This is a genomic window from Klebsiella sp. G-Nf4 (genome assembly GCF_002810615.1).
GTDB classification, from domain to species: Bacteria; Pseudomonadota; Gammaproteobacteria; order Enterobacterales; family Enterobacteriaceae; genus Klebsiella; species Klebsiella variicola.
Window position 1 is genome coordinate 171230 of the sequence record NZ_PION01000006.1, and the last position, 57671, is coordinate 228900.

Below are 57671 nucleotides of genomic sequence, written 5' to 3' on the forward strand. Positions count from 1 at the left end.
CGCGGGGTGAACGACAACGCGCAAGCGCTGGCCGACCTCAGCAATGCGCTGTTCGACGCCGGGGTAATGCCCTACTACCTGCACGTGCTGGATCGGGTGCAAGGGGCGGCACACTTCATGGTTAGCGATGATGAAGCACGTGAAATCATGCGTGAACTATTGACCCTTATCTCCGGCTATATGGTGCCGAAGCTGGCGCGAGAGATCGGCGGCGAACCCAGCAAGACACCGCTGGATTTAGGGCTGAAGCAGCGATAAACGTCAGATTCATTTGTCTGCCAGGACGGTCTGGCAGACAAGCCATATGGAGCCATTTCTCGCCAGGGGGTTAGGTAACCGGCTATCCGCTATCACATTACATGATAAATCCCTTTGCGACGAGCTACCGGTGTAGCACCAGCAGCACCACAATATTAATCACAATCATCACTACAATCAGCGTGGTTAACCAGGTGGGCATTTTAAAAGTCACCTGTAATCGTTCCGATTCTTTTCCTGCTATTTCCACTTTATTTTCTATCAAATTATCATGCTGACTCGCGACGTTTCTCGTTAATGGGATAACTAAACGATCATCATAATTAACATTCCCATCAGGAAGAACCTCGACAGCCTTATTATTTTGATAATGCGTTAATGTTACCCGGTTCATGTTTTCACACTCTTCATCAGAGAGAGGGATGATCAGGGTATCAGGTGAGACGCTGAACCCTTTTTGCCTTACGGTGATAATGATATCCGCCGACAGCCCCGCTTTGAGTAATGATTTTCGCAGCAAAGAGATATTTTGATAGAACGTATTTTGCGAAACTACTACGCCCCGGTTTTCCCAAACGGCAGCCAAAAACTCATCCCGCGAAATCACTTTGCCGCTATTCTGCAGGAGCAATAGCAAGCATCTGGCGGTGGGGGCGTTAAGGCTAACACTCTCACCATCGCCGGAAAGCGGCCGTAATTCATTCATACTGGCATTAAAGATAACTTCATGATTAATCATACATCCATTAAATAACACAGTTTCATCCATATCCCTGCCCCACGAAAAACCATTATCTATAATAAAATTCAATTAATTCAGTCAACTCATTCAATGAACATTATCACTTCAAACAGAAGCGAGCTCGGTTCACATTGACCGTCTCTGGACAGAATACTGCAGATAAAAAGACAAGCGACAATTATCTTGTTTAGTCACCACATTTTCAGATTAAATTCATCACAGTTGGAAGCGCCCTCGCATCAAAAACAGTGAATGTTAAATTCACGAGCGCTTCATAAAGAATTCACAAGCATTTTTTGCACCAGACTTTTAAATTACTCCCGCTTTCCCATGGCTCGCTATGGCAAGCGATATCATAGAGCCGACAATTATATTGGTAAATATCGAGCCCATCTCATTTTATCAAAATTATCAATGAATGATATGTCATTCACATGATAATGACTAATTATCGGTATCTATGCAGGACTAAGTAACTTTATATTTATATGGACTTGTAAAATGAAAAAAAATGCTAAGCTTCTCGCTGCATTCGTAGCTGCGTCAATCATCTCCTGCAACGCACTGGCGGCTGACGGTACCGTTCAGTTCACTGGTACTATCACTGATGCATCCTGCGAAACGCATATCGGCAGCCTGACTGGCGGCAGCAACGAAACCGTTGATCTGGGCATTGTACCTGTGAGCAGCTTCACTGGTGTTGGCTCAACTGCAGCACAAGGCGCTGGCTCCACTAATGTGAAGATCTTCCTGACCGAATGCCCGGCGGGCACTCCTACCCAAGCCAGCCTGAAGTTTGATGGTGCATATTACAATGGCGACAACAGCTACCTGGCACTGGACAGCGGTTCTACCGCATCCGGCGTTGCGATCCTGCTGTCTAACCCAAGCGGCAATGCGCTGAAACTGGGTGAAGCTTCTGAGCCGTTCACCTTGAACGTAGGCACCGGTAGCTCTACCGAGCTGAACTTCAAAGCAGCTTATATCCAGCGCGAAGCCACAATCTCTGCTGGTACTGCGAACTCTAGCGCTACCTTTACCATTAACTACTAATAATAGTTAAGATGTAATTTGTGCTCCCATACATGGGGGCACATCATCTTTAAATAAGCAGAGAAAATTATGCGTACTATTTTATCATTTTTCCTGTCAATAATGATGGTTCTTTTTCATATTACGAATGCCCAAGCGGGAGTTGTGATTGGCGGTACTCGCCTTGTGTACCCGGAAGGAAAAAAAGAGATAAATATTACTGTCGAGAATAAAGAAAACTTCCCTTATTTGATAAAAACATTCCTCGAGAAAGGAAGCATTGAAGCATCTTCTGGCTATTTTATGATCACGCCTCCACTCTTTCGTCTTGATGCTCAGCAAAAGAGCGTTTTACGCGTCTTCAACGCAAGCAATGCAATGCCAGCAGATCGAGAGTCACTTTTTTACTTTAACGTAACATCCATCCCAGCGGCGACAGATGAAGATGCGAAACAAAATACACTGCAAATCGCAGTGCGCAATCGGATGAAATTATTTTATCGGCCAAAGGCGCTTGCTGATGACACACCAGAAAATGTCACTAACAAATTAACTTGGGCAGTATCCGGAGGAAAACTCAAAGTCACAAACCCTACGGGTTATTACATGAACTTCTCTACTGTGAAAGTTAATAATGGATTAATAAAGGATGCGCTATTACTTGCGCCATTCTCCAGCACTGAATATGTACTTCCCAATGGAGTATCAAGTGGGACCGTAATCTGGAAGATCATAAACGACCAAGGTGGTATTGGTCCGGAACATAAAACCACATTATAAAAGTGCATAGACGGAAAAAAACAATAAGGCGATATTTGCTAATATAAAGGATTATGCAATGGTTTTTAAATTTAGATACACCACCTATTCTCTTGCGTTGATGAGTGCCTGTCTTACTTGCTTGAGTTCAAATGCCATTGCTCGAGACTTTTTCAACCCGGCATTTTTGAACGGTATGAATGGTTCGGACCAAGTACCGGATCTTTCAGCATTTGAGCATGAAAACTCACAGTCTCCGGGTAAGTATCGTGTTGATATAATTGTTAACGATGTATTTATAGATACCAGAGATGTTGAGTTTATTGCTAAAAACTCAGCTAGTGGTAAGAACAGCAATGCCCTTCAGCCATGTTTAGGTGTGAAAGATTTTCGTGGATTCGGTATTAGAACTGATTCATTTGCAAACTTAATTGATAATACACAAGGGTGCGCAGATATTTCAGTTATTCCTGAAGCGTCTTATGAATTTACTTTTAGCACGCAAACGTTAAGGTTTAGTTTACCGCAGGCGGCTCTCAGCCCGGCCATTCGTGGTTATGTGTCCCCGGATCAATTTGATGATGGCATCACAGCTTTGCTGATGAATTATCAGTTCAACGCTTCTAACAGCTATGCACGCCAGTCCAATATCAGCGACACCGAGAACTATAATCTCAATATGCAACCAGGTCTCAACCTGGGCCCATGGCGCTTGAGGAACTACACCACATGGAACAAGTCTGACAGCGGTTCAAGCTCAGGGGACTGGGATACAGTCTATACCTATGTAGAACGAAATATTCCAACAATTAAAAGCGTTTTAACGATGGGCGAAAGTTCATCAACTGCAGATATTTTTGATAGCGTTCCTTATACAGGTGCTCAGTTAGCCACCGACGACCAAATGGATGCCGATAGCATTCAGGGATATGCTCCTGTTGTTCGCGGGATCGCAAGAACGAATGCTAAAGTCTTAATTAAGCAAAACGGATATTTGATCTATCAATCTTATGTTCGTCCCGGTGCATTTGAAATTTCAGATATGTATTCCACTGGCGGTAGCGGTGACCTCTATGTCACGGTAGAAGAGTCAGATGGTAGTAGACAAGAATTCGTTGTACCCTATGCCTCTCTGCCGGTTCTGCGTCGCGAAGGTAGCCTGAAGTACAGTATCACCTCTGGGCAATATCGCCCCTACGATGGTGCCGTTGACGAAACACCATTTACACAAGCCACAGCCAGCTATGGTTTACCATATGGTGCTACCACGTTTGGAGGTTTTCAGTCATCCTCAAAATACCAGTCTGTTGCACTCGGCATTGGACAAAATATGGGTGACTTTGGTGCAGTATCCGTCGATGTCACACAAGCATGGTCAACATTAAAGAATCAGGATAAAACATCAGGTCAATCCTGGCGTATACGATATAGTAAAAATTTAACCGATATCGGAACAAACTTATCTATTGCTGGTTATCGTTACTCAACGTCTGGTTATAATACTTTAGGTGATGTGTTAAATAGTTATCGCAATAGCGGAAGTTATTCATACGACCGTGTTCGTAATAGAACAGAAGCGACAATTAGTCAGAATATGGGTCGTTCATTGGGCTCCTTAACACTCAATGGTGTGGTTGAAGATTACTGGAATGAAGATCGCCGTAACACTTCTCTCAGTGTTGGCTATAATAACACCTGGAAATGGATTAATTATTCACTGAATTACTCATATAACAGGTCTTCACAAATCAATGGCGACTCGAATCGACACTATGATAGCGATAAGCTATTCTCACTCACATTAAGTCTACCATTTAGCAGTTTGTCACCAAACACGTGGGCAACGTATTCAATGAACACGGCGAACCCGGGCTCAACGTCTAACAGCGTTGGGTTGAATGGAACGGCCTTGGCTGATAATAATTTAAGCTGGAACGTTCAACAGTCTTATGATAACGACCAATATGCTAGCGGCAGTGCTGGCATGGATTATAGTGGCACTTATGGTGAAGTTTTTGGTAGCTATGACTACGATCACAATGCGCAACGTATCAACTATGGCGCGTCAGGCAGTCTTGTGCTTCATGAAAATGGTTTAACTCTTGGGCAACAATTGGGCGACACTGCAGCTCTGGTAAAAGCACCAGGAGTAGCTGATACCCGGATATTAAATGAAACCGGCGTAAAAACAGACTTCCGCGGATATGCCATTGTCCCGTATCTGACGCCTTATCGTTATAATGAAATTATGTTGGATAGCGAAACTTTTGCTGATGACGTCGATATGGACATTACAGCTCAAAAAGTTGTTCCAACCCGTGGTGCTATATCCAGAGCAAACTTTAGTGGTAATGTTGGATTTAGAGCAATCATTAGATTGGTTGATACTTTAAATAATCCTTTGCCTTTCGGTGCCACTGTATCTGACCCTGCCCAGGAAAATTATAGCAGCATTGTTAACGATAATGGCATGGTATACCTTACTGGCCTTCAAGAGACTGGCTCGTTGAAAGTGCAATGGGGTAAAAAATCGACTCAAATGTGTACTGCTGCATTCTCATTACAAACTGCTTCGCAGAACGCAGGGATAACACAGTCTCAAGCGGTTTGCCGCTAATCGGATGCGATAAAAGGATATTGAGCATGAGAGTTACTAGAACCAATATATTGCATATAAGCCTGTTGCTCGCGGCTACGTCTCTGACTATCGGCAAGGCGCAGGCGGCAGATTGCTCTGTCAGTGCTGGTCGAGCAAATGTCACCATTAATTCACTCAAAATCGACCCCAATGCACCGGTTGGTAGCGTATTAAAAGTACAGATTGTAAATACTCGAAATAATCCCGCCTCCTTTAACTGTGGAACGCAGGCGCTGTGGTATGGGTCAACGATGGGTTCTACTTTTAGTACAGAATCTGCTGTTTCGGGAGTCTATGAAACAGGACTAACTGGTATCGGTATCCGCGTTACGGATATTGTTTATCGCTCACAGTATGCCCCCTATACACAGAGTCCGGCTTTGGGAAAATGGGACGGCAACGATGCCACTGGTACGGTAAAGATAGAGATTATTAAAACAGGTGAAATCCCTGCTACCAATAAAGGAAAATTTAAAACAGGTACGCTGGTTACTGCCAAAGTTAACTCACGTGCAACTCCGGTTGGTGCCAAGCAATTTTATGAAATCTATATCTCCAATGGGCCCTCCGGCGGCTGGACGGCGAAAAGTTGTACTTTAAGTAACTCAAACCGTAACCAGACAGTACAGATGGGGACTATCAGCAAAAGTGATTTTAACAGTGGTGGCTACGGTCCTGTAAAAAATTTCAAGCTGGTGATTAACTGCCCCGATGGCATCCCTACCGATGCGCCGGTGAAAATTTCCTTCGAGCGAATGACATCTGGTGCAACTGATGGTTTTATGGATGTTGATTCAACAGTCGCCAATGCAGCCCAGAACGTAGGCGTTGAGGTGCGTGATAACAATAACACCTTGCTGAAATTTTCTTCGGATTACACCTACACGAGTTCCAGTGTTAGTAACAAAGAACTCACGCTTCCAATGACTGCCAGGTATAAGGCTGCAACCACCGTCGGTAACATTGGCCCAGGCACGGCAAATACCGGAATGACGGTTACCATCGATCAGGATTGATATACAACCCTAATAATAAAACCCTCATCTATTGCTGAGGGTTTTATTTTCGATGAATTTTGAGTGTGAAGTATTAATTCACATTGCATGATAATACAACATCCTTTAGTTTTATGCGGGTTTTTCCGAACCATGATACAAGTTGTCGCTATGATCTTACCAGTCGCGAATATTCGTATTATTGTTCAAATAATATTTATATTAGCTATAGCTGTAAGGAGCATTTCTCCAGCTCTCTAAAATGGAGATATCAATTTTAAATTTTAAAGGAAATAAAAATGAAAGAATTATCAATTATCGAAATGGATTACGTCTCCGGGGCTGCGGACACCCCGGGATGGGGCACCGGCTATCACTGGGATTTCAGCTCTGTTGAAAGCACCCTTGCCACTATCGCCAACAATGGATGGCAGGCTATTGCCGGTCTGATCGCTGGCGGCGTGGGTGGAACGCTCGGCGGCATAGCGGCCGGGGCTGCTATCGGTGGTAATACCGGCGGCAATCTCGGCTTCGGCCTGCTTGGTGCCCTGGGTGGTGCCATCGTCGGCGGCATTGCAGGCCTGATTGGCGGCCTGACCGCGGGCTTCTTTGGCGGTTTTGATACCGTTGCTCAGATTGCCGAAGACGTACTGTATGCGGCCTTCAACGGCACACTTGTATTCTGGTAAGTAAAGCATTACTTAAAGCTTCGCAACACTCTTAGTGCAAAGGAAATCGCAATGAAAGAATTATCAATTATCGAAATGGATTACGTCTCCGGGGCTGCGGACACCCCGGGATGGGGCACCGGCTATCACTGGGATTTCAGCTCTGTTGAAAGCACCCTTGCCACTATCGCCAACAATGGATGGCAGGCTATTGCCGGTCTGATCGTTGGCGGCGTGGGTGGAACGCTCGGCGGCATAGCGGCCGGGGCTGCTATCGGTGGTAATACCGGCGGCAATCTCGGCTTCGGCCTGCTTGGTGCCCTGGGTGGTGCCATCGTCGGCGGCATTGCAGGCCTGATTGGCGGCCTGACCGCGGGCTTCTTTGGCGGTTTTGATACCGTTGCTCAGATTGCTGAAGACGTGCTGTATGCGGGCTTCAACGGCACACTTGTGTTCTGGTAAGTCTGAACTAATAAACACTATTAAGGCCCGTTTGCGGGCCTTTTCTCTCCTCACTGAAAAAGTAGACGCACATGGCCCAAAATATTTATCGCAAGGAAGCGATCGAATATAAAAAATATCATTGGAAAGGCAAAGCACTCCTGTTGGCAGGGATGCCTGCCTGGCTTATTACCCTGCTAGGTTGCACATTTTTAATCGTTCTGGTTTTCATGCTGGTTTTTTTTAATTATACCCAGAGAATTAATGTTTATGGTGAAGTTGTCACATTACCACACTCCATCAACGTATTTGCTCCCCAGCAGGGTTTTGTTGTTAAACAATTTGTGAACATTGGTGATGTTGTCAAGAAAGGGACGCCATTGTATGAACTTGACGTCTCCAGGCATACCACGAGTGGAAATGTTAGCCTGGCTATGGTGGAAGTGATAGACGAAAAAATTAGTAATGCTAAAGAGATCATCCAAAAAATTACTGAGAATAAAAAAGAAACAGTAGATGCGCTCACTGAACAACTTGCTAGCGTCGAGTCCTCACTACATGAAACTGTACGCATGCTGGCAAATACTCAGTCTGGTCTGAAAAAAATGCGCACCAACCTTTCCAGTTATGATGATTATCTAAGTAAGGGATTAATTACCAAAGATCAATATAACTATCAGCATAACCTTTATTTCCAGCAGCAGAGTTCGTATCAATCTCTTACCAGCCAAAAGATGCAACTTGAGACGCAGTTAACACAGCTTAAAAGTGATATGGTAACTAAATCCGCTGATTTTGATAATCAGATTTCCAGTCAAAAAAACCAAATCAATGATTATAAAAACCAACGTGTCGAGTCTAGCGCAAACGACAATGCTATCATTAAAGCAACTGCCGACGGAAAAATAGAATCATTAGCAGTGACTCGCGGTCAAATGGTTGATCGTGGCAGCAGCCTGGCACAAATTAAGCCCATTGGGAATGTTGAGTATTATCTAATGCTTTGGTTACCTAACAATAGCATTCCCTACATCAAGGTTGGGGATACCATAAATATACGTTATGAAGCATTCCCTTCAGACAAATTTGGACAGTTTCCGGGTAAAGTGGCGACTATTTCAACGGTTCCTGCCTCGCGTCAAGAGTTGCAAGAATATACGAATGTTGTTAATTCAGCTAATCAGCAAGATATTACTTTATATAAAGCGCTGGTTTCTATAGAAGACAGCTCATTTGTTTACAATGATAAAGTATTAACTCTTTCTAATGGGCTTAAAGCTGAGGCAACAGTTTTTCTTGAGGAACGACCGCTTTATATGTGGATGTTTACTCCTTTCTATAAAATCTCTCACAGTGTAAATGGGCCGCTCAATGATTAACGAAATATTTAATAAAATAACTTCTCGCGTAAATTTTTCGTTACGTCGTAAGGTCCCGATTATATTGCAATCTGAAGGTTCAGAATGTGGCATAGCCTGTCTGGCGATGATATGTGGCTATCATGGCCTGGAAATTGATTTATTTAACTTCCGTCATCGCTTCGGTAGCGCCTCACAAGGTGCTACACTGCTATCCCTTAGCAAAACAGCTGAGCAAGCGCAACTCAAAAGTCGAGCATTGTCACTCGATCTTGATGAGATTCAACAACTAAAACTACCCTGTATTTTGCATTGGGATTTAAATCATTACGTAGTACTAATAAAACGCAAAAAAAACAGTTTTATTATTCACGATCCGGCGATGGGTAAACGTGTTATTGGCATGAAAGAAATGTCAAATCATTTTACCGGTGTTGCACTTGAATTATGGCCCGATAATAACTTTCAGCAGGAAAAAGCCAAAAGTCGTTTACGGCTTATTGACTTGATGAAAAATATCAGCGGGCTAAAAAATGCTTTACTGAAAATTTTTGCTTATTCAATAGTCGTTGAGGCTATCAACCTGCTATTACCTATTGGTACCCAGCTGGTGACTGACCATGTGATTATTGCTCACGATGAGAGCCTTTTGGCTGTCATCTGTATCGGTTTAGTCATGTTCACGCTATTTCGTACATTCATCAGTATGCTGCGTGCATGGACATCTTTAACACTAAATACCTTAACCAGTATCCAATGGAAAACGACGCTGTTTGATCATTTAATGAGTCTGCCACTCTCTTTCTTTGAAAAGCGGCACCTGGGTGATATTCAATCACGTTTTTCATCACTGGATACGATTCGCTCAACGTTTACTAATAGCATCATCTCTGGCTTGATAGACCTGATTATGACAATCGGCTTAATCATCATGCTGACGCTGTATGGCGGATGGTTGGTCTGGGTAGTGATCGGGTTTACTCTGTGTTACGCCATCATGCGTCTGGCGACTTATCAGTTCTATCGCCGAGTGGCGGAAGAGCAGGTTGTAAAAGGCGCGCGTTCCAGCTCGCATTTTATGGAATCATTATATGGCATATCAACGATCAAGGCTCTCGATCTAAAAGGTCGACGTTCGGAACATTGGCTCAATATAAATATTGAAGCCTGTAATGCGGGTATTAAACAAACACGCTTCGATATGCTATTCGGCGGGATAAACACCCTAATCACATCAATAGACCAGGTTGTTATCCTGTGGTTAGGAGCAGTTATGGTTATCGATAACGAAATGACGCTTGGGATGTTCATGGCATTTAATGCCTTCCGTGGCCAGTTTTCACAACGGGCTTCAAGCCTGGTGGACTTAAGTATGCAGTTACGCATGCTCTCTTTACATAATGAACGTCTTTCTGAAATCGTTTTTACCGAGCCTGAAAAAGAACTCCCGGCCCGCCGTATATTTGAGGAGAATCGAGGTGTCGCCCTCAACGTTCAAAACTTGAGCTATCAATATGATCCGTTTACGAAACCAATCTTCAGCGATCTTAATATAAATGTTCTCCCGGGCGAATCAATTGCGCTGGTCGGTCCCTCAGGTATTGGTAAAACGACGCTTTTGAAAGTGATGTGTGGTCTTCTGACCCCAACTCATGGGGAAGTCGTTGTTGAAGGTTTAGATATATCAAAAATTGGTTTAAATAACTATCGTATGAGTACAGCTTGTGTATTGCAGGAAGATCGCCTGTTTTCTGGCTCTATTGCGGATAACATTTGTAGTTTTGAAGATAACCCTGATATGGATTTTGTTATGCACTGTGCCAAACTCAGCAACATTCATGATGAGATTATGAAGATGCCAATGGGGTACGAAACACTTGTTGGGGAATTAGGTTTGGGGATATCTGGTGGACAGAAACAACGTCTGCTTATCGCCCGCGCACTTTATCGTAAGCCTAATATTTTATTTATGGATGAGGCCACAAGTCATTTAGATTTAGCTAACGAATCATATATTAACCAGTCAATATCATCATTAAGCATTACGCGTATTATTGTAGCACACAGGCCATCAACTATTGCTTCTGCAGATAGAATCATCGATCTCTCTAGCAAGAACATTAATAAATAATTGTTAATCTCAAGGAAGGAGAAAAATGAGTAATATAATTAGAGGTATTAATACCGGAACTATCATGCATGAAGAAAACTTGCTTGCAATTGTCATCAAGGTTCGCAATAGAGATGGTATTGATGAAGCTTATACTATGCAGCATACTGTCATTCGTGATTTTTTATTAATCATACAGAATAGATTAATGGCGGTGATGGAGAAGTTACAAATAGACGGTGATAAATATAAAGCTGTGCTGATCGCTGAAAACCAAGAGCTTATTAGCAATATTCCAACTATGCAACAAGAAGATGTCGAATGCCCTGACCCTGCAAAACGCATCATGTCAATCGCTTTAAAAAAAGATAGCGAAACATTCACTATCATCTGTGCATTACAAAGTGAGCAAATTATTACTCTACGCTTTAGCAATGGTCAGTCTGAGTTTATCATGCGGGCAATACTCCAGGCGCTACAGAACTCCGGTGATAAAGAAGCGATACTTCATTTCAGTGGAACTCTGGATTTTATTATGCTATACGACTGCGAACTTGATGAAAGCGCAACCATGAATTATCAACACTATACTCATGATGAATGGCGTAAGGCTTTATTTCCCAATCATGTCGCCATTCTGTTCAGTTACCATACCGACGATGGCGAGAAGCTGCTGTGTGGATGTATCGTAAAAACGTATCTCACTGCCAAAGATCAGCAAATTCAAAATGTTGCATTACGTATAATGCATCTTATCCCTAAATTTCGAGGATATAACGACAAACACAAGATAAAGCGGACTTTTATGCATGACATCTCCGCCGAAGACTACCAGACGTTATCGGCTGAACAGGGCTTAAAGTTCCTGCAAAATTACTATCTGGAAACTAAAGCATCTTTAGGGATTGAATAATACTACGCCTCTCTCTGCGCTCGCAGAGAGAGGCGTAACGCATCAGTTCGGGCACTTATAAACCTGGCCGTTCATTTCGCTGTCGGTAGGCACAAAGCTCGACAGCAGGTTTTGCGTCGGGCTGCTGACGCCGTAAATCACGTTGCCACCCATTGCTGCTGCCTGGTTACGCAGAGCGTTCGCCGCACCGCGCATGGAACCACCCTCATCGCCATTCTGGCCGGAGAGCCAGTTGCTCTGTTTACCCGTCGCGGTCCCTAACAGCTGACACTCTGCGCCCGGTTTCTCCTGCACGAAACGCACATTCTGGCCGGCAGAGGTTAATTCATTGCTGGAACTGCAACCTGCCAACAGTAAGGCTGCGCCGACAATCCCTGCTAAATATTTTACCTGCATGTTATTCCCCATGATCGATGAGCTGGACGCACTGGCCCGGATGTAAACCTGTCATCCTTCAAACTGCGTCGGCATGAGCCGCGTTCATTCCCTCCCCGGTCGCGCTTGTCAGTTCACGCCCGAAACGGAGGTGCTTGCCGCTCTGATGCAGCTTAAATGATTTTTATGTATAAGCCTTATACTAAAAAGCGCGCCAAAAGAAAAACCCCCAGCCATTGCTGGCCAGGGGTTTCTGCTTTTTTAAGCCGTAGAGCGCACGATTACATCATGCCGCCCATACCGCCCATGCCGCCCATGCCGCCAGCAGCACCTAAGTCAGGCGCGTCGCCTTTCGGCAGGTCGGTCACCATGCACTCGGTGGTGATCATCAGACCAGCCACGGAAGCTGCGTACTGCAGAGCAGAACGGGTCACTTTGGTTGGGTCCAGGATACCGAAGTCGATCATGTTGCCGTATTCTTCAGTTGCCGCGTTGTAACCATAGTTACCGTCGCCTGCTTTCACTTTGTTAGCTACAACAGACGGCTCTTCACCGGCGTTGGACACGATCTGACGCAGCGGTGCTTCCATTGCGCGCAGCGCAACTTTGATACCGACGTTCTGATCTTCGTTCTGAGCAGTCAGGCCAGCCAGTTTAGCCGCAACGCGAACCAGCGCTACGCCACCACCAGCCACCACGCCTTCTTCAACCGCAGCACGGGTCGCGTGCAGGGCGTCGTCAACGCGTGCTTTTTTCTCTTTCATTTCAACTTCGGTAGCCGCACCGACTTTGATTACTGCCACGCCGCCAGCCAGTTTAGCTACGCGCTCCTGCAGTTTTTCACGGTCGTAATCGGAGGTTGCTTCTTCGATCTGCTTACGGATCTGAGCTACGCGGCCCTGAATTGCGGATTCTTCGCCAACGCCATCGATGATGGTGGTGGTGTCTTTGTTGATAACCACGCGTTTTGCCTGACCCAGGTCTTCCAGAGTCGCTTTTTCCAGCTCCATACCGATCTCTTCAGAGATAACGGTACCGCCAGTCAGCGTCGCGATGTCTTGCAGCATAGCTTTACGACGGTCGCCGAAGCCCGGTGCTTTCACCGCAGCCACTTTAACGATACCGCGCATGGTGTTAACCACCAGAGTCGCCAGCGCTTCACCTTCAACGTCTTCAGCGATGATAACCAGCGGTTTGCCAGCTTTCGCTACGGCTTCCAGAACCGGCAGCATTTCGCGGATGTTGGAGATTTTTTTGTCAGCCAGCAGGATGAACGGGCTTTCCAGCTCAACAGCACCGGTGTCCGGTTTGTTGATGAAGTACGGAGACAGGTAGCCGCGGTCGAACTGCATACCTTCAACCACGTCCAGTTCGTCTTCCAGACCGGTACCGTCTTCAACGGTGATAACGCCTTCTTTACCAACTTTATCCATCGCTTCAGCGATCAGTTTACCTACGGTTTCGTCGGAGTTAGCGGAGATGGTACCAACCTGAGCAATGGCTTTAGAGTCAGAGCACGGTACGGACAGCGCTTTCAGTTCTTCAACGGCGGCAACGACAGCTTTGTCGATACCACGTTTCAGATCCATCGGGTTCATGCCCGCCGCAACGGCTTTCAGGCCTTCTGCGATGATAGCCTGAGCCAGTACGGTCGCGGTGGTGGTACCGTCGCCTGCCGCGTCGTTCGCTTTAGAGGCAACTTCTTTCACCATCTGTGCGCCCATGTTTTCGAACTTGTCTTCCAGTTCGATTTCACGAGCAACGGAAACGCCATCTTTAGTGATGGTCGGCGCGCCGAAGGATTTGTCCAGAACCACGTTACGGCCTTTCGGGCCCAGGGTCACTTTAACTGCATCTGCCAGTACGTTTACGCCGCGCAGCATTTTTACACGAGCGTCGTTACCGAATTTTACGTCTTTTGCTGCCATTTCTTTTATTCCTCAAATTCGTTCAGGGTCGTGCGAATTACGCTTCAACAATTGCCAGGATGTCGCTTTCGGACATGATCAGCACTTCTTCGTTGTCGATCTTCTCAGACTTCACGCCGTAGCCATCGTTGAAAATCACGATGTCACCAACTTTAACGTCCAGCGGCTGCACAGTTCCGTTTTCCAGGATGCGGCCTTTACCGACAGCGATGATTTCGCCACGAGTTGATTTAGCTGCCGCAGAACCGGTCAGAACGATGCCGCCTGCAGATTTGGTTTCAACTTCTTTACGTTTGACGATCACACGATCATGTAACGGACGAATACTCATTGATAGCTCTCCTTCGAGAAAGTCATTATCAGTTATGGGTGACGCCGGGCCGAACGCGGTTTACCGGCTAGTGCTGAGAGAGATGGGGGTGGCCATTTCCCGCTTCAAGGGCAAAATCAAAAAAAATTTTTTCCTTTGCGCTAGCGCGCAAAAAGCGGCGCTATCGGCCAACGCGTCATAAGGAAAAGCGATTGTGATACTCTCTTTTTTTTCACTGGCGCAGGATGGAATCATGAGTGGTTTAAAACAGGAGTTGGGGCTGGGACAGGGAGTCGGGTTGCTTTCTACCTCATTGCTGGGCACCGGCGTCTTCGCCGTTCCGGCGCTGGCGGCGCTGGTCGCTGGCGATAACAGTCTGTGGGCATGGCCGCTCCTCATTCTCCTTGTTTTCCCGATTGCCATCGTCTTTGCCCTGCTGGGCCGTCATTTTCCCAGCGCGGGCGGCGTGGCCCATTTTGTCGATATGGCGTTTGGCCCACGTCTGGCCAGCGTGACCGGTTGGTTGTTTTTATCGGTTATCCCGGTCGGGCTCCCCGCCGCGCTACACATCGCCACCGGCTTTGGCCAGGCGCTGTTCGGCTGGCATGACGCCCAACTACTGCTGGCGGAGCTGGGCACCCTGGCCATTGTCTGGTGGGTTGGTTCGCGTGGCGCCAGCTCCAGCGCCAACCTGCAGACGCTGGTTGCCATACTGATAGTGGCGCTGATCGCCGCCGTCTGGTGGCGCGGTGGAATAAGTCCGGCGCAGATCCCCTTCCCCGCCCTGACGGAGATCGACCGCGGCCAGCTCTTCTCCGCGCTGTCGGTCATGTTCTGGTGCTTCGTCGGTCTGGAAGCTTTTGCCCACCTGGCCTCGGAATTCAAGCATCCCGAGCGCGATTTTCCCCGCGCGCTGATGATAGGCCTGCTGCTTGCCGGCTCGGTCTACTGGGCCTGTACCGTGCTGGTGTTGCACTTCCACGCCTTTGGCGAGGAGATGGCGGCGGCCGCGTCACTACCGAACATCGTTGTCCGTCTGTTCGGCGTCGAAGCACTGTGGGTGGCCTGCGTCATCGGCTATCTCGCCTGTTTCGCCAGCCTCAACATCTATATTCAAAGCTTCGCCCGCCTGGTCTGGTCGCAGGCGCAGCATAAGCCACAGAGCTACCTCGCACGGCTGTCGCCGCGGCAGATCCCGCGCAACGCCCTCAACACCGTGCTGGGCTCCTGCGTAGTCAGCACCTTGTGTATCTATTTGCTCGATATCAATCTGGACGCGCTGATCGTCTATGCCAACGGCATTTTCATCATGATCTATCTGCTGTGCATGCTGGCGGGATGTCGTTTGCTGCGCGGGCGCTATCGGCTATTGGCGGTGGTGGGCAGCATTCTTTGTCTGCTGCTGCTGGCGATGGTCGGCTGGAAGAGTCTGTACGCGCTGGTGATGCTGGCGGGGCTGTGGCTGTTTTTACCCAGGCGCAAGCTGGCGACAGGCAGCGTGTAAGCCTGGAAAGAAAGCGGCCCGGTCGCATCTGCTGACCGGGCCATCAGAAGTTAATCGCGGCGATCGTCCTTATGGTCCAGACGGTCGCGCTGTTCATCCTTGCGCTGGAATTCCCCTTCGAAGGTCTCTCCAGCGCCAGTTCCGGCGCTAAAGCCGCCGCCCGGCATCCGGCTGAAGCGCAGATGCGGCATCAGCTTCATCGTCAGGTGCTTCTGCACTGGAGGCAGCAACAGCAGCAGGCCGAGGAAGTCGGTAAAGAACCCCGGGAGCAACAGCAGCAGACCGGCGATAATCAGTGAAACGCTCTTGATCATCTCCGCCGCCGGGCTCTCGCCCGCGGCCATCTTCTGCTGCATCAGCAGGAAGTTTTTGAAGCCCTGGTTACGCACCAGCGACATCCCCACCACCGAGCTAAAGATCACCAGGATCAGCGTCATAAAGACGCCCAGCACGTGCGCTACCTGGATAAAGATCGATATCTCAATGTAAACGTAAAGAAAAAAGGCAATAAACGGAATCCAACGCACCGGCGTCTCCTTCATCAACGGGCGCTGAGTTCAGCGCCCGTAGTCATCAATTTGCTGATCGCATCCCACTAAGATGGGGATGCTGCGCGGCTTTTCAATCAGCGGAAATGCTTATTTTTCTCAGGAATGGGAAAGCGGTGACCCATTTCACAGATTAATAAATCTTATCCCGCCCACGACGTAATAAGTGATCAAGCTTACTGATATTCGCTATCATCAGCATATGATCTTGGGCACCAGGCCGGTTAAGGAAATAATCGTCGGCCAGAAAATATACTGAATCCTGGATATTCTGTGTATTTGGTGAATTCATTGGCAGCTTGAAAAGAAGGTTCACATGTTAAACAACATTCGTATCGAAGAAGATCTGTTGGGCACCAGGGAAGTTCCCGCGGACGCTTACTACGGCGTTCATACTCTGCGAGCGATTGAAAACTTCTACATTAGCAACAGCAAAATCAGCGACATACCAGAATTCGTGCGCGGCATGGTGATGGTGAAGAAAGCCGCCGCGCTGGCGAACAAGGAGCTGCAGACCATTCCCAAAAGCGCGGCAAATGCGATTATCGCCGCCTGTGACGAAGTCCTGAATAACGGCAAATGCATGGACCAGTTCCCGGTCGATGTCTTCCAGGGCGGGGCCGGCACCTCCGTAAACATGAACACCAACGAAGTCCTGGCGAACATCGGCCTTGAGCTGATGGGCCATCAGAAAGGCGAATACCAGTACCTGAACCCAAACGATCACGTCAACAAATGCCAGTCCACCAACGATGCCTACCCGACCGGGTTCCGCATCGCGGTGTATGCCTCCATCCTGAAGTTAATCGATGCGATTAAACAGCTGGGTGAAGGCTTCCAGGCGAAAGCCGTGGAGTTCCAGGACATCCTCAAAATGGGGCGCACCCAGCTGCAGGACGCGGTGCCGATGACCCTCGGCCAGGAGTTCCATGCCTTCAATGTGCTGCTTAATGAAGAGACCAAAAGCATTCTGCGCACCGCGGAGCTGCTGCTGGAGGTGAACCTCGGCGCCACCGCCATCGGTACACGCCTCAACACCCCGGACGGCTATCAACAGCTGGCGGTGCAGAAGCTGGCGGAAGTGAGCAACTTACCGGTCGTCCCGGCGGAAGATCTGATTGAAGCCACCTCGGACTGCGGGGCGTACGTTATGGTCCACAGCTCGCTCAAGCGTCTGGCGGTGAAACTGTCCAAGATCTGTAACGATCTGCGCCTGCTCTCTTCCGGTCCACGCGCGGGCCTCAACGAAATCAACCTGCCGGAGCTGCAGGCGGGTTCCTCTATTATGCCGGCGAAGGTTAACCCGGTAGTGCCGGAGGTGGTCAACCAGGTCTGCTTTAAAGTGATCGGCAACGACACCACGGTGACCATGGCCTCCGAAGCCGGGCAGCTGCAGCTGAACGTGATGGAGCCGGTGATCGGCCAGGCGATGTTCGAATCCATACATATCCTGACCAACGCCTGCTACAACCTGCTGGAGAAATGCGTTAACGGCATCACCGCCAATAAAGCGGTATGTGAAGGCTACGTCTACAACTCCATCGGCATCGTCACCTACCTCAACCCGTTTATCGGCCACCACAATGGCGATATCGTCGGCAAGATCTGCGCCGAAACCGGCAAGAGCGTGCGGGAAGTGGTGCTGGAGCGCGGGCTGCTAACGGCGGCAGAGCTGGATGACATTTTCTCCGCACAAAACCTGATGCATCCTGCTTATAAAGCGAAGCGTTATACCGATGAAAGCGAACAGTAATCTTTCCGGTTAGTCATTGAAAGGCATGTCAGCGATGACATGCCTTTTTGCTTTTTAGTTTTACTAAAATACAACAATCCAATATCAACTTGTTAAAAAAACAAGGAAGGCATATATGTTTGGTGCAGAACTGGTTATTGTCCTGCTGGCGATTTATCTCGGCGCCAGGCTCGGCGGCATTGGTATCGGCTTTGCCGGTGGCCTTGGCGTCCTTGTCCTGACGCTTATTTTTCAAATCAAACCGGGTGCGATACCCTTCGACGTTATTGAAATCATCATGGCGGTCATCGCCGCTATCGCCGCCATGCAGGTCGCAGGCGGGATGGATTACCTGGTCAGCCTCGCCGAACGGATGCTGCGCCGCCACCCGAAGTACATTACCTTCCTTGCCCCGCTGGTGACCTGGTTTATGACCGTACTCGCCGGCACCGGCCATACCGCTTTCTCCACGCTGCCGGTGATCACCGAAGTGGCCAAAGAGCAAGGCATTCGCCCATCTCGTCCGCTGTCGATTGCGGTCGTGGCCTCTCAGATAGCGATCACCGCCTCACCTATCTCCGCCGCGGTGGTGTTCTTTGCCGGGATCCTTGAGCCGCTGGGCGTTAGCTACCTGACGCTGCTGGCCATCTGTATTCCGGTTACCCTGCTGGCGGTGATGCTTACTGCTATCGTTTGCAACTTCCTCGGCTGTGAACTAAAAGACGACCCCATTTATCAGGAGCGGCTGGCCAAGGGTGAAGTCAGACTGCGCGGCAGCCAGGTGTTTGAGCTGAAGCCGCACGCCAAACGTTCCGTTCTGCTGTTTCTGATCGGCATCGTGGCGGTGATGTTCTACGCCACGGCCATCAGCGATACCGTCGGCCTGATCAAGAACCCGGTGCTACCGCGTAACGAAGCGATCGTGGTGTTTATGCTGACCATCGCCACCCTGATTAGCATCACCTGTAAAATCGACACCGGCGAAGTGCTCAACGCCAGCACCTTTAAGTCCGGGATGAGCGCCTGCGTCTGCGTGCTCGGTGTCGCCTGGCTGGGCGATACCTTCGTTAAAGCGCACATCAGCGACATTCAGGCCGTGGCCGGCGACCTGCTGCACAATTACCCGTGGCTGCTGGCGGTGGTGCTGTTCTTCGCCGCCACGCTGCTCTACTCGCAGGCCGCCACCACCAAGGCGCTGATGCCCGCTGCGCTGCTGCTCGGCGTCAGCCCGCTGACGGCGATCGCCTCGTTTGCCGCCGTCTCGGCGCTGTTCGTCCTGCCAACCTATCCGACCCTGCTGGCGGCGGTGGAGATGGACGACACCGGCTCGACGCGCATCGGCAAATACGTCTTTAACCACGCCTTCCTGATCCCTGGCGTTATCGCTATCACGCTGTGCGTAATCCTGGGCTTTATCTTTGGCGGGATTATGCTGTAAATACCGCTGGCGGCGGGCCCAGCGCGGGCCCGCTGCCCGTTTCCCTCCCCTACCCCGATCGTGACGCTAATATCCCCGCATCTTGCGTGCTATAGTGCCTCTTTTCGCTGATACGAGGTTCATGATGACTACGCCTGATGCTGTTGTTGTGCTCTGTACCGCGCCGGATGAAGCGACCGCCCAGGATCTGGCGGCAAAAGCCCTTGCGGACAAGCTGGCCGCCTGTGCCACGCTGCTGCCGGGCGCCACCTCGCTCTATTACTGGGAAGGGAAACTCGAGCAGGAGTATGAAGTTCAGATGCTGCTCAAAACCGACCTTGCCCATCAGCAGGCGCTGCTGGATTGCCTGAAGACTCACCACCCGTATCAAACCCCTGAACTGCTGGTTCTACCCGTCATTCATGGAGACAACGATTACCTCTCATGGCTTACCGCATCATTACGCTGATCCTGCTGCTGTGCAGCACGTCAGCCACCGCCGGGTTATTCGACGCGCCGGGGCGCTCGAACTTCGTGCCTGCTGACCAGGCCTTCGCCTTTGACTTTCAGCAGCAACAGCACGATGTCAACCTGAGCTGGCAAATCAAGGATGGTTACTATCTTTATCGTCAACAGTTTACCTTCCGCGCCGCCGGGGCGACGATCGACGAACCGGCGCTCCCGGCGGGAGAGTGGCATCAAGATGAGTTTTACGGCAAAAGCGAGATTTTCCGCCAGCGCCTGACCGTGCCGATCTCAGTGAAGCAGGCGGAGAAAGGCGCCACCCTCACCGTCACCTGGCAGGGCTGCGCCGATGCTGGATTCTGTTATCCACCGGAAACGAAGGTGGTCCCGCTGAGCGCCGTGCTGGCGGCTTCATCCGACGGTCAAGCAACCGCCATCGAGCCCACACCATCGGCGAGCAGCCGTCCAGCGTTCAACCCGCCGCTGCCGGTTGAGCCACGACCGGCCCCGGAGATCGCCACATCGTCTGCGCCAGCCACCGCGCCACCAGCGGACGCCCCTGCCCGCCTGCCCTTTACGGCGCTGTGGGCGCTGCTGATTGGTATTGGTATCGCCTTCACCCCCTGCGTGCTGCCGATGTACCCGCTGATTTCCGGCATTGTGCTGGGCGGAAAGCAGCGGCTTTCCACCGCGCGCGCCCTGTTGCTGGCCTTTATTTACGTCCAGGGGATGGCCTTAACCTACACCGCGCTGGGGCTGGTGGTGGCCGCCGCCGGTCTGCAGTTCCAGGCGGCCCTGCAGCACCCGTATGTCCTGGCAGGACTGTCAGCGGTGTTTATTCTGCTGGCGCTTTCCATGTTCGGCCTGTTCACGCTCCAGCTGCCCTCGTCGCTGCAGACGCGGCTGGCGCTGCTGAGCAATAAGCGTCAGGGCGGCTCGCCCGGCGGGGTCTTTGCGATGGGCGCCATTGCCGGGCTGATCTGCTCCCCTTGCACCACCGCGCCGCTGAGCGCCATCCTGTTGTATATCGCCCAGAGCGGTAATCTGTGGCTGGGCGGCGGCACGCTGTACCTTTACGCGCTGGGCATGGGTCTGCCATTGATCCTCGTCACCGTGTTTGGCAACCGTCTGCTGCCGAAGAGCGGCCCGTGGATGAGCCATGTGAAGACTGCCTTCGGGTTTGTGATCCTTGCCCTGCCCGTTTTCCTGCTGGAGCGCATTGTCGGCGACCCGTGGGGATTGCGTCTGTGGTCAATGCTCGGTGTCGCCTTCTTCTGCTGGGCGTTTATCACCTCGCTGGGCGCTACCCGGCCGTGGATGCGGTTGGTGCAAATAATCCTGCTTGCTGCCGCGCTGGTCAGCGCGCGGCCCCTGCAGGACTGGGCATTTGGCGCCCCGGCAGTCGAGCAGCAGGCGCATCTGGCCTTCACCCGCGTCAGCTCGGTGGCCGAGCTTGACCAGGCGCTGGTCCAGGCAAAAGGCCAGCCGGTGATGCTCGATCTCTACGCCGACTGGTGCGTGGCGTGCAAAGAGTTTGAAAAATACACCTTTAGTTCACCTGACGTGCAGCAGGCACTGAAAGGCATCGTGTTATTACAGGTTGATGTGACGAAGAACAGCCCGCAAGACGTCGCGCTGCTGAAACACCTGCAGGTGCTCGGTCTGCCGACGATCCTGTTCTTCAACGCTGAGGGTCAGGAACAGCCTGACCGGCGAGTCACCGGCTTTATGGATGCCGCGGCATTCAGCGCCCATTTGCGCGATTGGCAAGCGTGAGCGACACTTTAGGAGGAAAGATGGAGGAGAACACCGTGCTACGTGAAGACGTCCTGGCAGAAGCCATTAAAATTCTTGAAATTGAAGGTATCGCCAACACGTCGCTGGAGATGGTCGCTGAGCGCGTGTCCTGTCCCACGAGCGACCTGAAACGCTTCTGGCCCGATCGCGAAGCGCTGCTGTACGATGCGCTTCGCTATCTGAGCCAGCAGGTGGATGCCTGGCGTCGTCAGCTCCTGCTCGACGACACCTTAGGCGCAGAGCAAAAGCTGCTGGCACGCTATGCGGCGCTCACCACCTGCGTCAGCAACCACCGCTACCCCGGCTGTCTGTTTATCGCCGCCTGCACCTTCTACCCCGATCCCCAGCACCCGATTCACCAGCTGGCGGAACAGCAGAAGCAGGCTTCGCTGGCCTACACTCACGAGCTGCTGACGCAGTTAGAGGTGGATGATCCGGAAATGGTCGCCAAACAGATGGAGCTGATTGTCGAGGGCTGCCTGAGCCGCCTGCTGATCAAGCGTAGCCAGACGGATGTGGATACCGCCCGGCGACTGGCTGAAGATATTCTGCGCTTCGCTCAGTGCCGTATGGGCGGCGCCTTAACCTGATTCTGATATCCTAACCGCCACGGCGCGCCTATAATTTCCCCCTCACTGATTGCTGACAGGGATTGATATGCGCGCGTTCTTCTGGGTTGCCTGGCTGGGCCTCTGCTCTACGTCATTGCTGGCGGCTCCCCTGCAAGGTTTTTCCTTTGCGCAAAAGGACTGGGAGCTCGCCTGCGATAACACCGGCACCTGCCGGGCGGCGGGCTATGGCGTCCGCATGGGCGAGGTCAGCGTGCTGTTAACCCGCAATGCGGGCAGTGAACAGCGCCTCGCCGCCACGGCCACCTTTGCGCAAATCGAGCACGATATCCCCGCCGACTCCACCGCCAGCTTGCTGATCGACGATCGGGATCTCGGCGCGCTGGACGCCCAGGACGACAGCCATTTCCGTCTGGACAGCGATCAGACTACCGCCCTGCTACAGGCATTGACGAATCAGCGCAAAATCGAATTCACCCTTAACGGCCAGCACCTGCCGCTTTCCAGCGCCGGCAGCCGCGAGGTGCTGGGTAAAATGGATGCGTTTCAGCGACGCACCGGCACCGCCGACGCGCTGCTGGATAAAGGCGATGCCGGCGACGATGCCATTTTGCCAGCCACTCCCGCCCCGGAGATTATCGCCGCCCCGGTGATCCATAACGCGCAGCCGGTGGCGCTGAGCATACTCCAGCGCCAGAAGCTGCTGCCCTCCCTGACGCCGCTGCTGAACCAGCGCTGTGACGACTGGCAGAACCCAGCCATCCCGGCGGCAGAGCGCCAGATCACGCTCACCGCGCTGGATAAAACCCATTCTCTGGTGCAGGCGCTCTGCTGGCGAGCGCCCTATAACGATGGCTATGCGCTGTGGCTGGTCGATAACGCCCAGCTGAACAAGCCACGGTTGCTGACCACCGAGGCCTCCAGCTACGCCAACGGTACTATCATCTTTTTGCGCAAAGAACGGGGCATTGCCGACTGCCTAACCGGCGAAACGCGCGTCTGGGAGGGTAAAACCTTTACCCCCAGCCTAAAGTACAGCACCGGTATGTGTCGGGAAATCACCCCCGGCGGCACCTGGATGCTGCCGACCTTTGTCAGCCAGGTGATCCCCAGGCAGCAGAAAGAGGCGGATAACCTCGCCCTGCGAACGCTGTATAACGCAGTGCTGAAAGCGCAAAAAAGCGATCCAGAACTGGCGTTGAATAAGGTCGCCGAGCAGTTTCCGTTAACCGGCCATATTACCGACTTCACGCTCACTTACGCCGATGACACCCTGGTTTCGACCAGCAAACCTTCCCCGGATATCAGCGATGACGAATGGCAGGCGTTTCTGCGCTCCTCGATCAGCGCAGATTCAGAAAACGGTAAAGTCAGCTTTACCCTGATCGATCTCGATGGCGACGGCAAACGCGATCTGATCATCGACAGCTACGTGGGCGGCACCGGGCTCTTCAGCTACACCGGGGTGCTCCGGCGCGGCGATAATGACTTTGCCGCCGTCGATGGCAGCGACAGTGATAACGGCGATGATTTCGATGCCGGGGTGCCCGGCGCCCTCTTTTCCATCAATGGCCGCGGGGCTAACCAGTGGAACCACTGGGTCAAAATCAACGGCCAGGTGTATGCCCTGTGGTACAACGGCCAGTTTGGCGAAGATAATCTCTACCTGCTGCGCCCGTTCAGCACCGCGAGCCAGACGCCCGTGGTGACGGTTCGCTATCGCTATACGCTGAACAGCATACGCTCCCCGGAGAAAGACCAGCCGTTAACCCCACCCCTCAGCGACGGCGATAAAGCGGACCTGCTGCGTTCGCTGGAGGTCATGCAGGGCAGCCTGCTGAAAGACAAACCCGCCAGCGACAACGACGCGCCGATCTGCCCCATCCCACCGGGCACCTCCGCCGACGAGGCGGATAACTACTACAGCGGCGTCGCCGTCAACTATATCTATGAGACAGTGGCCTATATTCCGGTCTGGCTGAACGGGAAGTGTTATATCGGCACTATTTTCAGCCACCATGGCGCCTATCGTCACGGCGTGGATGCGGAAATTACGCTGAGCTCGCCGCGTGAGGATGAAGAGGTCATTGGCGATTATATTATCTCCGGGTTGCGCCACGTTATCGCTATTACCAGCGGCTGGAAAACCCGCGAGGGCGATAACGGCATGCAGTGAAGTTAAGCCAAAACGCGCCTTTGAACGCAGAATTGCCGCAAAGATAAGCAATCGATACGTAATTTAAGAAATTTGGTTGACGGGCTGGGCGGATTACGGTTTAATGCGCCCCGTTGCCCGGATAGCTCAGTCGGTAGAGCAGGGGATTGAAAATCCCCGTGTCCTTGGTTCGATTCCGAGTCCGGGCACCACTTATTCAGAGAACCCAGCCTATGGCTGGGTTTTTGCTTTTCTGCATCCGGACTCTTCATCGAACTCTGTTCGATTATTCGCCGCACAGCGGCTCACCCCTTCGGGGCCAGCGCGACAAGCGCGCTGTTCAACGCCTGCGGCGTTAGTCCGAGTCCGGGCACCACTATTTAAAGAACCCGCCCAAAAGGCGGGTTTTTGCTTTTCTGTATCCGGACTCTCCATCGAACTCCACTCTATGATCCCCTGCCCGGCGGCGCTGCGCTTGCGTGGGCCTACGCTGTTTGAGCCTGCAGGGGGACCCGTAGGCCGGATAAGGCATTTATGCCGCCATCCGGCACAACCGCGGGTACGGTGTCTGATGTGTATCGCCCGGCGGCGCTGCGCTTGCGCGGATCTGCGCTGTTTGAGCCTGCAGGGGGACCCGTAGGCCAGATAAGGCATTTATGCCGCCATCCGGCACAACCACGGGTACGGTGTTTGATGTGTATCGCCCGGCGGCGCTGCGCTTGCGCGGGCCTACGCTGTTTGAACCTGCGAGAGACCCGTAGGCCGTCAGGCAAACGCCATGAAGAAAGGGATTACTCGGCGGCCGTTTTCCCTTTGCCGGGTAGCCTGAACGCTTCGCCATAGGGCTTCGCGATACCCATGCGATACTGCGTCTCTTTGGCCGCCTGGTGGAGGTCGGCAAACTCCTCTTTCGGCGCTGGCGGACGTTGCGCCTTTTTCAGACACTGATTACGATGGTGACGGATCCACTCTCTGTCATCATCGTTCAGGCAGCGCTGCATCACCTCAATCCACCTGGATGCCGCCCGACGGTAGAGCCCACACGCCTCTAACCGTTCAGCAATACTGTCCCTTATTCTCATCCACCTCGCTCCTCTGATGCTTTCACGATATCCCATGGTATTCCGACACCTGAGCCGGAATACCATGGTAGAGTTAATTTATGACAAAACTATTCCAGTGCAGCGCAAGGAATATATTCATTATAATAATCGCTGTGCATAGCAAACCGCATTCGCGGTAATTACTTCCAAAGAGCTCCGGAATTATATGTCGAATGCCGCCATAGATACCGGATGGTATCGACGGTTGTACCTATCAATAGCTATTTAATTTATTATATTTCCGTTATCCAATACCTTGCGATGTTATCCACTCTCTGTACAGCGAAGCCTCATGGCGAGCTACCGGCGTGCTCCAGCAGTTTATTTCTAAAGATAAATAAGCAAGCCTCATTGAAATTATCTAACCCCAGTCGCTCATAAAGCGCAGTGCGCTTCCGGTAAAGGCCTTTTACCGAGGTATTCAGATTCACCGCCACCTCCTCCATGGTCATACCCGCCCCAAGCAAACGAAGCATTAACTGTTCAGTCAAACTTAAGCGCAGATCGTCAAACCACTCTTTGGTCAGCCGCTTGCTCTTCATCTCCAGAAAAAGCCCAAATAATGTCGCCATATCGGCGGGTGATAATGACATGTTTAAAAACGATTTCAGACTCAGTAAATGCTCTTCCCGATGGCGCATGTCGAGGACAATACAACATATTCGCTTTCTGGATTGTGCCGCCTCCATCACCAGGTAATCGTAATGACAAAGCGGCGAACGGCTATCAACCAGCAGAGAGACCTCATCAACCTCATTATCTAAAATCGCTTTTCCGCTAGAATCTAACTGAATGATATCAGGAAAGAAATTCTTAACACCTTGAAAGAGATAGTAATCCTGGGTAACCAATATCATTGAAGTTGCCACAAATCGTCCCTTTAACATTTAATCAACAAATTCTCGTCAACCAGACGTTTTCCCTCCCCTGTGAAACGCTTCGCATGGCGGTAAAAATAACGAGACCTGTGATTTATCATTAGCGCGGCATCTAAATCTGGCTGTGAAAAACCTCCTTGCGTTCTGACGGGAAATAAACAGATTAATTATAAATAAAAAAATCCCACAGAAAAGATGCTTTTTCTGCTATTGAGAATTTTTGTCAGAAATCATCTTAAATATCCACAAAAAATCATCACATACTCGCCAATATATCTTATTGTTCATTTTTGAAACAAAATTTCATCTGCCGCTCTTTTTTATTTATTTCAGTTAGTTAAAGAACAGCCTCTCAACGCCAGTGTTCAATCAAAGCCGATTTTACAGATTTATCTTAAAACGCAGTTCATCATTTACCCATATTTATCCGCTGCCATATCGGGTATAAATTATCCATCCAATTATCGACAGGAGATATGTTTATTACTTTGCAATAAGTCATTCACCCGCAGTGCCAGTCAGCTAAATGGGACCATCCTCATCCTTTAACTCACCGTCAAAGGACGGTCGTGTTGTGCAATGGATTCTTGATGAACATATGGCAAATAGAAATGGAAAGATCACCTTATTCAAATACGTTATTGTTTAATCGCAACACGAAACTCTCGCTGTCAATCGGCTTACTTTTGCTCTTCCCGGCGCTGGTTCAGGGAGCAGATTCGCTCTATGACCAGCAGATCCTGCAAGCGCGTCAAGGCCAGTATGCCCCCTTTCTCTCTTATCTTCAGCAGTACCAGCTGCGGCATGCCTTAACCCCTTCTCAGGTGGCGGACTGGCTGCAGGTAGCCCTCTGGGCTGGTCAGGACGATGAAGTGGTGAAAGTCTGGCGACGCTACCAGGTCTATATGCCGCTTCCCGCACGCGGCACCGCGGCGGCGGCGCAGGCCCTGCGCAACCAGAAACAGTGGCAAGCCTCGCTCACCCTCTGGCAGCAAGCCCTAAGCCAGGCACCCGACGACGATTATCGTATCGGCTATATCAAAACGCTGGCCGATGCCCGCAAGGACGGCGAGGCACTCAGTGAAGCGCGTCGCCTGGTGGCGGAGCAGGCGAGCACCGCGCACCTGCAAACGCTCTCATATGTCTACCTGCGGCTTGGCAAAAGCTGGGACCAGCTGCTGGTGGACACGCAGATCCTCGATCGTGAGCCGCAAAACAAAGCTGCGCTGACCAGCCTGATGGCGACCCTGACCCGCAACCGGATCGATTCCCCTGCTCTCGGCCTGGCGGATAGTGTTGAACTGACGCCTGCGGAAAAGCGCAATCTGCAGTTGAACGCCGCTGCCGAACTGGTGCGCCTTGCTGATACGCCTTCCCGCGAAGAAAACGCGCGTTACGCGCTGGCCCGCACGGCGCTCACGCAGTATGACGCGATGATCGCCGCCTGGCACCCCGATCCCCAGGCTGCGCCCGACATCATCCGGGCGCGCATTGATCGTCTTGGCGCCCTGTACGCCAATGCAGATTACGCGCAGGTCATCCGCGAATACCAAAATCTCATCGCGCAGCAGCAGACCGTTCCCGACTGGGCCATCGGCTGGGTCATCTCCTCTTATATCGCCCTTAAGCAAATTGAGCCTGCGCTGACGCTTATTCACCAGCATCCCTCGTGGCTGACAAGCCAACAGAATGAGGAACACGAGCTTTTCTACGCCCTGCTGGACACCGGTCAGTACCCGGCGGCGCAACAGTATGTCGCCCGCCTCACCCGGAATGCACCCTACATCCGTCGTCTCTACGGTTCGCCGACGCCGCAGCCGAATGACGACTGGCTCACCGCACAGTCGCTTAACGTGCACTATTTAGCGGCCACCAACGCCCTGCCGCAGGCCGAAGCCCGGATGCAGCGCCTGGCGGCAACGGCCCCCGGCAATCAGGGCCTGCAGATAGATTATGCCGCCCTTCTGCAGGACAGAGGGCTACCGCGAGCCGCCGAACGCCAGCTAAAAGCAGCGGAATCTATGGATCCCACCAGCCTGCAGCTGGAGCGCCAGCAGGCCTGGGTCGCCCTCGATCTGCAGGAGTGGCGGCAAATGGAACTGCTGACTGACGATGTCATCGCCCGCTCGCCACGAGATCTGAATACCCAACGCTTAGCCAGAGCCCGCGAGGTCCATCATCTTTCCGAACTTCGCCTGAGTGTTGGCAAAGGATTGCACTCCGACAACCCGGTCAGCGGTACCCACGACCTCAGTTTTGAGACGGCGATCTACAGTCCGCCGCTAGCCGACAGCTGGCGATTGTTCGGCGGGCACCGCTTCGCTGAAGGCAATTTTGAAGAGGGAAAAGGCAGCCGTCGCCAGCTGTTCGCCGGCGTTGAATGGCGCCCGCGCGACTACTGGGGCGAGCTTGAACTCTCCAGCGTCAATTTTCACGGCGAGAACAAACCCGGCGTCCGCCTTTCCGCCGCGCATGACGTCAGCGATCGCTGGCAGCTGGGCGGCGAACTGGAGCGGATTTCGCAGCAGACCCCGCTGCGCGCGTTACGCAACGGCGTCAGCGCCAACCGCGGCGAAGGCTGGCTGCGCTGGTATCAAAACGAACGCCGGGAGTACCGCGTCAGCGTGGCCGCCAGCCGGTTTACCGACCACAACCGCCGCCAGGAGTACACCCTCTCCGGTAAAGAACGCCTCTGGCAGACGCCGTGGTTAACGCTGGATCTGCAGCCCGGTCTGTCGGCCAGCACCAATAGCCGCACCGACACCGCCTACTACAGTCCGGCACGGGACCTCGCCGCCACCGCGGCGCTGGCCGTCGATCACACGCTTTACCAGCGCTATGACACCGTCTGGAGCCAGCAGCTACTCGCCGGCGGCGGCAGCTACTGGCAAAAAAATCACGCCGCCGGCGCGATCACGGTGCTGGGCTACGGGCAGCGCCTGCGCTGGAACAACGTCGTCGACACCGGGGTGATGCTGAACTGGGACAAACGCCCCTACGACGGTAAACGCGAAAACAACCTCGCCATCACTCTTGATGCAAATATACGGTTTTAAGGATGACCATGCTGAACACGACCCTGCGCAACGGCCTGATGCTTCTCGTCTGGCTGTGCCTTATCTTCAGCGTGCGTGCTGAGGAAGTCCCCTTCCTCGCCCCGCAGCAGCGCCCCCAACTGGAGGCCAATCAACCCTGGCCGGCGGATCGCTTTCTGGTGCTGGCCTACCATGATGTCGAAGACGACGCCGCCGACCAGCGTTATCTTTCAGTGCGCACCAGCGCGCTCAACGAGCAGATCGCCTGGCTGCTGCATCACGGCTACCATGCGGTGAGCGTCCAGGACATTCTTGACGCGCACCATGGCGTTAAGCCGCTGCCGGCCAGGGCTTTTCTTCTCAGCTTCGACGATGGCTATAGCAGCTTTTACACCCGCGTCTGGCCGCTGCTTAAAGCCTGGAATGTTCCGGCGCTCTGGGCGCCGGTGGGCAGCTGGGTGGACACTCCCGCCGGGCAGCCCGTTAATTTTGGCGGCCTGATGACACCGCGCGATCGCTTCGCCACCTGGGAGATGGTGCGCGAGCTTAGCCGCTCGCCGCTGGTGGAAATCGGCTCGCACACCTGGGCCTCTCACTACGGCCTACCGGCCAATCCGCAGGGCAGCCGCGAGCCCGCCGCCGCCAACCGCGGCTGGGATAAAACCACCGGTCGTTATGAAAGCGACGCGCAGTTTACCCGGCGCATGGCCGATGACGTGCAGAAAGTGACGGCGAAAATCCACGAGGTCGCCGGGAAAGCACCGCGCGCCTGGGTGTGGCCCTATGGCGCCGCCAGCGGCAGTACCCTGGCTATCGCCAAACAGCAGGGCTATCAGCTGGCGTTTACGCTGAACGACGGCCTGGGCAACGTGAAGGACCTGGACAATATTCCGCGCCTGCTGATCGCCGGGAATCCGTCGATCAAGGCGTTTGCCAACGCCGTAACCCAGATCCAGGAAGCCGATCCTGTTCGGGTGATGCATGTGGATCTGGACTATGTCTATGATCCCAATCCCGTCCAGCAGGCGAAGAATATCGATAAGCTGGTGCAGCGCGTCTATGACATGAAAATCAGCCATGTCTTTCTGCAGGCCTTTTCCGACCCGCAGGGCGACGGCACGGTCAAGTCGCTCTATTTCCCTAACCGCTGGCTGCCGATGCGCGCCGACCTGTTTAACTTCGTCTCCTGGCAGTTGCAGACCCGCGGCGGTGTGAAGGTGTATGCCTGGATGCCGGTGCTGGCCTTCGATCTCTCGTCCGATCTGCCGCGCGTTCAGCGCTGGGATCCGCAAACCGGCAAGGCATTACTTGCCCGCCAGCCGTACGTTCGCCTGTCGCCCTGGGATCCCCGGGTTCGCCAGCAGATCACCGACATCTATGAAGATCTGGCCCGGCACGCCAGCTTCAGCGGGATTCTGTTTCACGATGACGCCGTGCTGACCGATTTTGAAGACGTGAGCCCGGAGGCGGTCGCCGCCTGGCGGCAGACGGGTCTGGGACACGATGCCGGCCCGGTGCCCCAAAGTCCGCAAGAGCGCCAGGCATGGATGCGTTTCAAAAGCCAAACCCTGACCCGCTTCACTCTGGATCTACGCCAGGCGGTGCAGGCCATCCGCGGCCCGCAGGTGAAAACGGCGCGTAATCTCTTCGCCCTGCCGATCCTGGAGCCGCAGAGCGAAGCCTGGTTCGCGCAGAATCTGGATGACTTTCTTGCCGCCTATGACTGGACGGTACCCATGGCGATGCCGCTGATGGAGTCCGTACCGATTGACGCCAGCCAGGCCTGGCTGACGCGGCTGGTCCAGGCCGTCGCCAGCCACCCGGGCGCGCTGAAGAAAACCATCTTTGAACTGCAGGCCAGAGACTGGAACCGACGCCAGCAAAACGCCATTCCCGACCAGCAGCTAGCGGACTGGATGCGTTTGCTGCGGCTGAACGGCGTCAAAAATTACGGCTACTACCCTGACGATTTTATTAACAACCAGCCTGATATCTCCCGTATCAGGCCGCAATTTTCTTCCTGGTGGTACCCTGACCATGACTGATCGCATCATCGCATTGTGCATTTTATGCCTCGTATTCGGGCTGCCGTTAGGTGTCGCAGCGGTATTTACCGGCGAGCTCATCCTCGACTTTGTCTTTTTCTGGCCGCTGTTTATGTCAGTGCTGTGGATCACCGGGGGCCTTTACTTCTGGTTTCAGCTGGAACGCCACTGGCCATGGGGGGAGGATACCCCGCCGCCGACGCTGCCGGGCAATCCGCTGATTTCGATCCTGATCCCTTGTTTTAACGAGGAGAAAAACGCCCGGGAAACCATCAGCGCGGCGCTGGCCCAGCGTTACGCCAATCTCGAAGTGATCGCCATTAACGACGGCTCTTCGGACAACACCGCCCAGGTGCTCCAGCAGCTGGCGCAGGAGGAGCCGAAGCTGCGGGTGATCCACCTGGCCGCCAATCAGGGAAAAGCGGTGGCGCTCAAAGCAGGCGCCGCCGCCGCCCGCGGCGATCTGCTGGTCTGCATCGATGGCGACGCCCTGCTGGACCGGGATACCGCGGCCTGGCTGGTCGCGCCGTTGATCCACTATCCGCACGTCGGGGCGGTCACCGGCAACCCGCGGATCCGCACCCGATCCACGCTGATCGGTCGCATTCAGGTGGGAGAATTCTCGTCGATCATTGGGCTTATCAAGCGGACGCAGCGGATCTATGGCCGGGTCTTTACCGTCTCCGGTGTGATTGCCGCCTTCCGGCGCCAGGCGCTGGCGGACGTCGGCTACTGGAGCCCGGATATGATCACCGAAGATATTGATATCAGCTGGAAGCTTCAGCTCCGCCACTGGGACATCTTTTTCGAGCCGCGGGCGCTGTGCTGGATCCTGATGCCGGAGACCCTTAAAGGGTTATGGAAGCAGCGTCTGCGCTGGGCGCAGGGAGGCGCGGAGGTTTTCCTGGTTAACCTCCGTCGTCTGTTTCACTGGGAGCATCATCGGATGTGGCCGCTGTTTCTGGAGTATGCCTGCTCCACGCTGTGGGCCTTTGCCTACGCGGTTACCATTCTGCTGTTTATCCTCAGCCGCCTGATGCCGCTGCCTGACAATCTGGCGGTGCACAGCCTGTTTCCGCCGGAGTTCACCGGCATGCTGCTTGGCGTGATGTGCCTGCTGCAGTTCGTCGCCAGTCTGTATATCGAGCGACGCTACGAGAAAAAGGTCGCCAAATCGCTGTTCTGGGTGATCTGGTTCCCGATGGTTTACTGGATGATCGGCCTGCTGACCACGCTGGTCGCTTTTCCAAAAGTGATGGTGAAACGTCAACGTTCCCGCGCGCGCTGGGTGAGTCCGGACCGGGGAAAAGGAAGCCTGTGATGAATGAAAATACGCTCATCTTAACCGAACACCGTGTGCTGCCCCGGCTGGTCGACGCCGGTTTAACGCTGCTGGCCTGGCTTGGTTTTCTGTTCTTTCTGTACGCCAATTTGCTGATGCAGTTCATCGCGCCGCCCTCTCCGCGCTGGGAGTCGCTGATGGCTTCACTGAATACGGCGCTGGTGTATCTGCTGATTGCCGCGCTGAACGGCTGGCTGTTGATCCTCTGGTACCACTACAACCGGCGCCGCGCCCGCACCCGGCATCATACCGCGGTGCTCACCCTGCGACATGATGAGCTGGCGAGCAGCTTTAACGTTGCGCCGCAAATTATCTCGGAGATGAGCCGCTATAATTTGCTCACCGTTTACCACGATCAAATCGGGCAGATTATTGATTTAAAAAGCCACGCGTTACCGCCGCCGCAGGAAGAGAGCGAGCGCGCATGAGAGCAAGGCCGCCGTCGGCGGCCTGGATAGGTAACGACGTCGGGGATCAGCCGCCGGCTTTTTTGATGGCGGCTTCCAGCGAGGCCTGATCCGCCAGCCCCGGGAAGACGGTGATGCTGGCTTCCGTGGCGCCGGTGGTCGGCATCACGATCACGCCCGGCGTGCCACTCAGACCAATCTCCTGCGCCAGGTCGTTAATGCTCTGCAGCACCGGTTCGACGTCGGTGGCCTTCTTCGCATCAAAGCCGGCTTTCTTCGCCTGCTGCTGGATATCCGCCGTCGTCAGCTTACCTTCGTTATGGCCGGTAGCGTAAATCCCGTTATGGTAGGCCAGATAGGCATCCGCCCCTTTCTGCTGATAGATCTGCAGGCCGGTTTTTGCCGCCTCCAGCGAGCTTTCCCAGCGGCCGCCGAAAATCGGCCACTCTTTAAAGGCGAAGCGGGTCTGCGGGTGCGCTTTAATCACCTGCTCCATCACCGGCGCCAGACGGCTGCAGTAGACGCACTGGTAGTCGAAGAATTCGATCACCGTGACTTTGCCATTGGCCGGGCCGTAGGTCGGGGTATTTTTATCCTGGGTCAATACAGCCGCGTTTTTCAGCACCGCCTGGGTGGCCGCGCTGGCCTGCTGTTCAGCCTGTATTTGCTGCAATTTCTGGCTCGCCTGCAGGAGGACTTCCGGGTGGGCGACCAGGTAGTCGGCGGCGATTTTGCCGATTTTCGCCTCCTGTTCCGGGGTGAAGGTCGCCGGCGCGTCAGCGGCAGAGGCCATCGCCGGCAGTAAGACAGCGCTCAGCAGGGCGACAGAGAGGTATTTCTTGTGGCCAGACATAGTGGGGATCCTTGCGATAAGTGAACGGCAGGTGAGTCTGGGTGACAAAATATCACCCTTTTTCGCCGAAGCCTTGCCCAACGGCGCGTTGATTCGTAACTTTATTTTTCAGGCTCGCTTTTCCCGCGCGACGGCGCGGGTCTGCGTCAGTGGTCAATGCGCCCCAGGCGGAGTACCCTGCGCAGCGGTTTTTCTTGCTCTTTTTCAGGTGGTTTCTCTCGAAATGAATGCATTACTCCAACAATGGGACATGGCGGTGATTATGCTGCAGATTGTCGCCATCGATTTACTGCTGGGCGGCGATAACGCCGTGGTGATAGCCATGGCCTGCCGCAAACTGCCGCCACAAAAACGTACCAAAGCGATCATCATCGGTACCGTGGGGGCGATCCTGGCGCGCGTGCTATTGCTGGCGATCGCCCTGTATCTTCTGTCGCTACCGTGGCTGAAAATAGTCGGCGCGTTGCTCCTGCTGTGGATTGGCATGAAGCTGGTGAGTAATGAGGAGGAAGAGAGCGAGGTCGGCAGCTCCGCGAGCCTGTGGCGCACCGCGATCACCATCACCGTCGCCGATGTGATCATGTCGCTGGATAACGTGCTGGCGGTCGCTGCGGCGGGGAAAGGGCACATTGCGCTGGTCGCCCTCGGCGTGGCGATCAGCATTCCGATTATCGTCGCTGGCAGCAAACTGGTCCTGGTCCTGCTCACCCGCTTTCCCGCCGTGGTGCTGTTGGGCGGAATGCTCATCGGCTGGATTGCCGGGTCGATGCTGGTCAGCGATCCCACCATTCAGCAGCTGTTTCCCGACGTCGGAGACGGCACCGCACGCGTGGCCGGCGCCGTCGGCGCGCTGCTGGTGCTGTTTGAAGGATGGCGCCGTCGCCCACGCCCGCAGGCGAAAGACTAGCCTCGCCCATGACGCCGTTGACCCCGACGGCGTCAAGTTTCCGCCACTTTTCTTCCCCTTCAGGGCGCATTTGCCCTACGCTTTATACTGACGCCTGTTCCAGGGAATATGTAACCACCGCACTGAGCATAGATGAGATAAAATCATGGAATTGAAGGATTATTATGCCATTCTCGGGGTGCAACCAACCGACGATCTGAAAACCATCAAGACCGCCTACCGCCGCCTGGCACGCAAATACCACCCCGACGTCAGTAAAGAAAGCGATGCCGAAGCCAAATTCAAGGATCTCGCCGAAGCCTGGGAAGTCTTGAAAGATGAGCAGCGACGCGCCGAATACGATCAGCTCTGGCAGCATCGCAACGATCCCGGCTTCGGTCGCCAGCAGCAGACACACGAGCAGAGCTACAGCCAGCAAGATTTCGACGACATCTTCTCCTCCATGTTTGGCCAGCAGGCGCATCAGCGTCGCCGTCAGCATGCCGCACGCGGCCACGATCTGGAGATCGAAGTGGCGGTGTTCCTTGAAGAGACGCTGGCCGAGCAGACCCGCACCATCAGCTATAACCTGCCGGTGTACAACGTGTTTGGCATGATCGAAAGTGAAACGCCGAAAACGCTGAATGTGAAGATCCCCGCCGGGGTAGTCGATGGTCAGCGTATCCGCCTGAAAGGCCAGGGGACGCCGGGCGAAAACGGCGGCCCGAACGGCGATCTGTGGCTGGTTATCCACATCGCCCCGCATCCGCTGTTCGACATCGTGGGCCATAACCTGGAGATCGTCCTGCCGCTGTCGCCATGGGAGGCCGCGCTGGGCGCGAAAGTGACGGTGCCCACCCTGAAAGAGAGCATCCTGCTAACGGTGCCGCCGGGCAGTCAGGCAGGACAGCGCCTGCGCATCAAGGGTAAAGGGCTGGTGAGCAAAACCCACACTGGCGATTTGTTCGCCGTCATCAAAATTGTCATGCCGCCAAAACCAGATGAAAAAGCGCGTGAGCTCTGGCAACAATTGGCCGCCGCCGAAGCCAGCTTCGATCCGCGTAAGACATGGGGGAAAGCCTGATGGCTACAGTAACAGTGACGTTTACCATTACCGAATTGTGCCTGCGTACCGGGGTATCGGAAGAGGAGCTGGCGGAGATCGTCGGCTTAGGGATGATTGAACCGCACCAGCCGCAGGCGGAAACCTGGCTGTTCGACGACAGCGCGGTGACGATTGTCCATCGCGCGGTGCGCCTGCGTAATGAGCTGGAGCTGGACTGGCCGGGGATTGCAGTGGCGCTGACGCTGCTGGATGAGAACGCGCGGCTGACCCGCGAAAATCGCCTGCTGCAGCAGCGCCTGGCCCGCTTCCTCGCCCACGGATAGGGGCGACATCCCGGGTGGCAGCGTTCCGTCTTCGTGCCGGGTGGCAGCTACGCCTTATCCGGCCTACAAACGGCACTGGGCCCACCATTGCACTGGATCCGTAGGCTCGCGCAAGCGTAGCGCCGCCGGGCATGGCCACAGCCAAGGAGCCGCCTGTATGCCGGGTGGCGGCTACGCCTTACCCGGCCTACAAACTGCACTGGGCCCACCATTGCACTGGATCCGTAGGCTCGCGCAAGCGTAGCGCCGCCGGGCATGGCCACAGCCAAGGAGCCGCCTGTATGCCGGGTGGCGGCTACGCCTTACCCGGCCTACAAACTAAGCGGAATTTCCCGGGTCGCGGCGTTCCGCCTTACCCGAGCTACCGGACAGTGCAAACAGTAGCCCGGCTAAGCGCAGCGCAAGCCGGGGAGTTTCCCGGATAGCGCAAACCGGGAACAGCGCTTAATCCGGTAACGAACCGGCGAGATTACGCGCGGAGACGCTCTCGCTCACCGGGGCTGGCGGCTCCGGCGCTTTAACCGGCGCGGCCGCTGGCGCGGACGCCGGGGCGGAAGAGGCCGGCTGGATTTCAAGGAACGAAGCCAGCATCTTACGCAGCGTTTCCGGTTTAGTATCTTCCGCCAGCAGCGCCGCCAGCATCGACGGCAGGCGGCTATCGACTTCCCCTAACGCCAGCCCCGCCAGCAGCGCCGTACGCGACATATCGCCGCGGTCGCCGCGGTGATGGGCCTCAATTTTCGCGTCCGCAAAGCGCTCGCTGGCGCTGATATCCGGGCGCAGGTATATCAGAACCTTTCTGCGATCCAGAGTCATAGACGCTCCTTAGCCAATAATTTTCAGACCACGCACAAGGGCGAACTGCGGCTCTTCAGCCACCACGAAACGATCTTCGCGCAGGCCCATACGTTCACGAATCGCATCGGCCACCAGCGGCGCGCCGCCGCCAATCACGATGGCGTGCGAATAGCCTTTAAAGCTATCGATGGCTGTCAGGACGCGGGTGGTCAGGCGTTCAATACTGTTCGCGATGACCTTTTTCACCTCAGAAACCGCATCCGGATCGTTGATGTTGTCGGTCAGGTATTCTTCGTCGTGGCGGTTGATAATTATCTGGTCGACGTTATAGCTGGAAGTGTCGGTATTCGCCCGCGCCAGCGCCAGCTTAACGGCGTCGGTCACCAGCGATACGCCCAGCTTCGGGTCGCCGTAAATACGCGAAACCGAGGTCATCTGCCCGGCGACCATCGAAATATCCAGTGTGGTGCCGCCAAGGTCGACAATGAGCACCGAATGCGACGGTTTCAGTTCATCACACAGGCTAATACCCGCCGGAATGGATTCCGGACGCACGGTGACTTTGGTGATATTGAACACCACGCCTTTATTCAGTTTAACGTCGCGCAGCAGGCTCTTTTTCTTACGCTCAATGTTGTCGAGGCGATATTGCGCATCTTCGTCATAAAATTCGGTCAGCGGCAGGGTGACCACAATTTCAACATCCTGCGGCTCCAGACCACTGGTCAGCAGCGCGTGATGGACGGCGATGGAATTCAACGGGCTATATTGCCAGTCAATGTTATTGGTCGGCAGCGCATCGGGGGTGATCAGGTCGAAAGAGTACTTTTCATCATCCACGGTGTAGTTAAATGGCTTCCCGGAACCGAAGGTGGCAGACCAGCCTCGCTTGAAACTGTTGGGGCTGATATGGGTGAAAGTTTCGCCATCTTGCTCCCACAGCATTTTGATATTGGTTGAACCATCATCGATAAAAATGCGCATCGCATTGCTCCATCACTGAGACAAATAAGAGAAAAATGTAAGACCCAAAAAGAGTAGCAAGAGTTAAAAAGCAGCGCAAGAGCACGAAAAAGAGACAATTCCGAGTTTTATTTGAGAACATCGGGAGAAAAAGACAACTCCATGAACCCAGAAAGAGAAATTATTGAGACAAAATAGAGAATTACAGTTTCCTTTCTCTGTCTGTTTCAGACGCTGTTTTTTGTACAAAAAGAGAGCATCCCTCCCCTCTTTCGTCAGCGGTTTTCGCACGCTTTTACACCTGATTGGGTACTACAATCGGCCGTTCCGGCTCGACGACATTTTCCGGTACCCGGCGATATTTATCCAGCAGGTGAATCTGAATACGACGCAGCATATCGCCATTCAGTTTGTAATAACGAAAATAGAGAAACAGCGTCAGGGCAAAAAAGAGCGTCGGCAGCGCAATCATAATCGCCTGCATCCCCAGTTTCGTCTGTGCAGATTGAACAACATTCGGCACGTAGCCGATGATACTCAGCACCACAGCAATAAACCAGGCCGCAAACGCCGAGCCCGCTTTCACCACCAGCGTCTGTACCGAGTAGGCGATGCTTTCGCAGCGGATATTCATCGTATATTCGCCGTAGTCGACGGTATCGGCCACCATAATGACCTGCAGCACCCAGAACAGCGCGGTGCCGATATTCAACAGCACCCCGGCCAGCGAAATCAGCGCGATGTTGTAAACGCCGCTCAGCGCCATCAGCAACAGCACGCCGCAGCCCAGCACCGGCATGATCGATGCCCCCGCCCACAGAATGCGCCGCGACAGCCCTTTTACCAGCCGTGGGAACAGGATCAGCGTCAGCAAATTCGCCGCCCCCGCGTAGGACATGTAATACGGAAACATCTCCGCGCTGCCAATGACGTAGGTAAAGTAGTAAATCGCAAAGCCAGCGATAATATTCGCCGCCGTGTTATAGGCCAGCGCCATGCCTAACAGACAGGCCAGCTGATCGTTTTTATAGATAAGCGCCACCATCTGGCGCAGTGAAAGATGGCTGGAATCCTCGCTCACGCCGCTGTCGGAGGAGTAAACCTCATGGACGTTGCGCAGGGTGACGAGGGTGGAAACCACAAAGAAGGCGATCAGCACCAGAGTGAACATCTGGAAACCAAAACCGCGGTCGGCGCCGCCGACAGCGCTGACAAACGGCAGCGTGACGCCGGCCGTAACAAACCCGGCAAGACTGGCGAAAAAGCGCGGGTAAGGCACCAGTTGTTCGCGTTCGCGTTTATCGAGGGTAATGGTCGGCACCAGCGACCAGAACGGCACATCCATGATGGTGTAGGTGAAGCCCCACAGTAGATAGGTCAGCCATACCCACGCCAGTAGCGCCCCGCCGCTGAAGTGATGGGCGCTGAACAGCATATACAGCACCGCCGAGTTGGTTATCGTGCCGATCAGGATCCACGGTTTGAACTTCCCCCATCGCGATCGCGTGCAGTTGACGATCCATCCCATGATTGGATCGGCTATCGCATCGAGGATCCGCGCCACCAGGAATAAGGTGCCGACCACCCCAACCGATAACCCGACAATATCGGTGTAGTAATACATCAGGTACATGTAGACGATACCGATAGCGAAATCTTTACCAAAGGCACCAAATCCGTAGCTGAGCTTTGTTGTCATTGAAATACTCATAGGGTACAGGTCGCTGTCGCCAGCGCCTCCTTCAGTGTTTGATAGAGCATGGCAGGCGCCGCCGGGCCAGATCCCCCGGCGGCATGAGAGGATTAACGGTGCAGCCAGGCCGGCAGCCAGTCGCCGTGGCTGGCGATCAGATCGTCCACCAGCGCGTAGATCTCTTCGATCCCCAGCACCGCGGCGGTGTGCGGATCCATCATCGTGGCGTAATAAACATAGTCGCGATTTTCCGTCAGAATGGCCTCCGTTAGCAGCGTCTGCACGTTGATGTTGGTCTGCATCAGCGCCGCCAGATGCGCCGGCAGCGCGCCCACTTTCGTCGGTTGAATACCGTTGGCGTCCACCAGGCAAGCCACTTCCACACAGCAGCCCTGCGGCAGGTTGTCGATGAGATTATCGTTGCGCACATTGCCGTACACCACGCTTGGCTCGCCGGTCCAGATGGCGTTCATGATGGTGCTGGCATACTCGCGCGATGGTTTAACGTCGATGCGCTCACCGCGCTTATAGCTCTCCAGCTCTTTATGCCAGTTGGCCAGTTGCTCGACGCAACGTTTAGGGTATTCATCCAGCGGCACTTTATAGCGGGCGATAAGATCATCGCGGCCCGGCTTGATAAACCATGGCGTATATTCCGCGAAATGCTCCGACGATTCGGTGACAAAGTAGCCCAGCTTTTTGAACATCTCATAGCGGACGATGTTTTCGCAGCGCGGGTTGCCGTGCAGGTTCGGCTTCGGCGCCCGGCCCTCGGCGTAGGCCTGCAGCAGGTCGGGATAGAGACTGACGTAGCTGCCGTCAGCGAGCTTTTTCTCCAGCGACAGATAGAACGCCATATGGTTAATTCCCGCGCAGCGGTAGCGTAAATCCGCCGGATCGAGATCGAGATCGCGCGCCAGCTCTTCCGCTGTCCCCTGTACCGAATGGCACAGGCCAACCTGCTTGATATGCGGGTAGCGGGCGTACATGGCCCAGGTGTTCATCGCCATCGGGTTGACGTAGTTAAGCAGGGTGGCGTCCGGGCAGACCTCTGTCATATCGTCGCAGATAGCCCACAGGTGGGGAATGGTCCGCAGCGCGCGCATAATGCCCCCCGGCCCCAGCGTATCGGCGATGGTTTGCTCCAGGCCGTGGCGCTTGCAGACTTCAAAATCGGTGACGGTACAGGGCTCATAGCCGCCAATCTGGAAAGCGACGACGACAAAATCGGCGCCTTGCAGGGCGGTTTTACGATCGCGATGGCAGCTGATTTCGCCGTTCGCGCCCACCGAATCCATCAGCTTGCGCACCACGATATGCGACTCTTCCAGCCGGGTTTCATCGATATCCATCAGCGCGATATGCGCCGACTTCAGCGCCGGGCGCTGGAAAACATCACCGAGAATATTTTTGACGAACACCGTCGAACCGGCGCCGATAAAAGTAATTTTTGGGGCAGACATTGCACTCTCTCCATCAGATCATTGAACGCTTTCAGAGTGGCACGCCGCTCCCCGCTGCGCTGCCCTGTTCGCGCCGGAGCATTCCCGGAAACTCAGATCGGCCATTAAGCGCCACAAAATCTGAGCTTTTGGGAATAGATCGACTTAAAAGGAGAGAAAACGGGCCAGTTATTCGGCTAAGCTGTCGTCAGTTTTGGTGAAAAATGCAGCCACTCTGACAATCCAGGAACACGTTAATGATGGAACACCGCTTTACTTCCCTGCCCCCCGATCCCTTCATGTGCAGCAGCGACGAAAAGCAGAGCCGCAGTCCGCTGGCGCTCTACTCCGAGTATCAGCGTATGGATATCGAACTGCGCCCGCCGCACGCCATGCCCACCAGCCACTGGCACGGCCAGGTGGAGGTCAACGTGCCATTCGACGGCGATGTAGAGTATTTGATTAATAACGAAGTGGTGCGTATTGAAAAAGGCTATATCACCCTGTTTTGGGCCTGTACGCCGCATCAGCTGACCCGCCCTGGCGATTGCCAGCAGATGGCGATATTCAACCTGCCGATGCATCTGTTTCTCTCATGGCCGCTGGACCGCGAACTGATCAACCACGTCACCCATGGGATGGTGATTAAGTCCCTCACCGCGCAGCAGTTAAGCGCCTTTGAAGTGCGCCGCTGGCAGCAGGAGCTGAACCACGACAATGAACAGATTCGCCAGCTGGCGATCGATGAAATCGCCCTGATGCTCAAGCGGCTGAGCCTCTCCGGCTGGCAGCCGATTCTGGTCAACAAAACCTCGCGCACCCACAAGAACAGCGTCTCGCGCCACGCCCAGTTTTATGTCAGCCAGATGCTGGAGTTTATCGCCGCCCACTACGACCAGGCGCTGACCGTCGACGCCGTCGCCGAGCACGTTAAGCTCAACCCGAACTACGCGATGGGGGTCTTTCAGCGGGTGATGCAGCAGACCATGAAGCAGTACATTACCGCTATGCGTATCAATCACGTGCGGGCGCTGCTGAGCGATACCGACAAGACCATCCTGGATATTGCCCTCACCGCCGGTTTCCGTTCCAGCAGCCGCTTCTACAGCACCTTTACCCGCTACGTGGGCATGCCGCCGCAGCAGTACCGTAAACTTAGCCAGCAGCGACGTCACGGGCTGGCCTTGCCGGAGGCATAAAAAATGCCGCCGGGGTCTCCCCAGGCGGCATGATTAACAGTGAAAACGGTTAGTCGTTGATACGCGGATGCTGCTGCACCAGACGCGACCGTTTTGCCTGCAGATCGGCGATCTCCTGATCGATATCTTCGATTTTTTGTTCGATGTTATCGTAGTGCTCGCCAAGGATTTCTTTCGCTTCCTGGATATCCGACGCTGCCGGGGTCGCCCCTTTCAGCGGGCGGTTAGCCGTCTCTTTCATCGACAGACCCGTCGCCATCCCCACCACCGCGATGACCATCAGGTAGTACGCCGGCATCATCAGGTTCTGAGTGGTTTCCACCAGCCACGCCGCCAGGGTTGGCGTCAGACCAGCAACCAGCACCGAGATGTTAAAGGCGCTGGCCAGGGCGCTGAAGCGGATGTGCGTCGGGAACATCGCCGGCAACGAGGAGGCCATCACCCCGATAAAGCAGTTCAGCACGACCGCCAGCAGCAGCAGACCAGCGAAAATCAGGCCAATCACGTTGCTGTTAATCATAATGAAGGCCGGGATCGCCAGGGCAAACAGCGCCACGCTACCAATCAGGATGAACGGACGACGGCCAAAGCGGTCGCTGAGCATACCGATAACCGGCTGCACAAACAGCATCCCGACCATGATGGCGATGATGATCAGCACCCCATGATCTTCCGAGTAGTGCAGGTTATGCGACAGGTAGCTCGGCATATAGGTCAGCAGCATGTAATAGGTCACGTTGGTGGAAATCACCAGACCAATACAGGTCAGCAGGCTACGCCAGTGCTTGGTGGCAATCTCTTTAAAAGAGACCTTCGGCCCGTCCTGCAGTCCTTCACGGTCGCCCTGCTCCATGGTGTCCACATGCTGCTGGAACGCCGGGGTCTCTTCCAGCGCATGGCGCAGATAGAGACCGATGATGCCTAACGGCAGCGCCAGGAAGAACGGGATACGCCAACCCCAGTCGAGAAAGTTCTGTTCCCCCACCACGCTGGAGATGAGAACCACCACGCCGGCCCCCATCACAAACCCGGCGATGGAGCCAAAGTCCAGCCAGCTGCCCATAAAGCCGCGTTTACGGTCAGGAGAATATTCCGCGACGAAGATCGATGCCCCGGTATATTCACCGCCGACCGAGAAGCCTTGCGCCATTTTACACAGCAGCAGCAGGATCGGCGCCCAGATGCCTATCGTGGCATACGACGGAATCAGGCCGATACAGAAAGTACTTATCGACATGATCACGATGGTTATTGCGAGGATTTTCTGCCGACCATATTTATCGCCCAGCATCCCGAAAAACAGGCCGCCTAACGGACGAATTAAAAATGGAACGGAGAAGGTACCGAGTGCGGCAATCATCTGCACGCTTGGGTTGGCATCGGGGAAGAAGACTTTACCTAAGGCGTAGGCCACAAAGCCATAGACGCCGAAATCGAACCACTCCATCGCGTTACCCAGGGAGGCCGCGGTGATCGCCTTTTTCAGTTTACCATCATCGATGATGGTCACATCCTTAAGGGTGATGGGCTTTATTTTTTTCCTTTTAAGCATATTTTTCCTCTGCTACTCCGCCTTGAGTACACGCATCATCGCCGAATGGCAATGCCATTCGCATCGTGCGTCAGGAGCGGTGAATTGCTGTGCTCCTCATTTCAAGCGTAGCAGGTTTGCCTGCACTGTCTGCTGACAGAATGTACAACCGAACCTGTTGACGCCTGCTCTGGCTACTGGTGAATAAATAGAGCGGCCGATCGTGATACCCGATGAAATTGACCTGCTCCCCTTTTTTACCCTAACAGCGTTTATATCTGCGATCAACTTCACATAAATTTACCGCCCTATTACAGAGTGTCCGAAAATAAATAAGTTCATTTTCCTGGCTGCTCGCAAAAATTATTTCCTCACTCCCCCTTATCCTCTGGCGGATAATTTTGGCGGTTATTCTGCTTTCACCCGAATAGTATGATGGGTAATTTTTACTAAAAAAACACCCGACAAAAGTGGGTGATTGCGCTATAATCAGCCACACTTTCGGCTATCAGCCGCTGTTTAGAGGACCAACGTCCTGTTTTCCGACGACATCACGAGGAACGTCATGCAACTGCCACACTGCCCAAAATGCGATTCGACTTACACTTATGAAGATAACGGCATGTACATCTGCCCGGAATGTGCCCATGAGTGGAACCCTGCCGAGGCGACAGAAGAGAGCGACGTTCTGATCGTTAAAGATGCCAATGGCAATTTACTGGCCGATGGCGATAGCGTTACCGTCGTGAAAGATCTGAAGGTAAAAGGCAGCTCTTCGATGCTGAAAATCGGCACCAAAGTGAAGAATATCCGTCTGGTCGAAGGCGATCACAATATTGACTGCAAAATTGATGGTTTTGGTCCGATGAAGCTCAAGTCGGAATTCGTCAAAAAGAACTGATTTATTTCCGGGAGGGCGGCATCATTATTTTCCTGCACCACCGTCGCCGCTCCCGATATCATCGTGCCCCACCCGCTCCCTGTGCAACCTGTTATTTTCCGCCTCAGTCCCCGCTATTTTCACTGACCATTTCGCCGCTATGCCGCTACACATTTTCGCGCTGCCGTCTGGCTCAACAGCGTCCCAGGCGACTACGCTTTACGGGTTACGGTCACTGAGGTATTCACCATGTCCTTAAGTCCCTACCTTGCCTTTGCAGGCAACTGCGCCGAGGCAATCGCCTTCTATCAGCAGACGCTGGGCGCGGAGCTGATGTTTAAAATGACCTTTGGCGAAATGCCGCCCCCGGCGCAAGAAGCGTCAGACGGCTGCCCGTCTGGCCAGAAGATGGCAGATGATGCCATCGCCCACGCCAGCCTGCGCATCAACAACGGCGAGCTGATGCTGAGCGACAGCGCCTTCGGGCCCGATGTGCATTACGCCGGCTTCACCCTCGTCCTCGATCCCAGCGATGTCGCTGAAGGCCAGCGCTGGTTCGACGCGCTGGCCGTCGGCGGGCGCATTGAGATGGCCTGGCAGGAAACATTCTGGGCCCACGGCTTTGGCAAAGTCGTCGACCGCTTTGGCGTCCCCTGGATGATCAACGTGGTCAAACAGGGCTGACCCCGACAGGGCGGTCCTGCCGCCCTGTCATCCTTCTGGCACCAACTCTTCATCCTTTAGTCATCATCACTTAACCGAAATGCAACATAAACCGGTCACGATCGGCCCACAACGCGAGGGACTTCCTCGCCTATGCTGTGTGAGGCTTGATGACTATGCACCTGTCCAGACATCCGACCAGTTACCCCACGCGCTATCAGGAAATTGCCGCCCGACTTGAGCAGGAGCTGCGCCACCACTATCGCTGCGGCGACTATCTGCCCGCCGAGCAGCAGCTGGCGACGCGCTTTGATGTCAATCGCCATACTCTGCGCCGGGCCATTGACCAGTTGGTTGAACGTGGCTGGGTCCAGCGCCGTCAGGGCGTGGGCGTGCTGGTGCTGATGCGACCCATCGATTACCCGCTCAATGCCCAGGCGCGTTTCAGTCAGAACCTGCTGGAACAGGGCAGCGATCCCACCAGCGAAAAGCTGCTGTCGGTGCTGCGACCCGCCAGCGCGCATGTTGCCGAGGCCTTTGGCATCAATGAGGGCGAGAACATCATCCACCTGCGCACCCTGCGCCGGGTCAATGGCGTCGCCCTGTGCCTGATCGACCACTACTTCGCCGACCTGCGCTTCTGGCCGGTATTGCAAACCTTCAGCCACGGCTCGCTGCACGACCTGTTGCGCGATCGGCTCGCCGTCGAACTGACCCGGGCGCGCACCAAAATCAGCGCCCGCCGCGCGCAGGCAAAAGAGAGCAAGCTGCTGGAGATCCCCAACATGGCGCCGCTGCTCTGCGTGCGCACCCTTAACAGCCGCCAGGGCGAGCAGACCCCCATCGAATACTCCGTCAGCCTGACCCGCGCCGACATGATTGAATTTACCATGGAGCACTGAATGCACTTCGATACCGCCACCCGCCAGCGCTGGATGTCCATCCTGGCCCACAGTGAACCGCAAGATCTTCTGGCGCGCATGCAGTCCCTGCAGCTGGCGCCGGCGTATGAATTGATTCGCACCCCGGAAACCGGGCTGGTACAGCTCCAGGCCCGCATGGGTGGTATCGGCGACCGTTTCTTTGCCGGCGACGCCACGCTTACCCGCGCGGCGGTACGTCTGGCCGACGGGACGCTCGGTTACAGCTGGATCTTAGGCCGTGACCGCCCGCACGCCGAACGCTGCGCGGCCATCGACGCCCTGCTGCAGTCGCCTCGCCATTTTCACAATTTAATGGAAACCCTGATAACCCCGCTGGAAGCGCTACGCAGCGCGCGCATTGAAGCCCGACGCGCCGAAGTCAACGCCAGCCGGGTCGACTTCTTTACCCTGGTTCGCGGAGATAACGCATGACCTTACAACCCGCTTTTACCCTGGCTGTGCAGGATGCCCAACACAGTTTTCGTCGCCTGCTGAAAGCGATGAGCGAGCCGGGGGTGATTGTCTCCCTGCAGCAGCTTCAGCACGGCTGGCAGCCATTGAACGTGGCCTCCACCAGCCTGCTGTTGACCCTTGCCGATCATGAAACGCCGGTCTGGCTCGCCAGCGCTCTGCATAACGATCTGGTGGGACAGAATCTGCGCTTTCATACCGGCGCGCCGCTGGTGGACCAGCCGCAGCAGGCGGTTTTTGCCGTCGCCAATGACGGCATCAGCGCCGAGCAGCTCAACGTCCTTTCCGCTGGCACCGTCACTGCTCCGGAAACCGGCGTCACGCTGATTGTTCAGCTCGCCAGCCTCAGCGGCGGACGCATGCTGCGCCTGACCGGGGCAGGCATTGCCGAAGAGCGAATGATTGCGCCGCAGCTGCCGGACTGCATCATCGACGAATTAACCGAACGCCCGCACCCGTTCCCGCTGGGCATCGATCTGATCCTCACCTGCGGCGAGCGCCTGCTGGCGATCCCGCGCACCACCCACGTGGAGGTTTGCTAAATGTATGTAGCCGTCAAGGGCGGCGAGAAGGCGATCCTCGCCGCTCACGCCTTACAGGAACAGAAACGGCGGGGCGATGGACGGCTTCCCGAACTGAGCGTTGATCAGATAGGCGACCAGCTCAACCTGGCGGTGGACCGGGTGATGACCGAGGGCGGCATCGCCGACCGCGAACTGGCGGCACTGGCGCTCAAGCAGGCCAGCGGTGATAACGTCGAAGCGATCTTCCTGCTGCGCGCCTACCGCACCACCCTGCCGCGGCTGGCGGTCAGCGAACCGATTAACACTGCGGAGATGCGCCTCGAACGCCGCATCTCCGCAGTGTACAAAGACATTCCCGGCGGCCAGCTGCTGGGCCCCACCTACGACTACACCCATCGCCTGCTCGATTTTACCCTGCTGGCCAACGGCGAAGCGCCGTCTGTGCAGCAAGCCGATGGCGAAGCAGAGCCGACGCCGCACGTCTTCCACCTGCTGGCGCAGCAGCGGCTGGCAAAAGCGGAGCAGGACCACGGCACGCCGCCCGACGATATTACCCGCACCCCACCGGTCTACCCCTGTTCGCGTTCCTCGCGTCTGCAGCAGCTGATGCGCGGCGATGAAGGCTACCTGCTGGCGCTGGCCTACTCGACCCAGCGCGGCTATGGCCGCAACCATCCGTTTGCCGGCGAGATCCGCAGCGGTTACGTGCAGGTGGAAATCGTGCCGGAAGAGCTGGGCTTTAGCGTCAATATTGGCGAGCTGCTGCTGACCGAGTGTGAGATGGTCAACGGCTTCGTCGCCCCACAGGATGAGCCGCCGCACTTCACCCGCGGCTACGGTCTGACCTTCGGCATGAGCGAGCGCAAAGCAATGGCGATGGCCCTCGTCGACCGCGCCCTGCAGGCGCCGGACTACGATGAAGAGATTGCTGGCCCGGCTCAGGATGAAGAGTTTGTGCTGGCCCATGCCGATAACGTCGAAGCGGCCGGCTTCGTCTCGCATCTGAAACTACCGCACTATGTCGATTTCCAGGCCGAACTGGCGCTGTTGAAACGCCTGCAACGGGAGAACGAACGTGGCTAACCCACTGACTGGCTATAACTTTGCTTATCTCGACGAGCAAACCAAGCGCATGATCCGCCGGGCGATCCTCAAAGCGGTAGCGATTCCCGGCTACCAGGTGCCGTTCGGCGGTCGCGAAATGCCAATGCCCTACGGCTGGGGCACCGGCGGCATCCAGCTGACCGCCAGCGTCATCGGCGAGAACGACGTGCTGAAGGTGATTGACCAGGGCGCGGATGACACCACCAACGCGGTGTCGATTCGTCAGTTCTTTAAGCGCGTCACCGGTGTCGCCACCACCGAGCGTACCGAAGACGCCACCCTGATCCAGACCCGCCACCGGATCCCGGAGACGCCGCTGGTGGAGGATCAGATCCTGATCTATCAAGTGCCGATCCCGGAGCCGCTGCGCTTTATCGAGCCGCGCGAAACCGAAACCCGCACCATGCACGCGCTGGAAGAGTACGGCGTCATGCAGGTGAAACTGTATGAAGATATCGCCCGCTTCGGCCATATCGCCACCACCTACGCCTACCCGGTGAAGGTCAATGGCCGCTACGTGATGGACCCTTCGCCAATCCCGAAATTCGATAACCCGAAAATGCACATGATGCCGGCGCTGCAGCTGTTCGGCGCCGGGCGCGAAAAGCGGATCTACGCGGTGCCGCCCTATACCCCGGTGGAAAGTCTCGATTTCGACGACCATCCATTTACCGTGCAGGAGTGGGATGAGCCCTGCGCCATCTGCGGCTCGCGCCACAGCTACCTCGACGAAGTGGTACTGGATGACAGCGGCCAGCGGATGTTTGTCTGCTCCGATACCGACTATTGCCGCCAGCAGAGCGAGGGGCAGAAAAAATGAGCCAGCCATTACTTGCTGTAAATAACCTGACCCATCTCTACGCCCCGGACAAAGGTTTTCGCGATGTCTCTTTCGAACTGTGGCCGGGAGAAGTGCTCGGCATCGTCGGGGAATCCGGCTCCGGTAAAACCACCCTGCTGAAGGCGATCTCCGCCCGTCTGACGCCGCAGCAGGGCGAGGTGCTGTACCAGCAGCGCTCGCTGTATGCCATGAGCGAAGCCGAACGCCGCCGCCTGCTACGTACCGAATGGGGCGTGGTGCATCAGCACCCGATGGACGGCCTGCGTCGCCAGGTCTCCGCCGGGGGCAACATCGGCGAACGGCTGATGGCCACCGGCGCCCGCCACTACGGCAACATTCGCGCCACCGCCGAAAAGTGGCTGCAGGAGGTGGAGATCCCGCCCTCGCGCATCGACGACCTGCCCACCACCTTTTCCGGCGGCATGCAGCAGCGTCTGCAGATCGCCCGCAACCTCGTCACCCAGCCGAAGCTGGTGTTTATGGATGAACCCACCGGCGGGCTGGATGTGTCCGTGCAGGCGCGGCTGCTTGACCTGCTGCGCGGCCTGGCGGTGGAGCTGAACCTGGCGGTGGTGATTGTTACCCACGATCTCGGCGTTGCCCGCCTGCTGGCGAACCGTCTGCTGGTGATGAAGCAGGGCCAGGTAGTCGAGAGTGGCTTAACCGACCGGGTACTCGACGATCCGCACCACCCTTACACCCAGCTGCTGGTGTCGTCGGTGTTGCAGAATTGATGCTGTTTTGCCGGGTGGCGGCTGCGCCTTACCCGGCCTACAGGTGCGTTATTCGTTGGCCGGGTAAGCGAAGCGCCACCCGGCAACCCAACCCCGCGAGGGCTAACATGATCCGCGTTGAAAACATCCATAAAACCTTTGTTCTGCACCAGCAGCACGGCGTGCGCCTGCCGGTGCTGGCCGACGCCTCGCTGACCGTTAACGCCGGGGAGTGCGTGGTACTCCACGGTCACTCCGGCAGCGGCAAATCGACGTTGCTGCGTTCGCTATATGCCAATTATCTGCCGGACAGCGGCCATATCCACATCCGCCACGGCGAGGAATGGGTGGATCTGGTCACCGCCACCCCACGCAAGGTACTGGAAGTGCGCAAAACCACCATCGGCTGGGTCAGCCAGTTTCTGCGGGTGATCCCGCGCATTTCAGCCCTGGAGGTGGTGATGCAGCCGCTGCTCGACCTCGGGACGCCGCGTGAAGCGAGCGCCGCGAAAGCCGCACAGCTCCTGACCCGCCTCAACGTTCCGGAACGCCTGTGGCACCTTGCGCCGTCGACCTTTTCCGGCGGCGAGCAGCAGCGGGTCAACATCGCCCGCGGCTTTGCGGTCGACTATCCGATTCTGCTCCTTGATGAGCCCACCGCCTCACTGGATGCCAAAAACAGTGCTGCCGTGGTCAACCTGATCCACGATGCCAAAGCGCGCGGCGCGGCCATCGTGGGGATTTTCCATGACGAAGGAGTGCGCCATCAGGTCGCCGACCGACTGCACTCCATGGGAATGACAGCATGATTATCAATAACGTAAAACTGGTTCTCGACCACGACGTGGTCCACGGCTCACTGGAAGTCCAGCACGGTCGCATCCTCGCCTTTGCCGAAAGCCAGAGCCGGCTGCCACAGGCGCTGGATGGAGAAGGCGGCTGGCTGCTGCCGGGCCTTATCGAGCTGCATACCGATAATCTCGACAAGTTCTTTACGCCGCGGCCGAAAGTGGACTGGCCAGCCCACTCGGCGATGAGCAGCCATGACGCCATGATGGTCGCCAGCGGCATTACCACCGTACTGGACGCCGTGGCGATTGGCGACGTGCGCGATGGCGGCGATCGTCTTGAGAATCTGGAGAAGATGGTCAATGCGGTGGAAGAGACGCAAAAGCGCGGCCTCAACCGCGCCGAGCACCGCCTGCACCTGCGCTGCGAGCTGCCGCATCACACCACGCTACCGCTGTTCGAAAAGCTGATTGATCGCGAGTCAGTGAGCATGGTCTCTCTGATGGACCACTCGCCAGGCCAGCGTCAGTACGCCGATCGCAGCAAGTACCGCGATTATTATCAGGGCAAATATCATCTGACGCATGACGAGATGGACCGTTTTGAAGCCGAGCAGATGGCGCTGGCCGCCACCTGGTCGCAGCCGAATCGCCAGACCATCGCCGCCATGTGCCGCTCACGCCATATCGCCCTTGCCAGCCACGACGACGCCACCGAGGAGCACGTGGCCGAATCCCATCAGCTGGGGAGCGTGATCGCCGAGTTTCCCACTACGCTGGCCGCCGCCCGGGCCTCCCGCCAGCACGGCCTCCACGTCCTGATGGGGGCGCCCAATATCGTGCGCGGCGGTTCGCACTCCGGCAACATCGCGGCGCACCAGCTGGCGAGCAGTGGTTTGCTGGATATTCTCTCGTCTGACTACTATCCGGCCAGCCTGCTCGATGCGGCGTTCCGCATCGCCGACGCCGAGGATAACGCCTTCACCCTGGCACAGGCGATCCGTCTGGTCAGCAAGCATCCGGCGCAGGCGCTGGGCCTCGACGATCGCGGCGTCATCGCCGAGGGGAAACGCGCCGACCTGGTGCTGGCGCACCGTCGCGGCGATCATGTGCATATCGACCATGTCTGGCGCCAGGGAACGAGGGTCTTTTAATGCCGGGAAAACTGATTTGGCTGGTGGGCCCCTCCGGCTCCGGTAAAGACAGCCTGCTGGCGGCACTGCGCGAACGCGAGCACCCGCAGCTGCTGGTGGCCCATCGTTACATTACCCGTCCGTTTAACGCGGGCAGCGAGAATCATATCGCCCTCAGCGAACATGAATTTTTTACCCGCGCCGAGCAGCATCTTTTTGCTCTCAGCTGGCACGCCAACAATACTTACTATGGCATTGGCGTGGAGATCGACCTGTGGCTGCACGCCGGCTTCGACGTGGTGGCCAACGGCTCCCGCGCCCATCTGGCGCTGGCGCGGGAACGCTACGGTGAGGTATTGGTGCCGATCTGTCTCGCCGTCTCGCCGCCGGTGCTGCGCCAGCGGCTGGAGCAGCGCGGCCGGGAAAATGCAGTAGAAATCGCCCAGCGTCTGGATCGCGCCGCGCGCTATAAGCCAGACAATTGCCTGACGTTGAATAATGACGGGAGTCTCAGACAATCGGTTGACGATTTCTTCCGCCTGTTGCGCAGCCACGTGGCACGCGGAGAGAATCAACCGGTATGAGTGAAAGGTGACACGATGAGCCTGACAATCCGCTTAACCGGCACCGGCGGCGCCCAACTGGTACCCGTCTTCGGTTGCGACTGCGCGGCCTGCCGCCGCGCCCGCCGCGAGGAAAATCACCGCCGCCGCCCCTGTAGCGGAGTGGTGACGTTCAACAACGCCGTGACGTTGCTGGATGCCGGGCGGCCGGAACTGATGGAACATCATCCCGCTGGTAGTTTTCAGCAGGTGCTGCTGACCCACTATCATCTGGATCATGTGCAGGGGCTGTTTCCGCTGCGCTGGGGAGTCGGCGCGCCGATCCCGGTCTATGGCCCGCCGGACGACGCCGGCTGCGACGATCTGCTCAAGCACCCCGGCCTGCTCGATTTTAGCCATACTGTCACACCATTTGTGGTGTTTGAACTGCAGGGGCTGCGGGTGACGCCCCTGCCGCTCAACCACTCGAAGCTCACCTTCGGTTATCTGCTGGAGTCGGCCCACAGCCGGGTGGCCTGGCTCTCGGATACCGCCGGACTGCCGGACAAGACGCTGAAGTTTTTACTCAACAACCGCCCGCAGGCGATGATCATCGATTGCAGTCATGAGCCGCGCGCGCAGACCCCGCGTAACCACAACGATCTAAACACCGTCCGCCACCTTAACCAGGTGATCGGCTGTCCGCGAGTGATCCTCACCCATATCAGCCACCAGTTAGATGTCTGGATGATGGATAACCCGCTGCCGACAGGTTTCGAAGCGGGATATGACGGGATGGAAATCGTGCTGGATTAAGCGCGGGTCTGCCGCAGGGCGATCAGTAGCTATCATCCAGACGACGCTGGTCGCTTTCTAACTGGCGACGATCCTGATCGAGCTGGCGCTGGCGTTCATCAAGCTGGCGGCGGCGATCGTCCAGTTGCCGTTGTCGATCGTCATACTGACGCTGGCTGTCGCGGCTCTGCTGACGGCTCCCCTGATAGCTACCGTCATCGTAGCGCCCGTCGTCGTCACTGGAACGGCTGCTGCCCGGGTTATAGGCGTCGTTAATGGCTTGCTGAATATTGCCGATCGCGTCATCGATAATATCGGCGCGAGCGGCCAGGCTGGTCAGCGACAGGGTGCAAAAGAGCAGTGCGGTTGCGTAACGTTTCATCGGGGCCAATCTCGTCAGAGTCCTGCCGCTACCTTAATTAAGCGAACGCCACCCGAGTAGCGGAGGAATCTCAAATCCTCGCGTACGCCGCGCTCAGCGCCTGCGCCAGCTGGGCGCGGGTAAACGGCTTACGCAGCCACTCCACTTCCGGCAGGGCCGGGTTCTGCGCCGGACGCAAATCCTGGCCGCTGATCAGCAGCACCGGCAGCGCCGGAAAGCGGCGTCGGGCGGTATGGATCACGTCGGCACCGCTCAGCGCGCCGGGCAGCATCAGATCGCTAATCAACAGCGCAATATCCGGCGACGCCTCCAGCAGCTGCAGCGCCTCTTCGCCACTCGGCGTCTCCAGCGTCAGCCAGCCCAGCTGATGCAGCTGTTCACACAGCGTCTGGCGCACATCTTCTTCATCTTCCAGCACCAGCGCCAGCCGTTCTCCCGCCGGCAGCGGCTCGTCCTCCGCTGGCGCCACCGTCGTCTCAACCTCGGTCATCGCCCGCGGCAGCTGCAGCCGCACCGTCGTCCCCTGCCCCGGCGCGCTCTCCAGCGCCACCCGGCCGCCCGACTGGCGCACAAAACCATACACCATCGACAGCCCCAGACCGCTGCCGCTGCCGGTGGCTTTAGTGGTGAAGAACGGTTCAAACACCCGGGCTTTTACCGCCTGCGACATCCCGCTGCCATGATCGATCACCTCCAGCGCCACCATATCCTGCCGCTGGCCGCTGCTGCGGGTGACCCGCTGATTCCAGGTGCGTATTTTGATAACCCCGTCGCGCCCGGCCATGGCGTCGCGGGCGTTCATCACCAGATTGATCAGGGCGTTTTCCAGCTGGCCAACGTCTATCCATGCCGGCCACGCCGGCGACTGCGCCTCAATCTCCAGGCTTAAGGTCGCCGGCAGGGAGTGACGCATCAGCTCGCTGAGGTTCTCCAGCAGCGGCGCCATCGCCACCGCCTGGGGATGCAGCGCCTGTTTGCGCGAAAAGGCCAGCAGCCGCTGGGTCAGAAGCGCCCCACGCTCCGCCGCCTTCAGCGCCCTGGAGAGTCGCGGCGCATCGCGTGCGTCCGGTTCCACCAGCTCGAGGCTGCCGATGATCACCGCCAACAGGTTGTTAAAGTCATGCGCCAGCCCCCCGGTCAACTGGCCGACGGCTTTCATCTTCTGGCTGTGCAGCAGCGCCTCTTCCAGCTCCTGGCGCTTAATTCGATCGATCTCCATCTGGGTGGTCTTCTCTTTCAGCAGCCGGGTGGTGTGCTCCAGCGATGCCGTATTGCGGGCGAAAACGTTAAAGGCCCGCGCCAGCTCGCCCAGCTCATCACGCCGCTGCAGGGCCGGCACCGAGACGTTCGGCTCCCCCTGAGCCAGCCGCGACATCGCAAGGGAGATGGCGGTCAGGTTCGAGCCGAGGTTACGGTAGATATACCACCCGGCGCAGCCGGTGATCGCCAGCGCCAGCAGCGCGGAAAGCAGAATAAACATGCTGATGGAGCGCAGCTCCCGATGGCTCTGCGCCGCCCGCTGCTCTGAGGCTTCCGCCACCCGGCTCACGTACTGATTGATATCCTCGTTAAGCAACGCGACCAGCGCTTTGATGTGGTACATGTACCAGCTGATCGTCAGGTCACTCTCCTCCAGCTGGGCCGACAGCGGGGCCAGCTTCGCCAGCTCACCGGTGACGTCGGGAAGAAAAAACGCCAGCGCGGGATCGGCGCTGCCTGCCGGCAGGTCTCCGCGCAGCTGGTCGAGCTGCAGGACGATCGACCGCGGCGTAACGGTATGGATCGCGGCCACGATCAGCCGGTCCATCTCGGCCAGGCGGCGCGGATCGATCGCCTTATCCCCGCCGCGATCGTTAAGATCGGCGAGATGGCGCAGGTTGCTCTGATTCTGGTAAAGCGAACTCAGCAGCGCATTGCGCTGCAGATGGCGGCGCTGGCCGCGCTCCAGCATCTCCGCCACACTCTGCTGCAGCGCGTTGCTGCGGCGAATAATATTGGCCACCCGCGCCTGTTCCTGCTGCGCCAGCGGGGCCGCCGCCAGCTGGGCCAGCGAGTGCTTCAGCGCCTGCTGCGTCGCCAGCAGCCGTTCCGCTTCGCTTTTGTACTCCAGCGCCCCCACCACCTGCGACAGGCGCACCGCCGCCGTGGCGACATTCGCCGTGTCCCGCGCCAGATCCATACTGCCGCGCATGTCGTTGAGAGTCTGGCGCTGCACCTGCTCCTGCAGCTGGCTGGCGTGGTGAAAGCCAAACACCGCCACGCCGCTGACCAGCAGGGTGACCACGCCCATCAGCAGATTAAAGGAGAGCAGGCGGCCACGGGCGCTGGTGAAAAACGGGTGTCGGCGAGCGGTCATAGCAACTCCAGTGAAGGATCGGTCGGCAGATAAGCGTGACGGTGCAGAAAATGACGCCGCGTAACTGTGATCGCGGTTAACTATTTATCACTATGACAAATATGAATGGATTCTGACATTCTGCATTTATTTTCCGGTGGTGGACTGCAGCTATTGTTCTCACAGACAGGAGCGCCGCGATGACCGCCACCCCGGTACTGGAAATGCGCCATATTGCCAAAGTCTTTGGCAAATTCTACGCGCTGAAAGGCGTAGACCTGACGGTCTGGCCAGGGGAGATCCATGCCCTGATGGGAGAAAACGGCGCCGGAAAAAGCACGCTGATGAAGATCCTTGCCGGCGCCTATACCGCCACCAGCGGCGAGATCCTGATCGACGGTAAACCGCAAACCATCCGGGGCCCCAAGGACGCGCTGGCCGCTGGGATCACGCTGATCTACCAGGAGATGCAGCTGGCGCCGAACCTCACCGTCGCGGAAAACATTTTCCTCGGCAGCGAGCTGGCGCGCGGTGGTCTGGTGCAGCGTAAAGCGATGCTCAGCCAGGCGCAGGCGGTGATCGACCGCCTCGGCGCTCAGTTCAAAGCCAGCGACCGGGTGATGACCCTGACCATCGCCGAACAGCAGCAGGTGGAGATCGCCCGCGCGCTGCACCGTCAAAGCCGCATTCTGGTGATGGATGAACCCACCGCCGCCCTCTCCTCGCGGGAAACCCAGCGCCTGTTCGATCTCATCCTGCGCCTGCGCGATGAGGGGATGGCGATTATCTATATCAGCCATCGCATGGCGGAAGTATATGAGCTTTCCGACCGCGTCAGCGTCCTGCGCGATGGGCAGTATGTCGGCAGCCTGGTGCGCGACAAGCTCAACGCGGCGGAGCTGGTGCGCATGATGGTCGGTCGTCCGCTCAGCGATCTGTTCAATAAAGCGCGCGATATTCCCCGCGGCCAGCCGCGCCTGCGGGTCGAGGATCTGACCGATGGCGGCAAGGTGAAGCCCAGCAGCCTAGTAGTGCATGCTGGCGAAATCGTCGGCCTCGCCGGACTGGTCGGCGCCGGACGGTCCGAACTGGCGCAGCTGATTTTCGGCGTGCGCAAAGCCACCGGTGGGGTGATTGAGATCGACGGCGAGCCGGTGGTGATCCACTCGCCGCGCGAAGCCATCGACCTCGGGATCGGCTTTCTGACCGAAAACCGCAAAGAACAGGGGTTGTTTCTCGAACTGGCAGCCCAGGAAAACATCACCATGGCGACGCTGGAACGCGACGCGAACTGGGGGA

At 55.7% G+C, this 57671-nt stretch carries 53 protein-coding genes, 1 tRNA gene and 2 pseudogenes (2 of these 56 running past the window's edge); 40 read left to right on the forward strand and 16 right to left on the reverse strand.

The annotated features are described in order from the left end of the window. Positions 1-258, forward strand: the 3' end of a protein-coding gene (gene epmB, locus CWM57_RS14270) for an EF-P beta-lysylation protein EpmB (RefSeq protein ID WP_074387293.1). Its footprint begins 771 nt before the window's first position; only the last 258 of its 1029 coding nucleotides appear in the window; the start codon falls outside the window, past its left edge; its stop codon occupies positions 256-258. A 124-nt stretch (positions 259-382) separates the two neighbouring features. Here the strand turns inward: epmB and CWM57_RS14275 are convergent, their stop codons facing one another. After that, positions 383-1027, reverse strand: coding sequence for a winged helix-turn-helix domain-containing protein (locus CWM57_RS14275; RefSeq protein WP_100631229.1), 645 nt, complete (start codon positions 1025-1027; stop codon positions 383-385). A 474-nt stretch (positions 1028-1501) separates the two neighbouring features. On the opposite strand from CWM57_RS14275, the gene CWM57_RS14280 reads away from it, so the two are divergent. The 9 genes from CWM57_RS14280 (at position 1502) to yjeJ (ending at position 11914) form a co-directional block, all read left to right on the forward strand. After that, positions 1502-2053, forward strand: coding sequence for a fimbrial protein (locus CWM57_RS14280; RefSeq protein WP_074387294.1), 552 nt, complete (start codon positions 1502-1504; stop codon positions 2051-2053). 69 nt (positions 2054-2122) lie between these two features. Beyond that, complete coding sequence (locus CWM57_RS14285; RefSeq protein ID WP_074387295.1) at positions 2123-2812, forward strand: molecular chaperone; 690 nt, start codon at positions 2123-2125, stop codon at positions 2810-2812. A gap of 58 nt (positions 2813-2870) precedes the next feature. Beyond that, positions 2871-5408: a fimbria/pilus outer membrane usher protein gene (locus CWM57_RS14290; protein WP_074387296.1), complete on the forward strand. Its 2538-nt coding sequence runs from the start codon at positions 2871-2873 to the stop codon at positions 5406-5408. A gap of 26 nt (positions 5409-5434) precedes the next feature. Then, positions 5435-6445, forward strand: a complete 1011-nt coding sequence (locus CWM57_RS14295) for a fimbrial protein (RefSeq protein ID WP_074387297.1) — start codon at positions 5435-5437, stop codon at positions 6443-6445. A 278-nt stretch (positions 6446-6723) separates the two neighbouring features. Beyond that, positions 6724-7113, forward strand: a complete 390-nt coding sequence (locus CWM57_RS14300) for a hypothetical protein (RefSeq protein ID WP_100631227.1) — start codon at positions 6724-6726, stop codon at positions 7111-7113. A 51-nt stretch (positions 7114-7164) separates the two neighbouring features. Then, a complete protein-coding gene (locus CWM57_RS14305; protein WP_100631226.1) occupies positions 7165-7554 on the forward strand; it encodes a hypothetical protein in 390 nt (129 codons plus the stop codon). 71 nt (positions 7555-7625) lie between these two features. Continuing rightward, the gene (locus tag CWM57_RS14310; protein WP_077268437.1) at positions 7626-8912 is read left to right on the forward strand and encodes an HlyD family secretion protein; all 1287 of its coding nucleotides are present in this window, start codon (positions 7626-7628) and stop codon (positions 8910-8912) included. Next, positions 8905-11022: a peptidase domain-containing ABC transporter gene (locus CWM57_RS14315; RefSeq protein WP_074387301.1), complete on the forward strand. Its 2118-nt coding sequence runs from the start codon at positions 8905-8907 to the stop codon at positions 11020-11022. Before CWM57_RS14310 ends, CWM57_RS14315 begins: the two co-directional genes overlap by 8 nt. Before the next feature lie 25 nt (positions 11023-11047). Further along, positions 11048-11914: a YjeJ family protein gene (yjeJ, locus tag CWM57_RS14320; protein WP_074387302.1), complete on the forward strand. Its 867-nt coding sequence runs from the start codon at positions 11048-11050 to the stop codon at positions 11912-11914. 42 nt (positions 11915-11956) lie between these two features. Here yjeJ and CWM57_RS14325 read toward each other — a convergent pair whose 3' ends face one another. From CWM57_RS14325 to CWM57_RS14335, 3 genes are all read right to left on the reverse strand, one after another. Further along, positions 11957-12310 carry a DUF4156 domain-containing protein gene (locus CWM57_RS14325; RefSeq protein ID WP_004152419.1) on the reverse strand — a complete coding sequence of 118 codons (354 nt, stop codon included), beginning with the start codon at positions 12308-12310 and terminating at the stop codon, positions 11957-11959. Positions 12311-12570: 260 nt separating this feature from the next. Beyond that, complete coding sequence (gene groL, locus CWM57_RS14330; RefSeq protein ID WP_074387303.1) at positions 12571-14217, reverse strand: chaperonin GroEL; 1647 nt, start codon at positions 14215-14217, stop codon at positions 12571-12573. Between the two features lie 37 nt (positions 14218-14254). Further along, the gene (locus CWM57_RS14335) at positions 14255-14548 is read right to left on the reverse strand and encodes a co-chaperone GroES (RefSeq protein WP_003855929.1); all 294 of its coding nucleotides are present in this window, start codon (positions 14546-14548) and stop codon (positions 14255-14257) included. A gap of 232 nt (positions 14549-14780) precedes the next feature. Between CWM57_RS14335 and yjeH the strand changes: the two genes are divergently transcribed. After that, positions 14781-16031 (forward strand): L-methionine/branched-chain amino acid transporter, encoded by a 1251-nt coding sequence (yjeH, locus tag CWM57_RS14340; protein WP_100676131.1) that lies wholly within the window; start codon positions 14781-14783, stop codon positions 16029-16031. Between the two features lie 50 nt (positions 16032-16081). On the opposite strand, the gene CWM57_RS14345 is transcribed toward yjeH, so the two are convergent. Next, the gene (locus tag CWM57_RS14345) at positions 16082-16558 is read right to left on the reverse strand and encodes an FxsA family protein (RefSeq protein WP_061156057.1); all 477 of its coding nucleotides are present in this window, start codon (positions 16556-16558) and stop codon (positions 16082-16084) included. 337 nt (positions 16559-16895) lie between these two features. Between CWM57_RS14345 and aspA the strand changes: the two genes are divergently transcribed. The 7 genes from aspA (at position 16896) to CWM57_RS14385 (ending at position 24926) form a co-directional block, all read left to right on the forward strand. Then, a complete protein-coding gene (gene aspA / locus CWM57_RS14355) occupies positions 16896-18332 on the forward strand; it encodes an aspartate ammonia-lyase (protein ID WP_002885424.1) in 1437 nt (478 codons plus the stop codon). A 115-nt stretch (positions 18333-18447) separates the two neighbouring features. Beyond that, positions 18448-19749, forward strand: coding sequence for an anaerobic C4-dicarboxylate transporter (locus tag CWM57_RS14360; protein ID WP_008807221.1), 1302 nt, complete (start codon positions 18448-18450; stop codon positions 19747-19749). 124 nt (positions 19750-19873) lie between these two features. After that, positions 19874-20197 carry a divalent cation tolerance protein CutA gene (gene cutA, locus CWM57_RS14365; RefSeq protein ID WP_038422015.1) on the forward strand — a complete coding sequence of 108 codons (324 nt, stop codon included), beginning with the start codon at positions 19874-19876 and terminating at the stop codon, positions 20195-20197. Continuing rightward, on the forward strand, positions 20173-21969 hold the full coding sequence (locus CWM57_RS14370) for a protein-disulfide reductase DsbD (RefSeq protein WP_074387305.1): 1797 nt from the start codon (positions 20173-20175) through the stop codon (positions 21967-21969). Before cutA ends, CWM57_RS14370 begins: the two co-directional genes overlap by 25 nt. 35 nt (positions 21970-22004) lie before the next feature. Next, positions 22005-22580: a transcriptional regulator gene (locus CWM57_RS14375; RefSeq protein ID WP_074387375.1), complete on the forward strand. Its 576-nt coding sequence runs from the start codon at positions 22005-22007 to the stop codon at positions 22578-22580. 67 nt (positions 22581-22647) lie between these two features. Next, entirely contained in the window at positions 22648-24735 is a 2088-nt protein-coding gene (locus CWM57_RS14380; RefSeq protein WP_074387306.1) for a DUF1176 domain-containing protein, read from the forward strand. Between the two features lie 115 nt (positions 24736-24850). Further along, positions 24851-24926: transfer RNA gene (locus CWM57_RS14385), tRNA-Phe, on the forward strand. 579 nt (positions 24927-25505) lie between these two features. Here CWM57_RS14385 and CWM57_RS14395 read toward each other — a convergent pair. Continuing rightward, the gene (locus CWM57_RS14395) at positions 25506-25862 is read right to left on the reverse strand and encodes a PerC family transcriptional regulator (protein ID WP_319823401.1); all 357 of its coding nucleotides are present in this window, start codon (positions 25860-25862) and stop codon (positions 25506-25508) included. Positions 25863-26002: 140 nt separating this feature from the next. Between CWM57_RS14395 and CWM57_RS28220 the strand changes: the two are divergent. Next, positions 26003-26110 (forward strand): annotated as a pseudogene (locus CWM57_RS28220) (hypothetical protein); the annotation flags it as partial. Here CWM57_RS28220 and CWM57_RS14400 read toward each other — a convergent pair. Beyond that, positions 26108-26674, reverse strand: a complete 567-nt coding sequence (locus CWM57_RS14400) for a helix-turn-helix transcriptional regulator (protein ID WP_074387307.1) — start codon at positions 26672-26674, stop codon at positions 26108-26110. The pseudogene CWM57_RS28220 and the gene CWM57_RS14400 overlap by 3 nt on opposite strands. 632 nt (positions 26675-27306) lie before the next feature. On the opposite strand from CWM57_RS14400, the gene pgaA reads away from it, so the two are divergent. The 4 genes from pgaA to pgaD are packed head-to-tail and all read left to right on the forward strand — an operon-like array spanning position 27307 to position 33545. Continuing rightward, positions 27307-29751, forward strand: a complete 2445-nt coding sequence (gene pgaA, locus CWM57_RS14405; RefSeq protein ID WP_165784208.1) for a poly-beta-1,6 N-acetyl-D-glucosamine export porin PgaA — start codon at positions 27307-27309, stop codon at positions 29749-29751. An 8-nt stretch (positions 29752-29759) separates the two neighbouring features. Beyond that, positions 29760-31775: a poly-beta-1,6-N-acetyl-D-glucosamine N-deacetylase PgaB gene (gene pgaB, locus CWM57_RS14410; RefSeq protein ID WP_074387377.1), complete on the forward strand. Its 2016-nt coding sequence runs from the start codon at positions 29760-29762 to the stop codon at positions 31773-31775. Next, positions 31768-33096, forward strand: a complete 1329-nt coding sequence (pgaC, locus tag CWM57_RS14415) for a poly-beta-1,6-N-acetyl-D-glucosamine synthase (protein WP_032736701.1) — start codon at positions 31768-31770, stop codon at positions 33094-33096. Before pgaB ends, pgaC begins: the two co-directional genes overlap by 8 nt. Continuing rightward, on the forward strand, positions 33096-33545 hold the full coding sequence (gene pgaD, locus CWM57_RS14420; protein ID WP_008807231.1) for a poly-beta-1,6-N-acetyl-D-glucosamine biosynthesis protein PgaD: 450 nt from the start codon (positions 33096-33098) through the stop codon (positions 33543-33545). The genes pgaC and pgaD overlap by 1 nt, the downstream gene beginning before the upstream one ends. 46 nt (positions 33546-33591) lie before the next feature. Here the strand turns inward: pgaD and CWM57_RS14425 are convergent, their stop codons facing one another. Then, on the reverse strand, positions 33592-34377 hold the full coding sequence (locus CWM57_RS14425; protein ID WP_008807232.1) for a DsbA family protein: 786 nt from the start codon (positions 34375-34377) through the stop codon (positions 33592-33594). Between the two features lie 223 nt (positions 34378-34600). Here CWM57_RS14425 and CWM57_RS14435 point away from each other — a divergent pair, with 223 nt between their 5' ends. The 3 genes from CWM57_RS14435 (at position 34601) to cbpM (ending at position 36652) form a co-directional block, all read left to right on the forward strand. Further along, a complete protein-coding gene (locus CWM57_RS14435; RefSeq protein ID WP_074387309.1) occupies positions 34601-35284 on the forward strand; it encodes a TerC family protein in 684 nt (227 codons plus the stop codon). A gap of 145 nt (positions 35285-35429) precedes the next feature. Next, complete coding sequence (cbpA, locus tag CWM57_RS14440; protein WP_074387310.1) at positions 35430-36347, forward strand: curved DNA-binding protein; 918 nt, start codon at positions 35430-35432, stop codon at positions 36345-36347. Then, positions 36347-36652, forward strand: a complete 306-nt coding sequence (gene cbpM / locus CWM57_RS14445; protein ID WP_074387311.1) for a chaperone modulator CbpM — start codon at positions 36347-36349, stop codon at positions 36650-36652. The genes cbpA and cbpM overlap by 1 nt, the downstream gene beginning before the upstream one ends. Positions 36653-37096: 444 nt before the next feature. Here the strand turns inward: cbpM and CWM57_RS14450 are convergent, their stop codons facing one another. From CWM57_RS14450 to CWM57_RS14470, 5 genes and pseudogenes are all read right to left on the reverse strand, one after another. Next, positions 37097-37468: a plasmid partitioning/stability family protein gene (locus CWM57_RS14450; RefSeq protein WP_048331451.1), complete on the reverse strand. Its 372-nt coding sequence runs from the start codon at positions 37466-37468 to the stop codon at positions 37097-37099. Between the two features lie 9 nt (positions 37469-37477). Then, entirely contained in the window at positions 37478-38434 is a 957-nt protein-coding gene (gene parM / locus CWM57_RS14455) for a plasmid segregation protein ParM domain-containing protein (RefSeq protein WP_100676129.1), read from the reverse strand. A gap of 150 nt (positions 38435-38584) precedes the next feature. Beyond that, a pseudogene (locus tag CWM57_RS27730) lies at positions 38585-38704 on the reverse strand (hypothetical protein); the annotation flags it as partial. Positions 38705-38708: 4 nt separating this feature from the next. After that, on the reverse strand, positions 38709-40124 hold the full coding sequence (gene melB, locus CWM57_RS14465; protein ID WP_100676127.1) for a melibiose:sodium transporter MelB: 1416 nt from the start codon (positions 40122-40124) through the stop codon (positions 38709-38711). 92 nt (positions 40125-40216) lie between these two features. Further along, positions 40217-41569: an alpha-glucosidase/alpha-galactosidase gene (locus CWM57_RS14470; RefSeq protein ID WP_074387314.1), complete on the reverse strand. Its 1353-nt coding sequence runs from the start codon at positions 41567-41569 to the stop codon at positions 40217-40219. A gap of 239 nt (positions 41570-41808) precedes the next feature. Here CWM57_RS14470 and melR point away from each other — a divergent pair, with 239 nt between their 5' ends. Next, positions 41809-42747, forward strand: coding sequence for a transcriptional regulator MelR (gene melR / locus CWM57_RS14480; RefSeq protein ID WP_165784212.1), 939 nt, complete (start codon positions 41809-41811; stop codon positions 42745-42747). A gap of 49 nt (positions 42748-42796) precedes the next feature. Here melR and proP read toward each other — a convergent pair whose 3' ends face one another. After that, on the reverse strand, positions 42797-44299 hold the full coding sequence (gene proP / locus CWM57_RS14485; protein ID WP_008807240.1) for a glycine betaine/L-proline transporter ProP: 1503 nt from the start codon (positions 44297-44299) through the stop codon (positions 42797-42799). Between the two features lie 544 nt (positions 44300-44843). On the opposite strand from proP, the gene CWM57_RS14495 reads away from it, so the two are divergent. The 12 genes from CWM57_RS14495 to phnP all read left to right on the forward strand — a co-directional run bounded on the left by CWM57_RS14495 (position 44844) and on the right by phnP (position 53676). After that, positions 44844-45179 (forward strand): zinc ribbon domain-containing protein YjdM, encoded by a 336-nt coding sequence (locus tag CWM57_RS14495; protein ID WP_008807241.1) that lies wholly within the window; start codon positions 44844-44846, stop codon positions 45177-45179. Positions 45180-45407: 228 nt separating this feature from the next. Continuing rightward, the gene (gene yjdN, locus CWM57_RS14500; protein WP_002885221.1) at positions 45408-45842 is read left to right on the forward strand and encodes a VOC family metalloprotein YjdN; all 435 of its coding nucleotides are present in this window, start codon (positions 45408-45410) and stop codon (positions 45840-45842) included. 155 nt (positions 45843-45997) lie between these two features. Beyond that, positions 45998-46723 (forward strand): phosphonate metabolism transcriptional regulator PhnF, encoded by a 726-nt coding sequence (gene phnF, locus CWM57_RS14505; protein ID WP_100676125.1) that lies wholly within the window; start codon positions 45998-46000, stop codon positions 46721-46723. Continuing rightward, the gene (phnG, locus tag CWM57_RS14510) at positions 46724-47176 is read left to right on the forward strand and encodes a phosphonate C-P lyase system protein PhnG (RefSeq protein ID WP_074387318.1); all 453 of its coding nucleotides are present in this window, start codon (positions 46724-46726) and stop codon (positions 47174-47176) included. It begins immediately after the preceding gene. Next, positions 47173-47757 (forward strand): phosphonate C-P lyase system protein PhnH, encoded by a 585-nt coding sequence (gene phnH / locus CWM57_RS14515; protein WP_008807244.1) that lies wholly within the window; start codon positions 47173-47175, stop codon positions 47755-47757. Before phnG ends, phnH begins: the two co-directional genes overlap by 4 nt. Then, entirely contained in the window at positions 47758-48822 is a 1065-nt protein-coding gene (locus CWM57_RS14520) for a carbon-phosphorus lyase complex subunit PhnI (protein WP_074387319.1), read from the forward strand. Next, a complete protein-coding gene (locus tag CWM57_RS14525; protein ID WP_002885202.1) occupies positions 48815-49663 on the forward strand; it encodes an alpha-D-ribose 1-methylphosphonate 5-phosphate C-P-lyase PhnJ in 849 nt (282 codons plus the stop codon). Before CWM57_RS14520 ends, CWM57_RS14525 begins: the two co-directional genes overlap by 8 nt. Beyond that, the gene (phnK, locus tag CWM57_RS14530) at positions 49660-50418 is read left to right on the forward strand and encodes a phosphonate C-P lyase system protein PhnK (RefSeq protein ID WP_012543148.1); all 759 of its coding nucleotides are present in this window, start codon (positions 49660-49662) and stop codon (positions 50416-50418) included. Before CWM57_RS14525 ends, phnK begins: the two co-directional genes overlap by 4 nt. A gap of 107 nt (positions 50419-50525) precedes the next feature. After that, a complete protein-coding gene (gene phnL, locus CWM57_RS14535; protein WP_074387320.1) occupies positions 50526-51206 on the forward strand; it encodes a phosphonate C-P lyase system protein PhnL in 681 nt (226 codons plus the stop codon). Further along, positions 51203-52339, forward strand: coding sequence for an alpha-D-ribose 1-methylphosphonate 5-triphosphate diphosphatase (gene phnM, locus CWM57_RS14540; protein WP_074387321.1), 1137 nt, complete (start codon positions 51203-51205; stop codon positions 52337-52339). The genes phnL and phnM overlap by 4 nt, the downstream gene beginning before the upstream one ends. Continuing rightward, positions 52339-52902, forward strand: coding sequence for a ribose 1,5-bisphosphokinase (gene phnN / locus CWM57_RS14545; protein WP_074387322.1), 564 nt, complete (start codon positions 52339-52341; stop codon positions 52900-52902). Before phnM ends, phnN begins: the two co-directional genes overlap by 1 nt. Positions 52903-52917: 15 nt before the next feature. Beyond that, complete coding sequence (phnP, locus tag CWM57_RS14550) at positions 52918-53676, forward strand: phosphonate metabolism protein PhnP (RefSeq protein ID WP_074387323.1); 759 nt, start codon at positions 52918-52920, stop codon at positions 53674-53676. Positions 53677-53698: 22 nt separating this feature from the next. On the opposite strand, the gene yjdP is transcribed toward phnP, so the two are convergent. Continuing rightward, positions 53699-54037, reverse strand: a complete 339-nt coding sequence (gene yjdP / locus CWM57_RS14555; protein ID WP_061156083.1) for a DDRRRQL repeat protein YjdP — start codon at positions 54035-54037, stop codon at positions 53699-53701. Between the two features lie 70 nt (positions 54038-54107). Further along, positions 54108-56393: an ATP-binding protein gene (locus tag CWM57_RS14560; protein WP_074387324.1), complete on the reverse strand. Its 2286-nt coding sequence runs from the start codon at positions 56391-56393 to the stop codon at positions 54108-54110. 179 nt (positions 56394-56572) lie between these two features. Here CWM57_RS14560 and CWM57_RS14565 point away from each other — a divergent pair, with 179 nt between their 5' ends. Beyond that, on the forward strand, positions 56573-57671 hold the 5' portion of the coding sequence (locus CWM57_RS14565) for a sugar ABC transporter ATP-binding protein (protein ID WP_061156085.1). It continues 422 nt past the right edge of the window; 1099 of the gene's 1521 nt are visible here — the first part of the coding sequence; it begins with the start codon at positions 56573-56575; the stop codon falls past the right edge of the window.

What these genes read in the sequence shown, in the direction of transcription:
- CWM57_RS14275 (WP_100631229.1), bottom strand. Translation starts at nt 1,027, where the DNA reads ATGGATGAAACTGTGTTATTTAATGGATGTATGATTAATCATGAAGTT.
- CWM57_RS14280 (WP_074387294.1), top strand. Translation starts at nt 1,502, where the DNA reads ATGAAAAAAAATGCTAAGCTTCTCGCTGCATTCGTAGCTGCGTCAATC.
- CWM57_RS14285 (WP_074387295.1), top strand. Translation starts at nt 2,123, where the DNA reads ATGCGTACTATTTTATCATTTTTCCTGTCAATAATGATGGTTCTTTTT.
- CWM57_RS14290 (WP_074387296.1), top strand. Translation starts at nt 2,871, where the DNA reads ATGGTTTTTAAATTTAGATACACCACCTATTCTCTTGCGTTGATGAGT.
- CWM57_RS14295 (WP_074387297.1), top strand. Translation starts at nt 5,435, where the DNA reads ATGAGAGTTACTAGAACCAATATATTGCATATAAGCCTGTTGCTCGCG.
- CWM57_RS14300 (WP_100631227.1), top strand. Translation starts at nt 6,724, where the DNA reads ATGAAAGAATTATCAATTATCGAAATGGATTACGTCTCCGGGGCTGCG.
- CWM57_RS14305 (WP_100631226.1), top strand. Translation starts at nt 7,165, where the DNA reads ATGAAAGAATTATCAATTATCGAAATGGATTACGTCTCCGGGGCTGCG.
- CWM57_RS14310 (WP_077268437.1), top strand. Translation starts at nt 7,626, where the DNA reads ATGGCCCAAAATATTTATCGCAAGGAAGCGATCGAATATAAAAAATAT.
- CWM57_RS14315 (WP_074387301.1), top strand. Translation starts at nt 8,905, where the DNA reads ATGATTAACGAAATATTTAATAAAATAACTTCTCGCGTAAATTTTTCG.
- yjeJ (WP_074387302.1), top strand. Translation starts at nt 11,048, where the DNA reads ATGAGTAATATAATTAGAGGTATTAATACCGGAACTATCATGCATGAA.
- CWM57_RS14325 (WP_004152419.1), bottom strand. Translation starts at nt 12,310, where the DNA reads ATGCAGGTAAAATATTTAGCAGGGATTGTCGGCGCAGCCTTACTGTTG.
- groL (WP_074387303.1), bottom strand. Translation starts at nt 14,217, where the DNA reads ATGGCAGCAAAAGACGTAAAATTCGGTAACGACGCTCGTGTAAAAATG.
- CWM57_RS14335 (WP_003855929.1), bottom strand. Translation starts at nt 14,548, where the DNA reads ATGAGTATTCGTCCGTTACATGATCGTGTGATCGTCAAACGTAAAGAA.
- yjeH (WP_100676131.1), top strand. Translation starts at nt 14,781, where the DNA reads ATGAGTGGTTTAAAACAGGAGTTGGGGCTGGGACAGGGAGTCGGGTTG.
- aspA (WP_002885424.1), top strand. Translation starts at nt 16,896, where the DNA reads ATGTTAAACAACATTCGTATCGAAGAAGATCTGTTGGGCACCAGGGAA.
- CWM57_RS14360 (WP_008807221.1), top strand. Translation starts at nt 18,448, where the DNA reads ATGTTTGGTGCAGAACTGGTTATTGTCCTGCTGGCGATTTATCTCGGC.
- cutA (WP_038422015.1), top strand. Translation starts at nt 19,874, where the DNA reads ATGACTACGCCTGATGCTGTTGTTGTGCTCTGTACCGCGCCGGATGAA.
- CWM57_RS14370 (WP_074387305.1), top strand. Translation starts at nt 20,173, where the DNA reads ATGGCTTACCGCATCATTACGCTGATCCTGCTGCTGTGCAGCACGTCA.
- CWM57_RS14380 (WP_074387306.1), top strand. Translation starts at nt 22,648, where the DNA reads ATGCGCGCGTTCTTCTGGGTTGCCTGGCTGGGCCTCTGCTCTACGTCA.
- CWM57_RS14395 (WP_319823401.1), bottom strand. Translation starts at nt 25,862, where the DNA reads ATGGTATTCCGGCTCAGGTGTCGGAATACCATGGGATATCGTGAAAGC.
- CWM57_RS14400 (WP_074387307.1), bottom strand. Translation starts at nt 26,674, where the DNA reads ATGATATTGGTTACCCAGGATTACTATCTCTTTCAAGGTGTTAAGAAT.
- pgaA (WP_165784208.1), top strand. Translation starts at nt 27,307, where the DNA reads ATGGAAAGATCACCTTATTCAAATACGTTATTGTTTAATCGCAACACG.
- pgaB (WP_074387377.1), top strand. Translation starts at nt 29,760, where the DNA reads ATGCTGAACACGACCCTGCGCAACGGCCTGATGCTTCTCGTCTGGCTG.
- pgaC (WP_032736701.1), top strand. Translation starts at nt 31,768, where the DNA reads ATGACTGATCGCATCATCGCATTGTGCATTTTATGCCTCGTATTCGGG.
- pgaD (WP_008807231.1), top strand. Translation starts at nt 33,096, where the DNA reads ATGAATGAAAATACGCTCATCTTAACCGAACACCGTGTGCTGCCCCGG.
- CWM57_RS14425 (WP_008807232.1), bottom strand. Translation starts at nt 34,377, where the DNA reads ATGTCTGGCCACAAGAAATACCTCTCTGTCGCCCTGCTGAGCGCTGTC.
- CWM57_RS14435 (WP_074387309.1), top strand. Translation starts at nt 34,601, where the DNA reads ATGAATGCATTACTCCAACAATGGGACATGGCGGTGATTATGCTGCAG.
- cbpA (WP_074387310.1), top strand. Translation starts at nt 35,430, where the DNA reads ATGGAATTGAAGGATTATTATGCCATTCTCGGGGTGCAACCAACCGAC.
- cbpM (WP_074387311.1), top strand. Translation starts at nt 36,347, where the DNA reads ATGGCTACAGTAACAGTGACGTTTACCATTACCGAATTGTGCCTGCGT.
- CWM57_RS14450 (WP_048331451.1), bottom strand. Translation starts at nt 37,468, where the DNA reads ATGACTCTGGATCGCAGAAAGGTTCTGATATACCTGCGCCCGGATATC.
- parM (WP_100676129.1), bottom strand. Translation starts at nt 38,434, where the DNA reads ATGCGCATTTTTATCGATGATGGTTCAACCAATATCAAAATGCTGTGG.
- melB (WP_100676127.1), bottom strand. Translation starts at nt 40,124, where the DNA reads ATGAGTATTTCAATGACAACAAAGCTCAGCTACGGATTTGGTGCCTTT.
- CWM57_RS14470 (WP_074387314.1), bottom strand. Translation starts at nt 41,569, where the DNA reads ATGTCTGCCCCAAAAATTACTTTTATCGGCGCCGGTTCGACGGTGTTC.
- melR (WP_165784212.1), top strand. Translation starts at nt 41,809, where the DNA reads ATGGAACACCGCTTTACTTCCCTGCCCCCCGATCCCTTCATGTGCAGC.
- proP (WP_008807240.1), bottom strand. Translation starts at nt 44,299, where the DNA reads ATGCTTAAAAGGAAAAAAATAAAGCCCATCACCCTTAAGGATGTGACC.
- CWM57_RS14495 (WP_008807241.1), top strand. Translation starts at nt 44,844, where the DNA reads ATGCAACTGCCACACTGCCCAAAATGCGATTCGACTTACACTTATGAA.
- yjdN (WP_002885221.1), top strand. Translation starts at nt 45,408, where the DNA reads ATGTCCTTAAGTCCCTACCTTGCCTTTGCAGGCAACTGCGCCGAGGCA.
- phnF (WP_100676125.1), top strand. Translation starts at nt 45,998, where the DNA reads ATGCACCTGTCCAGACATCCGACCAGTTACCCCACGCGCTATCAGGAA.
- phnG (WP_074387318.1), top strand. Translation starts at nt 46,724, where the DNA reads ATGCACTTCGATACCGCCACCCGCCAGCGCTGGATGTCCATCCTGGCC.
- phnH (WP_008807244.1), top strand. Translation starts at nt 47,173, where the DNA reads ATGACCTTACAACCCGCTTTTACCCTGGCTGTGCAGGATGCCCAACAC.
- CWM57_RS14520 (WP_074387319.1), top strand. Translation starts at nt 47,758, where the DNA reads ATGTATGTAGCCGTCAAGGGCGGCGAGAAGGCGATCCTCGCCGCTCAC.
- phnK (WP_012543148.1), top strand. Translation starts at nt 49,660, where the DNA reads ATGAGCCAGCCATTACTTGCTGTAAATAACCTGACCCATCTCTACGCC.
- phnL (WP_074387320.1), top strand. Translation starts at nt 50,526, where the DNA reads ATGATCCGCGTTGAAAACATCCATAAAACCTTTGTTCTGCACCAGCAG.
- phnM (WP_074387321.1), top strand. Translation starts at nt 51,203, where the DNA reads ATGATTATCAATAACGTAAAACTGGTTCTCGACCACGACGTGGTCCAC.
- phnN (WP_074387322.1), top strand. Translation starts at nt 52,339, where the DNA reads ATGCCGGGAAAACTGATTTGGCTGGTGGGCCCCTCCGGCTCCGGTAAA.
- phnP (WP_074387323.1), top strand. Translation starts at nt 52,918, where the DNA reads ATGAGCCTGACAATCCGCTTAACCGGCACCGGCGGCGCCCAACTGGTA.
- yjdP (WP_061156083.1), bottom strand. Translation starts at nt 54,037, where the DNA reads ATGAAACGTTACGCAACCGCACTGCTCTTTTGCACCCTGTCGCTGACC.
- CWM57_RS14560 (WP_074387324.1), bottom strand. Translation starts at nt 56,393, where the DNA reads ATGACCGCTCGCCGACACCCGTTTTTCACCAGCGCCCGTGGCCGCCTG.